This window comes from Streptomyces sp. NPDC050422 (assembly GCF_044458665.1).
GTDB lineage: Bacteria > Actinomycetota > Actinomycetes > Streptomycetales > Streptomycetaceae > Streptomyces.
The window spans coordinates 1-51,262 of the sequence record NZ_JBITIE010000036.1 but is presented as its reverse complement, the minus strand read 5'-3'; the positions used below and the strand labels follow the sequence as shown (position 1 = coordinate 51,262).

The window sequence follows — 51,262 nt, the reverse complement described above, 5'->3', positions numbered from 1 at the left end:
GGGGGCGGGGGGTTGGGGGGGGGGGCCCCCTTCGTCGCCCGGTGGGGGGGGGGGGGGGGGGCCCCCCCCGCCCCCCCCCCCCCCCCCCGCCAAGGAACGGTCAGGCGCTGCTGATGAGGTCGAGGGTGGATTCGATGGAGTTAAGCTGGGCGACGATGTGCCGTACCCATTTGTCGTTCGGGTGGGCGGCGGCGTGCGGGCCGACGGTGCCGGTGATGAACCGGCGGAACTGGGTGAGCTTCTCGCCCACCACCTGCCGTTCGTAGGCTTCCAGCGCGGCCCGCTCCGCGCCGAGCTGGTAGCCGTCGGCGCGCGTCCAGATCAGCGGCGGCCAGCCCTTGGACGCGGCCTCGTCCTTGAGCGCGGCCAGGCCGGAGCGAACCTGGCTCTGGGAGAGCGCGCTGGCGCGGACCAGTTGGTGCAGGACCAGCCCGGCCGGACGTGCTTCGAACAGCACGAAGCGGACGGTGTCGGCTTGCCGTCTGGCGGCATCGCCCTTGCGCCGTGAGGCGCGGGCCACGGCTACTCGCCCCGCAGCATGCGGGCGAGCTCTTCGTCCATGTCGACCTTGCCGGTGTCGACCGCCGTCTCGATCCAGTCCAAAGTGGCTTTCACCTTGGCGACGTTCTGATGGACGATGGTGCGTTCGTCCTCCGACAGCTGTCGGTCGCGCAGGCCGGGGACGGTGCGGCCGGCCGCGGCGACGAACGAGTGGCAGGCGGTGACCAGGTCCAGGAACTCCACCGTGCGGTCGATGCTGCGGACCGCCGGCGCGACCGGGTTCGTCCGGTCGAAGTGGTCGTGGGCTTGCCGACTGCGCTCGGCCTGGGCAGAGTTGACCTGGAAGCGGGCGGTCTCGTCGCTCATCGCTTTGAACGCGACGTCCGGCCTGCGGAGCAGGCTGGTCGCGGCGGTCGTCGCGACGTGCTCGTCGCGGGTGAACTCCTCCACCACCCGGACCTTGTCCTCCGCCGACACTTTGGCCGCGACCTGCGGACGCTTCAGGAAGTCGGTGGTGACCGCGGCCGCGACCTCTGTATCCCGGGCCAGCGAGTGGATCGCGGTGACCTTCTCCTGCGGCGTGATGGGCGTCTCGACCTGCTGGCCGACCTGCCGGTTGGCGTCGTCGGTGGTCCAGCGGGCCTTGCCGTCCGGCGGGACCAGGATCGTCGCGAACCGCCTCTCCTCGTCCTTGATGTTCGCCAGCGCCCGGTGGACCGTGTAGGACGCGAGCCCGGGGCGACGTCGTTCCTTCGGCCACCGCGACGCCACCCACCTGGTCGTTTTCACCGTGGAGACCGTCAGACCGATGTCCTCGGCCAGACGCTTCAGCGACTGCTCGACCGTGTACTCGCTCTCCCCGACGACGCCGCCCCGCTGGCGCATCGGTTCGACCTCCAGGGCGCGGTCCCCGATCGTGAACTGGCCGCGCGTCTGCTGTTCGACGACTTCCCGCAGCTCGGCCACGATCTGTTCGTAGCGGGACTGGCTGACGGCGCCGATGGTCTCGTCTTCCTCGGACATGGCTTTCACCATCCAAGTGCGGCCCAGGGCAGGGCACTTGGGGCCATGACATGACAGGGACCGCATCTGTTTCCGAGAGTCGGACCGTAAATAAGAAGATCACAAGGAATGACCGCAATTGACCGTTCCGTGAACGAATCTGGTCCAAGGGTGCGTTCGGTCAGTGGTCACTGTGAACGATCCGAGAACGGATCCTTTCGGCGCCGCCAGGCCCTCACGACGCACCTCCGCGAGCAGAACCGGGCGTCCGAACGGCGATCGACACCTGCCACCCAGCGAGCCCCGCACTCTGGGCACTCGACCACGCCGGCCTCGTCCCGGACAGCCGCCAAACGCTTCCGCAGTCGCTGTTCCTTGCGCCACTGCCTGGAACGACACACCGACGAGCAGAACACCGCCCCCGGCCGGGCATCCGGCCTCAGCCGTTCACCACAAGCCCGACAGTCCCTCTCCCCGGCCCTCTCGGCACCCTCAGACACCGGTCCAGGCTAGGGCGCAAACCTACCCAGAACCTGGGATCGGAAACAGCTACTAAGGAAACTGGTGCAGCACGTGCCCGGCCGGGGTGGCGAGCACCATGTTCAGGCACGGCGCCGGGCCAACGATCGGCAGATCGCAGGCGGTGGCGACGTCGTGCGTTTCCCACGCGAGGACGACCTCGTCCGCGCCGGCCGCCGCGGCGATGTTCGCGAGCTCCGCGATCCCGGCGAGCGCCTCCTGGCCGACCTTGAGCGGACGGACCCAGACCAGCCCGACCAGCTCGCCGCGCACCAGCGGGATCATCAACGGGCTCGGCACGCTCCCCTCGCCCAGCGACGCTGTGTACGTCTCCTTCGCGACGCTAACCAGACCGTTCCACCTTCGTGCATCCACGAGAGCCCCCTCCACCTGCCGTAACCGATCAACGCCGACCCTGCCACGCAGGGCGATGCCTGTCAGCGAGATGATCAGCCAGCCTCCCGGCCGGATGCGGTGCGGGATGACCCGCGATCTGGACACCCGAAGGCACATTGTCCGGTAGCTTCTGATGGACGGTCAGGATGTGCTGTTCGGGGGTTCAGGTGACAGGGATCGAGATTGCGGCCGGGTACGTCTTCGCGTGGGCGCTGGGCAAGGCCAAGCGGGTGGGCCGGCGCGCGGACGCGGAGGTCGACCAGGCTCTGGACGTGGCGTTGGACCGGCTCGATGGCCTGGTGCGCGGCAAGCTGGGCGCGGATCCGGCGCTGGACAGGCTGACCGAGGAGGCCCGCTCGGGGTTGGAGGAGCCCAGCGCGCGCACGCGGCAGCGGGTAGTACTCGCTCTGGAGGATGTCGCAGATGCGGAACCTGGATTTGCCGAGGAGTTGGAACACGCGATCCGGCACGTGCAGGCCCTGTACCGGACCGCTGGCGGAGTATCCGCAGGTGGCGAGGGGACGGCCGTCGGCGGGAACGTGGACATCCGGGCCGACCACGGGTCCGTGGCCGCCTGGAGCATCAGGGACGTGACCCTGGGGACCGGGAGTGACGAAACCCCTCCGCCGCCGGGACCTCCCCAGGGCTGAGCGACCCCGGCGCCTCACCTACCGCGAGCCCCGACGAGTCCCGGTCGATCCAGGCCCTGAACGGCGGCATCGCCGCCGGCACGATCCATCAGCTCAACCAGCACGTGCACCAGCCGCGGCCCGTCCCGGTCGACCGGCCGCGGCCGGTCGAGGAGTGGACCGCGCAGCAACTCGGCGTCCACCCCGCCATCCACGGCACCACCACGCCGGAACCCGACAACGGAGCCTTCGTGCTACCGGCTTACCTCGAACGCGACCACGACCATAAACTGCGCGACCGCCTGAACACGGCCTCCTCCGACTGGCGGGCGGCGTTGGTGATGGTGCGCGGTCTGTCGTGCACGGGCAAGACCCGCACCGCCTACGAGGCCGTCCGCTCCTGCCTGGCCGACTGGCAGCTGGTCTTCCCCAAGAACGCCAGCCGGCTCCTCGCCCTGCTCGACGCCGGCGCCCTCCCCGAGCGCACCGTGCTGTGGCTCAACGAGACTCAGGACTTCCTGAGCGGCCCCACCGGGGAGGAGGCAGCCGCCGCGCTGCGCAGCCGTCTGGACGAGCCCGGGCCGCTGGTGGTCTTGGGCACGCTGTGGCCCGAATACCACCGCATCCTGACTATGGCGCCGCAGCCCGGCCAGGACGACGCCCACCACGGAGCCCGCGCCCTGCTCGACCGGGCCCAAACCGTCGACGTCCCCGCATCCTTCCCCGACCAGGCATTGAAGGGCCCTCGGGCCCAACACGACCGCTCGTTGGCCGCAGCCCTACGCACCGACAGCGGGGGAAAGATCACCCAGATCCTCGCGGCCGGCCCCCAACTGGCCGATCACTACAACCAGGCGACCCCGCCCCACGGCCCCTATGGCCACGCCGTCATCACCGCCGCCGTGGACGCCCGCCGCCTCGGTCACACCTCCCCTCTGCCCGCCGCACTCCTCAAAGCTGCAGCCCCCGACTACCTGACCCCGCAACAGCGCGCCGAGGCCCCCGTCGACTGGTTCACCCACGCCCTCGACTACGCGCGAGAGAAGATCAAGGGGGTGGCCGCGGCCCTGGAACCCGTTGCCAACCCCGAAGGCATGGGCGCTCTCCCCGGCCTGTACCGCCTCAACGACTACCTTGACCAGCACGCCCGCACCACCCGCCACTACACCGTCCCCCCGGACACCTTCTGGACCGCGATCCACGACCACACGGCAAGCACCGCGGAACTCACCCAGCTGGCAGGCCAGGCCGAAGACCGCCTCCGATACCGCATCGCCGTGCGCTTGTACCGGCGGGCCGCCGACGCTGGCAACCCGGACGCCATGAGGAAGCTGTCGTGGCAGCGGGAGCGGGCTGGGGATGCCGCGAGCGCGGAACGCCTGTACCAGCAGGCCGCCGACGCCGGCGACGGGGCCGCCCTGGCGTGGTTCGCAGAGGTGCGGGAACAGGCCGGGGACGCGGCGGGCGCGGAACAACTCGCCCAACGGGCCGCCGACACCGGCAATCCGGACGCCCTGGACCGGCTCGCAGAGATGCGGGAACAGGCCGGGGACGCCGCGGGCGCAGAACGACTCGCCCGATGGGCCGCCGACACCGGCAACCCGTTCGTCCTGGACCGGCTCGCAGAGATGCGAGAGCGGGCAGGGGACGCCGCGAGCGCGGAACGACTCGCCCAACAGGCTACCGACGCCGGACACCCGCTGACCCTGCAGCAGCTCGCAAAGATGCGGGAGTGGGCCGGGGATGCCGCGGGCGCGGAACGACTCGCCCAACGGGCCGCCGACGCCGGCCGCCCGAGCGCCCTGGACTGGCTCGCAGGGGTGCGGGAGCGGGCTGGGGATGCTGCGGGCGCGGAACAACTCGCCCAACGGGCCGCCGACAGCGGACACCCGTTCGTCCTGTACTGGCTCGCAATGACGCGGGAGCGGGCTGGGGATGCTGCGGGCGCTGAGCGCCTGTACAAGCAGGCCGCCGACGCCGGACACATGGACGCCCTGCAGCGGCTCGCAGAGATGCGGGAGCGGGCTGGGGATGCTGCGGGCGCTGAGCGCGTGTACAAGCAGGCCGCCGACGCCGGACACCCGGGGACCCTGGCTCTTCTGGCGTGGCGGCGGGAGCGGGCTGGGGATGCCGCGGGCGCGGAACAACTCGCCCAACGGGCCGCCGACACCGGATACCCGCACACCCCCTACCTGCTCGCAAAGACGCGGGAGGAGGCTGGGGATGCTGCGGGCGCTGAGCGCGTGTACAAGCAGGCCGCCGACGCCGGACACATGGACGCCCTGGGTCGGCTCGCAGAGGTGCGGTGGGAGGCTGGGGATGCTGCGGGCGCGGAACGACTCGCCCTACGGGCCGCCGACGCCGGCGACCGGGACACCCTGGCGTGGCTCGCAGAGGTGCGGGAGCGGGCTGGGGATGCTGCGGGCGCGGAACAACTCGCCCAACGGGCCGCCGACGCTGGACACATGGACGCCCTGCAGCGGCTCGCAGGGGTGCGGGAGTGGGCTGGGGATGCTGCGGGCGCGGAACGACTCGCTCAACGGGCCACCGGCGCCGGACACCCGGGCATCCTGAACCTGCTCGCAAAGATGCGGGAGCGGGCCGGGGAGCACGAGGACGCTGAGCGCCTGTACCAGCGGGCCGCCGACGCCGGCTACTCGTACGCCCTGGATCGGCTCGCAAAGACGCGGGAGGAGGCCGGGGATGCCGCGGGCGCGGAACGTCTGCGGCGATTCGGGCTGGAGACGGACGGTTCACCGGCTCAGCCTTGGACTGAGAACGTACACGATGTCTCATGAGACACACCAAAGTCTGGTGAACGACGGGCACCGGACAGTCCTGCACCGCACCGAGGAGACCGTGATCCTTTACGCCCGGTCCGGTCGTGTCGTCACCCAGCATTGGATGGACCTGGCCGTCGCCGCCATGGCACTGCGCCCCGGGACCGTGCTCGACGGAGAAGCGGTGATCTGGAAGGAAGGCCGCCTCGACTTCGGGGCGGCCCAGTCCCGTGCAGCATCCGGACCAGCTCGGGCCCGCGCCCTCGCCGTTCGGCACCCTGCCTCCTACGCGGTGGGGTTTACGGCACGCGCAGCGTCACGAGGGAAGGGCCGGGCGACGCGACCGCTTCGTGGCCCGACGTCCTTACGCGGCCTGGTCAGCGACGGCCGGCCGGGCTCGGCACATTCCCCTCGCCCAGCGACGCGGTGTGCATCTTCTTCGCGACGCCGACCAGTCCGTTCCACATCCGTGCTTCCACGGGAGCCCCCTGCCGTCTGCTGATCCGATCACCGCACCCTGCCACGGGGATTGAGCCCGTGGCAGCGGGATGATCAGCCAGCGTGCGGCGGGGGAGGAGGCGGATTCAGGCGGTGGCCCGCTGCCGGGTGCCGGGGTGGCTGTGCTGCTCCTCCCCTCCTGGATCACTGTGCGCAGCATGGCGGCGATCTCGGGGTTGGTCCCCCTGCGGGTGGCGAGGGAGCGCAGGTACGGCTCCGCTCCCTGGAACGGGCCGGAGCGGGGGTGGAGCGTCACCAGGGCGCGGTGGGTGCCGCGGTTCCGGTGATGGCACCAGGCGTCGATGTCAATTTGCCCCTCGGGTGCGGCGACGTGCCCGTCGACGAAGCCTCCCTCGGTCCGTGTGCAGCAGTTCCAGCCGCAGTCGCTGATGCACCGCTCGCAGGCGAGGGTGCCGTTCATGTCCGGGTAGCGGCGCTGCCCTCGCCTATCCGGCGAGGTTGAGGTTGTGCAGGCGTGCGATTCCGAGCATGGCGTGGTGGACGCCGTGGCCTTTGAGGCGGCAGTCGCGGAGGATCTTCCAGGTCTTCATGCGGGCGAAGACGTGCTCGACGCGGGCGCGGACCTGTTTGTGGGACGTGTTGTGGGCCTGTTTCCAGTCGGGCAGCTCTTCGCCTTTGCGGCGGCGGTGGGGCATCACGAGCCCGGTGCCCGGATAGCCGCCGTCGGCGATCGTCATGGCCTTGCCGACGGCGGCCTTCGCGCCGGACTCCTCCCATGCCTTGCAGTCGTTGCGGTTGCCCGGCAGGGGCCGGCCGACCACCACGACGAGCCGGGTATCGGCATCGATGACGGCCTGGTGATTCGTGGAGTACTGGTAGTTCTTGGACTGCTTGGCGATGGTGTGGTCGCGGGTGGGCACCAGAGTGCCGTCCACGGTGAGCACGGTGTCCTTGCGGAACCGCCTGCGGGGCTGCAGGGCAAGGGCGGGACCGAGGTGGTCGATGATCCGGTCGGCCGCGGACTTCGAGATACCGAAGAGCGGGGCGAGTTGGCGCAACGTCAGGTTCGTGCGCCAGTAAGCCGCCACGAGCAGCACCCGGTCTTCCAGCGGAAGGGACCACGGGCGGCCCTTGCGGACCGGATCTGCACCTTCGCGGCGCAGCACGGTCACCAACTTGGCGAAGGGACGCGGGCTCAGGCCACTGAACGGGGCTATCCAGACACCTCACGGCGCTAAGCCGTCAAGTCGGGACAGCGGGTACGAGCTCACTGTTCGATTTGGAGGGCCCTGCCGGTGGTCATCAGAGAGCGTCCTTGATGTGGCCTCGGGCGAAGTCCCATGGAGCGGGTGCGTTGGTGGCCGCGTATTCGTCTGCGATGCCGAAGACGCTTCCGCATCCTGGGCATTCCGCCTGGCCGAACAGGTGCGGTAGCCCCCAGGCGAGCCGTTGCTGGCCATCCCGTACGGCCGTCTCGTGTAACATCCTCCCGGTGCCGGTCAGCTCGTCCGGGATGGCCGGCCGGAGCGGGACCTGGTGGACATCCCCCAGATTCCAGTCGCGGATCGAGGAGTAGCAGCCGTAGTCGCCGATTGCGATCGTCACCGGTGCGTCGCAGTGCGGACAAGCGACAGTGACGAAGGAATCGGTGAAGTCGTCCAGGGCCTCGAACCACAAGGGCTGGCCGTCGAACGCGAGCATGGTCCGCAACCGGCTCAGGTAGATCTTCCCGGTCAGGCCAGGCCGCAGCCGTGCGGCGGCCAGGGCGCGAAGCTCGGCCAAGGTCGCCGCACGGCGTGCCACTTCTTCGTCGGCGCCGTGTGGTTGAAGGAGGCCACCTGCTATGGCTCCGGCCAGATCGAGCGCCCAGTCCCCGGCGCCCTCGGTCTTCGCGATGTCCGCCAGCTGAGGCAGTGTGGCGATGCTCGCCAGGGTGATCGTCCCCTGGTGGCACAAGCGCCCCCAAAGACCGTCGATGGCCTCCTGGTCACGACCGACAGCTCGGTCCAGCAACCCGGGTATCGCGTGTGCCGGGCCGTAGGCGTCGTGGAGTGTGGACCAGTCGATCATCCGGTGATTCAAGCATGCTGCGGAGCGACCTCCTGGGGCGGTGAGTCGTGAGCGGGATCACCTACGCCACCGCCAGTGCTGGGGCCTGCGGCGTCGGGAACGCGGTGCGTTCATCGAACAGATGACGGTTCTTGAGGCAGTGGTGGAGCTGGCCCAGCATCCGGTTGAACAGATTGCGCTGGCCAGCGGCGTGCCAGTCTCCGTGGTCGTCACGTCGCCGCCGGTAGTGGGCTTTGGCACCTGGCGAGGCAGTGATCGCTGAGAACGCCCAGAGGTAGCCGGCGTGGTTGAGCCGGTCGTTCTTCACCCATCGTCTGGTGATGCTGGACTTCTTGCCGGAGGCCCGGGTGACGGGTGAGGCGCCGGCGTAAGCCTTCAGGCCGCGGGCGTCCGCGAAGCGGGTGCGATCGTCTCCGATTTCGGCCAGCACCCGGGCAGCAAGCTGGATACCGAGGCCGGGGAAGCTGAGGATAATTTCGGAGTCCGGGTGCTGCGGGAACGCCTCCTCGACGGCCTGGGCGAGGTCGTCGGCAGCGATGCAGGCGGCCGTGAGCTGTCCGAGGAGGGCGAGCGTCTGCTTGCCGAGCGCGTCCTCGACAAGCTCGGGCTGACGGGCCCAGTCGGTGCGGAACGCCTCGCGCAGCCGCTCGACGTCCGACTCGATGCCGCGCTTGCGGCCCGCACGCTTGAGAGCCGCCGTAATCTGGGTGCGAGTCAGGCTCGCGGCCTTGGCCGGTGTCGGCGCGAGCTTCATCAGCTCTCGGGCCTCCGGCCGGCACAAGCCGTTGTCCCACTTGGCGAAGGCATCCAGAGCAGCGGGGTAGTACTCGCGCAGCAGCGAGCGGAGCTGGTTGGCGGCCTGCTGCCGGTTCCAGACCGCGTCCTGCTGAGCGCGGGCCAGTACGGCGATGGCACGGGCCAGGTCGCTGTCGTTCGGCAGCGGCCGGTGGGCATGCATATCCGTGCGCAGGATGTTCGCCAGGACCAGGGCGTCGCCAGGGTCGGACTTCTTGCGGGACACCGCGTGCCGGTCGCGGTAGCGGGCGGCAGCCATCGGGTTGATCGCGAACACCTTCCGCTTGCCTGCCCGCAGCACCGCGACCAGCAGACCGCGGGAGGTCTCTATCGCGACCGGAATCGGGGTCTCCTCCGTGTCGCCGTACTCGGCCAGCAGGTCCATCAGGCTCCTGTAGCCGGCCGCGTCGTCGGTGATGTGTCGCTTTGCAAGTAGCTGACCGGTGTCGTCGACCAAGGCAACGTCGTGTGTCCTCTCCGCCCAGTCGATGCCGCAGTAAATCAACCTTTCCTCCCCAGGGATGCAATGTTTGCGCTGGTTGCGAGCGCATGCGGGCCACGCAGCGACCTAATTCCAGGACTCGACCATCCGGTCGGTCCGCCACCGCACTAGCCGTTCGTGGCACCAGCGCACCCCACGGGCCCCGGTCTCCTTGGGAGCTCTGACGGCTCTGGACTATCAGGAGGTCGCCGTGCGGCGGGCTCGCACCACCAACACCAACGAGTGATCAAGCGGACAGTGTTGACGGTGATGGCGACCTCGAAGACACCGAACGCCGCCGCTCTGGATAAAGGGATCGAGTGCCCAGACGGCTCCAGGCGTACGGTCGGTGCCCGCGAGGCTGCCACCACCTGCACTGTGGAAGACCGGGACGACGGAAGAGCATCGGTCCCCGGCGCTCGAACGGACTGGTGGCAACCCCCGGCTCCCACTGCCCGTTACCAAGGAATTAGGACGGCTCCGACGCCGTGATCACACCAGGCACCACAAGATCGTTTCATGGTGCCCAGCACAACGTCGAGAATGCTCCTATGACTGAAGAACTGGTGAGGTTCATCGAAGCGCGGCTGGATGAGGAGGCCGACTTGGCCCGGCGCTGTGACGGTGACGGATGTGGGAAGTGGTCCGCCCGCGGACACACGGTCGACTTCTGTCAGGTTGATCTCTCCGGATTCCACCCCGCGATTGCTCTGCATGTGGCTCTGCACGACCCGGCCCGCATCTTGCGCGAGATCAAGGCAAAGCGGCGCCTTCTGGCCCGGCATGCCCGCGACCCCTGGCCGTGCCACGACCTGCGTGATCTTGCTTCGCCCTACACCGACCATCCTGACTTCCCCGCACGGGCCTAAAGCGGCGCACCGCACGAGCAGAGTGCCCAGCGAGGCCGCGTGCCGGACCGAGCCGCACCCACTGAAGATCATTAAGGGACAAGTCTTAGGGCTTGCAGATCATTAACACGTCGTCTTGATCTTGTTGCCGGGCTCGTCGGTCAGGGCGAGGATCCTGGCCTGGAGGGTTGTGAGGGCTGCGGGTGGGGTCGTTGCGGGCGGGATGGTGACTCCGTGGGCCTCGAACAGTCTTCTGTTCTTCAGGAGAGTGCGGTGCATGGCCGTACGGCTGCTGCCGAAGAGCACGGCGAGAGGTTCCGCGGCCAGGGCGACTCTCAGGTGGAGCACGGTGGCCAGGACTTGATCGGGGAAGGTGAGCCGGGGTGGGCGACCTCGTTGGGTATCACCGTGGGGGGCGAGTGTTGCGGTGAGGTCGTCCAGTTGGCGGTGGGGCATCCCGGTCAGGGTGGGATCGGCCAGCAGGGCCCGGTCCCACCGATCGGCGGCAGCCTGCGGGGCCCGCGCCGCCGGGAAGGCAGGGCATGGCTGGGGGTGCAGGGCATAGTTCCAGTCGCCGTGGAACGTGTGCCGGGTAAGCGGCAGGGCGGCCATCTCCGCGTCCCCGATCTTCACTCCTGTGGGATAGCTGTTGGTATCGAGGGCGGCCCTCACGCGCAGTCCGGTGCGGGTGGTGGTCGCCGCGATGCTGTTCACGATGACTTCGTGGCTGGTCAGCGGGCGGCCACGCCAGTTCATGGTGATGTGCGAGAACAGCCGGTGCTCGATCTTGTTCCACTTCGATGTGCCGGGCGGCAGGTGGCACACGGTGATCGTGAGCCCGGTTTCGGCGGCGAGGCGGGCGAGTTCGAGTTTCCAGGCCCGGGTGCGGTAGCCGTTGGAGCCGCCTGCGTCGGCGGTGATCAGCAGTCGTGTTGCCCGCGGGTAGGCGGTTCGGCCCTGGCCATGCCACCAGCGGCGGATCGATTCCACGGCGAACGCGGCGGTGTCGTGATCGGTCCCGACGTTGACCCAGCCGGTGTTCGCCGCCAGGTCATAGACCCCGTAGGGCACTGCCTTCCCCAGCTGTGGATCGGGGAAGTCGTTGACGCCCACCAGCACCGGCTCGCCGGTCGGCCGCCACTGGCGGCCGCTGTTCTTGAACTCGCCGACGAGCTCCTTCTTCTTGGTGTCCACGCTGATCACCGGCTCGCCGGCGTCCCGGTGTTCTCGGGCCTGCTCGTTGAGATAGCGGAACTGGACGTCACGGTCGGCGTGCTGGCCGCCCTCCAGTGTCTTGGCGTTGGCCTGCAGGCTGAAGCCTTCCTCCCGCAGCAGGTCGGCGACGGTATCGGCACTGACCTTGTGCCCGGCCCGGGACAGCTCGCCCGCGAGGGCGCGGGTCGACTTCACCGTCCACCGCAGCGGCGACATCGGATCCCCGCGCTCATCCGGTTCGACCAGCGCCAGCAAGGCCGGCCGCAATCCCGGGTTGAGATCCGTGACCCGTTTGCGCCCTCCGCCCGGCCTCCGAACCCGCCCCAGAGGCTCCCCGCCGGCTTCAAGCTCGAACACGCCCTTACGGACCGTCGTCTCACTCACCACGGCGGCCCGCGCGACAGCCCGGATGCCGCCATGCCCCAGGATCCGGGCCTCCCCGGCCATCAACAGCCGCCGCTGCCGTTCGTCCAGGTGCGGGAACAACACCGCGAACCGCACGGCAAGTTGGTCACAAGTCATGTCCGAGATGCGCATACCACACCAACGAGCCCCTGAACGGGAAGCAACACCTTAATTCCCCGCAAGCCCTTAGGCACATGGCGGCGCTGGTGCGATCCGTCAGCAGGGCACCCAAGGAGGCTAGGTCGGGCTCTTCCGCAAAGGGGCTGGTCACCCCGGCCACAGTCGGCCGGCGACGCTTCGACGCCGGCCGAAGGGTCTTGACCGCAGTGTCCTGGCCCATGACGGACGAAACCCACCGTGCGATCCGGCCGAGCATCCTGTATTTCGGCATGCCCGTGGTCCTGCTGACCACCGAGCACGACGACGGAACCGCCAACCTCGCCCCGATCTCCTCCGCTTGGGTCCTGGGCCAGAACCTGGTCCTTGGCCTCGGCGATGCGAGCCAGACGGCACGCAACGTCGCCGTACGCACCGAGCCGGCGCTCAACGTCGCCGTGCTGGACCTCTGAGAACAGGTGGAGCGCCGCGCCCCGCTCACCGGGGCCGACCCGGTGCCGGAAAATAGGCGCGCGGTATACCGGCACGAACCCGACAAGTTCGTGCCGCTGGCTTCACCCCGCCGACGCCGATCTCGTGACCCCGCCACGCGTCGCAGAGTGCGTCCTTCAGCCGGAGGCGCGCGCCTGCGCGCTCACGCCGGGTGGGGAGGGCGGATTCTTCGGAGACCGCCGCTCGGACCGCGTGAGGTCCCCGGGCCGCCGACCAGCGGCTGCGGTTTCGACACGGCCGCACCACCCGCGTAGCGACCGGGGCGCGTATCACGACCGCGGGGACGTGCGCGCGGGCAGTTCCACCGTGATGCGCAGGCCGCCGGTGTCGCGCGGGGTGAGGGTGAGGGTGCCGTCGTGTGCGCGAGTGATGGTTGTGACGATTGCCAAGCCGAGGCCGACGCCCGACTGGTCGGTGTGGATGCGCTCGGTGCCCCTCTGGAATGGTTCGGTGAGCGTCGAGACCAGGCGTGGAGTCAGTTTCTCGCCGGTGTTTTCGACCGTGAGCATCACGGTGCCGGGGTGGGCGCTGGTAGTAACCCACACCATGCCCTGTTCGGAAAGATTGTGGACGATCGCGTTGTGCACGAGGTTCATGGTCAGTTGCAGCAGGAGCGCTGGCGATCCGCTCGTGCGGGTGATGTCGCCGCGGGTCTCGATGGTGACGCCGTTTTTTTCTGCGAGGGGGAGCAGCGTTTCGGTGGCTTCTTCCGCCATGAGGGACAGGTCGACCTGTTCTCGGGTGAAGGACCGCTGGCCGACTCGGCTGAGCAAGAGCAATGCTTCAGTGAGGTCGATCGCTCGGGTATTGACGGCTTGGAGGCGGTCGAAGACTTCGCCGGTGTCGTGTGATGGATCGGTGCGGGCCACCTCGAGAAGTGATTTCGAGATTGCCAGAGGGGTGCGTAGTTCGTGCGAGGCGTTGGCCGCGAATCTCTGCTGCTCGGCGACGTGTGCTTCAAGCCGTTTGAGCATCGCGTCGAAGGCATCGGCGAGCTCGCGGAATTCGTCCTGGCGGCCCGGCATCTGGATACGGTGCGAGAGCGATCCCATAGCGGCCGTGCGGGTGGCGTTGGTGATGCGAGCCAGGGGGGCGAGCATACGGCCGGCGAGGATCCATCCTCCCAGGAGGCCGAACACGAGGAGGAACACCATTACTGCGGCTGCCGTTGGCGCGAAACCCTGCACGAAGTCGGTGACCGGGTTTCTTTTCCATGCCCCCTCTTCGTTGGTTTGCAACCACCCCTGTCGCAGGAGGAACACTCCTGCGGCGGCGAGCGCCAAGGCACCGGCGAGCATGAGGAATCCGGCGTAGCTGAGGGTGAGCTTGAGGCGGACACTCAATCCAGGCGCTCTATCCACGGTTCTCGCTCCCCTCTCCGGCCTGCGGCTGTACATCGATTCGGTAGCCGACGCCGGAGACCGTGGCGATGATCCACGGCTCACCGAGACGCTTGCGCAGTGCCGAGACGGTGATGCGCACAGCATTGGTGAACGGATCGGCGTTCTCATCCCAGGCGCGCTCCAGAAGTCCCTCGGCGCTGACGACACCGCCCTCGGCGGCGATGAGGACCTCGAGTACGGCGAACTGCTTGCGCGTCAGCGCGACGTAGCGGCCGTCTCGGTAGACCTCGCGTCGGAACGGATCCAGCCGCAGCCCCGCGATCTCACGGACCGGAGGCCGGCTGTGGGCACGCCTGCGGTCGAGCGCCCGGAGCCTGAGGACGAGTTCCTGCAGTTCGAACGGTTTCGTGAGGTAGTCGTCGGCGCCGAGTTCAAAGCCGGATGCCTTGTCGTCGAGGCGGTCGGCTGCGGTCAGCATGAGGATCGGCATGCCGCTGCCCGAGGCGACGATGCGTTTGGCGATCTCGTCACCGGAAGGGCCGGGGATGTCGCGGTCAAGGACGGCGATGTCGTAGCTGTTGATGCTCAGCATTTCCAGGGCGATGTTGCCGTCGCCCGCGATGTCGGCCGCGATTGCTTCCAGGCGCAGGACATCGCGGATGGCTTCCGCCATATAGGGTTCGTCCTCAACGATCAACACACGCATACTCTCGATGTTACGAGCGGGCACATATCGTCCGCGTATCAAAAACGGGCCTTGACCCCGAATCCTGAACACGGGTTATACGGCTTGTGCCAGCGTAGTTGGTGTGAGTTGGAGGGCGTCCTCGAAGGCGATTGGTGATCGTTGTCCGAGGCGGGAGTGTCGGCGGCGGGTGTTGTAGCGGTTCAGCCATCGAAAGGCGTCGAGTCGGGCCTCGCGCTCGCCTGGCCAGTTCTTTCGTCCTTGCAGGGTCTCGCGTTTGAAGGTCGCGTTGAAGGACTCGGCAAGCGCGTTGTCCGCGCTGGAGCCGACCGCGCTCATGCTTCGCCGCACCCCTGCTGACCTGCATGCTTCGGCGAATGCCCTGCTCGTGTACTGGGCTCCGTGGTCGGTATGCATGATCGATCCGGCGAGGCTGCCACGGGTGCGGATCGCCGCCGCCAGCGCGTCGGTCACCAGGTCCGCGCGCATGTGGTCGGCGATCGCCCAGCCGGCCAGGCGCCGTGAGGCGAGGTCGATGACGGTCGCCAGGTAGCAGAACTTCCCGCCGTCGATGGGCAGGTAGGTGATGTCACCGACGTACTTCGTGTTCGGGGTCGTGGCGGTGAAATCGCGGCCGATCAGGTCCAGCGCCTTGGCGGCGGCCGGGTCTGGGACGGTGGTGCGGTGCCGGCGGCGCAACCGGATCCCTTCGATCCCGGACGCCCGCATGATTCGGGCGACGCGCTTGTGGTTGACCGCCTCGCCGTTCCCCTCGCGAAGCTCGGCTGTGATCCTCGGGGCCCCGTAGGTGCCATCCGACTCCCGGTGCACGACCTGTATCCGGGCGGCCAGGCGGGCATCGGCCGCATGCCGGGCCGCCCGGGCCGCAGCCGTGCGACGCCAGTAGTAGAAGCTCGAGCGGTTGACGCCGAGGATGCTGCAGAGCCGCTTCACGCCGTGACGGCGCTGGAGGTCGGCGACACACTGGAAGCGGTTCACCAGCGTGTCTCCCCGGCGAAATACTTCGCCGCTTTGCGCAGGATCTCGCGCTCCTCCTCCAGCTCGCGAACCTTCTTGCGCAGGGCCGCGTTCTCCGCTTCCAGCGGGGCCGGCGGCTGGGCCGGTTCCTGCGTCCGGCGTCCCCGAGGACGACTCACGCCGGCCGCCCGGACCCAGTTCCGAAGCGTCTCCGGGTTGATCCCCAGATCGGCTGCAACCGACCTGATCGTCGCGTCCGGCCGCGACTCGCACAGCGCGACCGCGTCCGCCTTGAACTCCGGCGGGTAGTTCTTCATCACCACGAGATGTCCGTTCTCAGATCCTCAGGATCCAGTGTCTCGTGTGTCCAACATCAGGGGTCAAGGCCCCTCGTCGATTGCGGTCACAGTGGATTCCCTTCTGGGTTGCTTTCAGTGCCGAGGACGGCTTCCACCACATGCCTGGCGTGCCGTTCATCGGATCGGACGGAGGCAATCGGAACGCCCAGGACATCGGCGACGGTGTGGGGCGGCATGCCGCGCAGGTGCCGCAGGACCATCACGTCGAGCTGCTGGTCGGGCAGCCGGCTCAGCACCTTGAACAGCGCACTGGACTCCTCGTACTGAGCGAACCGCTCCTCGTCGGACGCCGCCCCCGCCATCACCACGGTGTCGAACGCGGCAGCCCCGAAGTCCGGGCGGCCATCGACATGCGGGGCCCTGGCCATCACGCTGCTGCGCAGCACGGACCAGGCGAACCTCACCACGTCGGAACTGGCCAGCGCCTCGTCCCAGCGCAGTTCCAATATGTCGAAGGCGTCATTGACGGCCTTGTACGCCAGGTTGACGTTGCACAGGAAGGCGTCCGCGTACCGCTCGTAGAAGTCCCACTGGAGTTCCTTGAACGCCTGATGGTCGATCGGCGGCACATCCGGGCTAGTGGAAACCGCCGAGGGCCGCTCGATACACCGGTCGATCCAGTCCTGCTTCTTCTGCGCCTCCAGCGCCGCCGACGCCCACAACCTGCGCATCGGCCACGTCGGGATGTGCAGCTCCTGTACCAGGCTCTGTGTGATCTCCCACCGGGGATACAGTCCCGCACCCCGCAGCAGCTCGGAGATCTTGGACTTCGCCCATCCCGTGCGGGAGCGGAGATCGCTGATGGTCATCCCGCTGGAGAGGAACTTCACGCGAAGCGGCTCCAGCCACGCCGGAGGCAGCCCGGATTGCCGCGGTCTACGCGGCCCGGCTGAAGGAGCTCAACGAGTCGTAGGCCGGTGCCCGGTAGGGAACGGGCAGGGACCAGAGGGCCGGGTGCGGCCGGTCGAGCCGGGCCGGCTGCACCCGCAGCGGCATCAACGGGCGGGCGAGCGCCGCCATCTCATCGAGCTCGTCGCGGTGCCGGGGCAGTGCCCGGCGCAGTGCGTGGTGGAGCCGGAGGAACGCGGCCGCCTCCTGCTCGGTGTAGGGGCGCTCCCGTTCCGCGGTCAAGGCCCACGATGTCTGCCCCGCTCCGCTGCCGGCTTCGTGACGGATCAGGGCCTGCCCGTCGCGCCGGATCACGGTGATGGAGGCGATCTGCGGATGGTGTTCGGCGACGTCGATGACGTCGGGCAGTGCCCGGAAGCACGTGCCGTGCCCGCTGCGTGTGGTGAATCGGCCGGTGCCGCCGATCTGGAGGGATCGGGCGTAGCAAAGTGCTGTTGCCTGCAGGCTGTCTGCCTCGCGGACGGCCAGGACCACGAGGTCGACCAGGTAGCCGTCGGCGGCGAACGGGAGCGCGCTGTCGAGGAACTCCGTCACGCTGCCGGGAGCGGCCTCGATGAGGACGTCGCCGCGGCGGGCCCGTACGTAGGCTTCGGCTTCGGCGAACCATGCCCGGTAGTCGGCCCGGATCGCGGCGCCGGCGTTCCTGGGGTCGTCGCGCAGCAGCTGGTAGTAGTCGGGGTGCGAGATTTTGAAGTCGTCACCCATCAGGTGCGTCGTTCCCTGGCGCATCGCCCGCCGGACCATCCTCGTGGCCAGCAGCTTTCCCGCGCCGGGCTGCCCCAGTACGTACACCGCCCGAGGATCCTCCCGGGCGACGATGCCGCCCAGGTACGACGGCGCGATCAGCTCGTCGAAAACCCACCGGTGTTCGGCGTTGGAGAGCCGGTGGTAGTCGAGCCCGGGCGACTGCCGGCGGGGCTGGGCAATGCGTCGGACCGGTTCGGCGAGCGCCGCGGCCCGGCCGACGTCCCGGTGAACCGCCAGCCGCTCATCCTCGGGCAGGTCGCGGTGCACGCGGACCTCGGCTCGGGCGAGGTCAGGGGTTGAACGTCGCCGTCTCCCGGGCACTCCAGGGACGGCGCCACTCGTACCCCACGGCTCGGTCAGCTGCGGCCCGTCGCTGCCATGTGCCGGCCACGATCTCGTTGTCGTACAGGACCGTGCCGTCGCGCCGGACCACAGTGATCCGGTCGGCCAGCTGCTCCGCCTCGATGGCCGACAGGGTCTCCGGCAGCCTCGCCGTACAGGTGTCGAGGTTGTCCCACGCTACGTACCGGCCGCCCTCGCCACTGGCTACCCCGGTCAACAGCCGATCCAGGGTGCCCAGCTGACTCCACGCCTCCGCGGTCGCGACCACGATGACCTCGATCCGGTGACCCGACCGCCGGTACGCCTTGGATGAGGTGCGGAACTCCATAGCGTCGGCGAGGGCGGATTCCACGACGGCGTCGAACTGGTTCAGCCGGACGTGTTCCTCCACCGGGGACTGCCAGTGGCTCGTGTCCGGCCGGACGTTCACGCCTGCGGTACGGACATCGGCAGCTAAGGCGGCGAAGTAGTGGGGGTGAGCGGGCTTGTAGAGGTCGCGGCAGATACGTACTGCACCGCCCCGGCGGGCGAGGGCAGCCTGGACCAGGTCCGCGACCTCCGTTTTCCCGGCCCCTGGTGGGCCGCCGACGATCACCGCGACTGGATGGTTTTGCCGCACGGCGCCCTTTGTAGACGCCGGCAGGATCAGCCGCTGGAGCACGTCAAGGCTCTCTCGTGCTGACAGCTTCTTGGCTGACACGCCGGCTTCCTCCATCGTTCGTCGATCTCCCGGGTGGGCATTGCCGAGCGGTGCTGGCATGTGGGTCGTGAGCTTCCCGGAGGCGGTGCCCCAAGGTCAACAGTGCCAGCGTACGCCACTCGTACGCACTTCGTACGGCAAAAGGATGTGAAGCGTACGCACCATGGGGTAGTGTGCGACTTAGGAGGTAAGTCATGTCCGAGTTGTTCGACGCGGTCGACGCCCTGCTCGCGTCCCGCGCCACGCTCCCGCCACCGGCGGAGCGCAAGCGGCTGCGCTCCGCGCACGGCCTGACGATCGATGAGGTGGCGACCGCACTGCAGGTGCGCCGGGCCACGGTCAGCGGGTGGGAGTCCGGGAAGACCGAGCCCCGCCCGCCGGAGCGCGACGCCTACGCCCGGCTGCTGGACAAGCTCGCGGAGCTCTACCCCGCCGTCGCTGCGGCCGACGCGGCCGTGTTCGTCCAGGACGATGCGGTGCCGGCCACGTTCACCGCCGTGCCCGCCCCGGCGGAAGCGCGGCCGCTGTCCACAGGTCCGGCGTCCGAGGCTGCGGACATGACTGCAGCCGAGAACACCCAGACCAGTTCCGCTCCCGCCGCTGCTCCGGTGGCCGCGCCGCGTCCGGCGCGCACCACCAGGCCGACGTCGTCGACCTCGCGTCGTCCGGGCGCGAAGAAGGCGGCCCCGGTCGGAACCCCGGAGGGCGGCACCGACCCGCGGTTCGAGAACGGGCCGTTGGCGGTCGTCGATTTCGAGGACGGGAAGGTGCTGGCGTACTGCGTCGGCGGCCTGGTCCTGGACGTGCCCGCCAAGTCCCTGCCGTCCCTGGTCGACTGGACCCTGAAGGAGGCGAAGCTCGGTCAGCCGAAGCTGTCGGGCCCGGGACGGCCCGCCGATCCGCTGCTCGTGCTCACCGAGGCCGCGTGCGAGCGCTACGGCCTGCCCGTCTCGTTCACGGCGGAGGAGAAGGGCGCCGGGCGGATCCCGGAGAGCCACAAGGTCATCAAGCAGCTGGTGCGTGCCGACTGGAAGCTGACTAAGCGTGGGTTCGGGCCGTGGGCGCGGATCTACCGTCCGGCCAAGGGGGCGGACCGCCAGTGCGTGCAGCTGTGCATCCCGTCGTGGAACGCGCTGGACGCCCGGTTCTGGGGCGGCGCCGCGCAGCTTCCGCCGGCGGAGCTCGCCCGCGTCCTGGGCGTGTACGCGTCGCGGGTGATGACGCCGCGCGGCTCAACTGCCGTCACCGGCCTGGAGCTGATGACCGCGCTGCACCCGCCGACCCACGCCGTGCGGGACGAGGAGACCGGCGTCCTGCGGCAGGCCGAGACCAAGACGCCCGGGTCGCTGGGCAAGGACCCGGTGGACTGCGCGCCGTGCGAGGCACCGGACGGGCACCCGCTCCTGGCGGACCTGCCGCGTTTCACCGTCCGGGGACCGGACCAGAAGCTGTTCGAGGAGGCGTACGACTGGGCGCGGCCGATGACCGATGACGAGTGCACCTTGCGCTACCTGGTCGGCCTGGACGTGAACATGGCCTTCGCCGCCGGCGCGAACGGGCTGAACGTCGGCCTCGGTGAGCCGACGCACGTCAAGAACCCGGTGTTCGACCCGAAGCTGCCCGGCTCGTGGCTGGTCGACCTGTCCCACGTCGACCTGTCGAAGGTGAAGGTCGGCAAGGAGCAGGTGAGGCTGGACGGCAGCCTGCTGCCCTCCCCGTTCACTCCGAAGGGCGACCGCCCGACGGGCCCGGCCTGGTATGCGACGCCCACCGTCGCTTACGCCCAGGAGCTCGGCTACGACGTGACGCCGATCGAGGCGTGGGTGCGGTACGAGAACGGCCGCTACCTGGACGGCTGGTACGGCCGGCTGCGCGACGCCTACCTCGCCACGATGGCCGACCTCGGCGTCGATGCCGACCTGGCGCCGCAGGACTTCCTCACTGCGATGGACGGCTACAAGGAGCGCGACCCGGAGCTGACGATTGTCGTCTCGGCGATCAAGGCGACGGTGAAGGGCGGCCTGGGCAAGCTGCGCGAACGCCCGCGTGGCGAGGGCTGGCGGCCGGGCGAGCGGTGGCGCGCCCTGGAGCGCCCGACCTGGCGGCCGGACATCCGGGCGGCGGTCATCTCCCGCACCCGGATCAACCTGCACCGCAAGATCGTCAAGCACGCGGCGTTCACCGGGCAGTACCCGATCGCGATCCTGTCCGACTGCGTCGTCTACGCGTCCAGTGGGCCCTCGCCGCTGGACTTCCTGCCCTACCGGGAGGGCAAGCCGCTGCCCGGCGGCTTCAAGCTCGGGGTCAACCCCGGCCTGGTCAAGCACGAGGGCACCCAGTCCGTTCTGTGGGGCGAGGAAGTCCGCGAGCGGTTCAACGCCCCGGAGCTCAACCTCGCCCGGTCCATCAAGGACGGCACCGTCACCGACGTCGACAGCGGAGAGTAGGAGAAGGCCACGATGAGCCTGATCGGGGACGGCCTGGACGCCGCGGTGCAGAAGGCGTTCACCCGCCCGGCACCGAAGAATGCGGGCCCGCAGATGCGCTACCTGGTCAAGCAGCTGGGCGGCACCAAGGCGGTCGCCCAACTGCTGCGAGTCTCCCAACGCACTGTCGAGCGGTACGTGAAGGACCAGATCAAGAAGCCGCGCCCCGGCCTCGCCGCGCGCATAGAGCGCGAAGTGAAGAACCGGTGGCAGCCGCAGATCCGGGCCAAGGCAAAGGCGAAGGCCGCGTCCACGGGCGGCATCGTCATCGATACTCGGGCTCGCTTGGGCTACACCGCACCGATCGGATCGACGGACCAGGACCGCATCCGGCACCTGACCATCGCCCTGCCCCCGATCTACGCCGCCCGCCTCTTCGATGCCCAGGAGCAGGGTGCCAGCGACGCCCGTCTCCAGGAGATCGCGGCCGAAGCACTCAAGGAGGTCTACTTCCAGGATGGCGGCCGCCGCGCCGGCTCCCTGGACGAGGTCCGGTTCACCGACATCGAGCACCTCGAGTTCGACCTGTAGCCCCGCCATACCCCGAACAACCCGCGAGCCCCGTGTGACTGAGCGCTTCAGTTGGCGAGTGAGTGGTTGAGTTGGCGGCACCGAGTGCTGGCTGTCGAGGATGCGGTGGATCACGGTGAGGTTCTGGGCGGGCTGATCGTCACCGATACACCGCCTGACCCGGTGTGCGAGGTGGTGGGGCTGGTGTTGTGGCCAGGACGTGCGACAGGTCCGGCCCGCATGTATCGCGGACCGGACCTGGTGGGTGTGAGTGCCTGGCGGTGGGGTGCGGGTGTTACGGCATGGTGGCGAGCGGGATGTCGATGTAGGACTCGTTGTCCTTGGGTGAGGTGATCTCGAGGGCGGCGGGGATGGTGTTGTCGTCCGCGAAGAACGGGTCGTAGCTGTCGATGATCAGCTGCAGCTGGTGTCCCTTGGCGAGGACGTAGTGGGCGGGCTGCAGGCGGAAGGTCACCGTGGCGGCCTGCAGGTCGGTCAGGGTGTAGGGAGCGTGGGTGATGATTGCGGCCCGGCCGGTGGACGGGTCGCAGTCCAGCAGGTAGGTGGTGAAGGTTGCGTTTTTCGTCTGCGTCCTCACGGTGAGCCGGGCCTCCAGGTCGCCCTGGACGCGCATCGGCTGCTCCAGCGGTGGCGTGGTCCAGACGGCGGCGACGTCGCGCTTGATCTCGGCGGTCTTGTAGACGTGCGGGAGTCCCACGCGCTCGGACAGGCCGGTCTTGATGAGATTGGGCGCGACGACGATGCCGGTGTCCGGGCCGGCGGCCTGCACGGAGTGGGTCCAGCCCGGCTGCGGCTGGCCCTGGGCCATCGGCGCGTCCTGCTGCCCGGCGGGCACGGCGCCGAGGTGGAAGCGCTGCCTGGGGAGGGCGTAGCTTGCCCAGTCGTCGTGGGGGAGGTCGGACAGCAGGTTGTGCATGTACTCCGAGCGGATGCCGAACTGCGGCGCGGTGCCGTCGCCGGCGCTGCCGCCGAGGTGGTGGTCCATCCAGCGGTAGGTCATCTCGGTGGGCTTGGAGATGCCGCCGAACAGGCCGGGCAGCTCGCCGTTGCCGTGGTCGCCGATCTGCACCAGGAGAGACTTGGGGCCGGTCAGATTGGTGAAGAGGTCGACGACGGCGGGCACGGAGAAGATCGTCTCGTGCCAGTAGGTAGTCATCAGGATCGGCAGCTGGCGGTCGTTGTAGGCGTTCAGCTGCTGCATCGGCGAGCGGAGGCTTGCAAACTCCACGACCTTGTCGTCAACGACACCGTCGCGGATCTTCTGGATGATCTCTTTGAACTCCGCCGAGCAGCGCTCCTCGTGGAACAGGGCCACGAGCGCCTCGAACGCCTTGATGTGCCGGGTGCCGTTTTCGAAGAGCGAGGCGAGCAGGTCGCCCCAGGCGCTGGCGCCGGCCACGGCCTTGACCCGCGGGTCCCGCGCCGCCAGCAGCAGGCTGCACCCGGCGCCGTAGGAGGCGCCGAAGCACCCGATCCGCTCCGCGTCGACGCCTTCCACGCCGCTGAGGAAGTCGAGGATCTCAATGCCGTCGGCGACGTCCTGGGGGCCGGCGACCTGGATCTCACCTTCGGACTTGGCCAGACCCCGCTGGCTGTAGGTCAGGACGACATAGCCGCCCTGTGTCCAGCGTGGGATCGTGCCGAGGTAGGCCAGGTGACCGAGGTCGTTCAACGGGGCGGGCATGACGATGGCGGGGCATGCCTGCCCAGGCACGAGGTTGCGCGGCACGCTCAGCCCGGCGTCGATCCGAGTCCCGTCCGCCATGGTGATCTGGGCCTCGCGGTACTCGGCGAGTTCCGCCTGCACCTCGTAGGTGTCCGCAAGGCCCCACTGGTCGAGCCTACCGATCCTGCGCGGCGACGGATCGAGCAGCGCCTCGCGGATCGCCTCCAGCTTGGCAACGTCGTCAGGGCTCGCAGCGAACGGGTTCTCCGGAGATCCGTTGACCGGCATGGATGTGGCCGCCTTCCGTGGCAGGGATGCTGACGAGATGTCATGGAAATGCTCGCCCTTCCGTGATCACCTCTGGGGCCCACCTCGCGCCGATCACTCAAACGAGTAGATGGTGGATTGCAAACCTCCCAGCGCGGACGAGGCGGACCCGCCCCGCATGACTCTGCCGGTCCCTCAGCCGGCCGACGCTCAGCGCGCCAACTAAAACGCTCAGTCACACCCCGGACGATGCGGTCCGGGGCTCGCGGGTTGTTCGGGGTATGGCTCAAAAGTCGTCGAACGACGGCTCGTCGGGCACATCAAACTGGGCATACAAGCGCGCCCGCATCGTCACGTCCCGCAGGCTGACCAGGGCGGCCTCCGGTATAGCCAGGATCGAATGATCAATTCCAAAGGGATGCCTGCGGAGGGGGTGGGGTGGGCGGCGGCCAAGCCACCGCGACGGTCAGGCCGCGGGCTGCCGGCCCTGCTTGTCGAGGTGGCAGCGGGCAGTCAGGCATCAGGGGCGACTTCGGGGTGCGTGAACTGTACGGGTTTGCCCAGCGATCGGGCGTAGGCGATTTCGGCTCGGGTGCTGTCTCCGATGTAGTCGCCGACTACGAGCACCTCATCAGCGAGCCGGATCTTCGCTCGGTGCAGATCGTCGAGTCGAATCTTCAGCGCTTCGGCCTCGACAGGATCGGACCAGAGTTCGCGCGGCGACTTCATATCACAGCCCGGTTTGACGACAATCTTTCCGGCTGTGGTCTCCCGCAGATCGGCCTCGTTCATCTCGGTCATGAAGCGGGTGGAGCCGCAGATCACGACGATACGCGGGAGGCACAACAGCTTCTTCGCGTCGGCGAGCTTCTCCTCGGAGGATGTCGTCATGCCGTCCACCGTACGGACGAACACTGACACCCGCCGTAGCCACCTGCGCGGAGGCCGGCCACTGTCCACAGGTCCGCTGGCCTCATAGGTGGCATGAGTGATCACGAGCAGCAGCAGCCGGCCCCGCGCCGCGGCAGGGTCCTGGAGGCCCTCGCACGGGCGGAACGGAAGGTCTTCACCCGCCCCGCGCCGAAATCCGCCAATGCACAGGTGAAATTCCTTCTCACGCGGGCGAAGGGGTCGACCAAGGCCCTGGCGGAGCGCCTGGGCGTCTCACGTCGCACGGTGGAGCGCTACCGGGCAGGGAAACTGATGCGACGTAGGAGGATCTGCATCCGATCGTCGCGTGCGATCTCTCGGTTTTGTGGTAGTGGGGTGAGAGACAGCGTGGCTTGGGGGTGTTGGTGCTGGTCGTGGGTTGTTTCGGGGCTACGGGGTCACTGTTCTGGAGGTGAGAGATCCACGGGGCATCGCTGTGGTGGAGCGTTATCGCGTGAGGGGTGATGCTGTCTCATTTTCGTGAGTTCTGATCCGCTGGCCGATGGGCATTGGTGTGCTCAGAGGTGTGGATCAGACAGAACAGGACCCGGCCCCGGAACGAGTGGGTGGTGGTTCGGGTGGGGTTTTCCCGGCTGTGTCAGTTCGGGCGTTGCGGGGATTGGCGGTGCGCCGTCTGCTGGCCCTGCGGCGGGAGGGGAAGCCCCCCCACTGGGCTGGTGAGGTCGGCGGCGGACGTGCTGGGGGTGCGGGAGCGTGCGGTGTGGCGGTGGCTGGCGGCCGCGGAGCGGGACGAGGCTGAGGCTCGGGCACCTGGGGAGCGGGCCGCGTATCCCGGGCGGTTCACGGTTACTGATGAGGTCCGGGCTCTGCTGGCCTTATGGAAGGGCAACGTCGCGGCGGTTCATCGTGAGCTGGCCGCTCGCGCGGCCAGGGGCGAGGGGGAGCCGCTTCCGTCGATTCCGACGCTGCACCGGGCGGTCCGCCGTGATCTGACGCCGGGGGAGCGGGCCGGGCTCGCGGGAGGGGAGCGGGCGGCGCGGAAACACGATGTGTTCCTGGCCCGGCCACGGGGCTGGCGCAACCACGTGTGGGAGACCGACCACATGCAGGCCCCAGTCCTGGTCGACGTCGACGGCAGGGCCCGCAGGCCGTGGATCACCTGGTTCACCGACTGCGCCACCAACGCGATCACCGGCGTCGCCGTCACCCCGGTACATCCCTCCCGGGAGTCGGTGCTGGCCGCGCTGCGCTCCGCGGTCCTGCGCGAAGACCCCTACGGACCCTTCGGCGGCCTGCCCGAGAAGGTACGCGTCGACCGAGGCAAGGATTTCCTGTCCCGGACGGTGACTGCAGCGTTCGATCTCCTCGACGTCACTGTGGAGGACCTGCCCGCCTACACCCCGCACCTCAAGGGCACGGTGGAGGGCCTGAATCGGGCGGTGGAGAGCATGTTCCTGGCCGCGCTGCCCGGCTACGCCCGCCAGCCCCGCCCCGGTAAGCGTGCTTCCCGTCCGAAGGACGAAGTGCTGCTGGGCTTCGAGGACTTCACCGCCCGCCTGCTGGACTGGACACGGTGGTGGAACACCGAACACCAACCCGCGCCGTTGCGGGGCAGGACCCCGCTTGAGGCGTGGCAGGACGATCCCACCCCGCTACGGGACGTGGCCGCGGCGGATCTGTGGACGTTCACCCTGGAAGACGCCGGCACCCGCACACTGACGACCCGCGGTATCCGCTTCAGGAAACGTGACTATGTGGGGCCGTGGATGACCGGTCAGTCCGGGATCCAGGTCCGGATCCGCTTCATGCCCCATCACGACCACCGGATCGAGGTCTACCACGCGGCCACCGGCCACTACCTCGGTCCCGCGGACCTGGCCGACCAGGCCACCGAGGAACAGGTCAGCGCCGTACGGCGGGCACGGGCCGCCCGCGCCCGCCGTCTGAAGAAGGACCTGGAAGCCTCTCAGCGTGAGCGCTACGCCGCCGCTACCCAGGCCGAGCCCCCTCGGCGGCTCGGCGCCCTGACCGGTGCACAGGCCGGGGCCGAACTCGCCCAGGCCACCGACACCGACCTGTCGGACCTGGCGCTGCCGGACCTCATCCCGCCGGCCGCGCCTCCGGCCGGGTAGCGCACTCCTGCTTCCCTGGCCGCGCTGACCACACCAGGCCCGCCCGTCCGGCACCCCTACGGCCGTGACGGCGCTTCCGCCCCGGACAGCCGCGACAGGCGGGCCGGACCTCCCACCACCCATGAAGACGGAGACGCCTCGTGACAGCGGCCACCTACCAGTACGTCGACCTGCCCGACGCCTCCGTGGTCACCACCCGCGCGCTGCTCGCGGCACGGGAGAACATCACCGACACTGTCGCCGCCCGCGCCATGATGTGCATCCACGGCGGCGCCGGCTTCGGCAAGACCCTCGCCGTCAACACCTGCCTGCGTGAACTCGAACCCGGCGAGGACGTCCGCCGGGTCACCTTCCGTGCCCGTCCCACCGCCCGCGCGGTGCGCTACGAGCTGTTCACCGCACTCGACCTGGCCGGCGAGCCACCGCGCCACCCCAGCGAATTCGACCGCCTGCTGAAAACAGCACTGGCCGAACGCCCCCGCACTTTCCTCGTGGACGAGGCCCAGTGGCTCAACGGGGAGGCGTTCGAATACTTCCGCTACCTGTGGGACGAACCCTCAACCCAGCTCGCGATTATCTTCGTCGGCGGTGAGGGCTGCCACACCGTGCTGCGCCGCGAACCGATGCTCTCCTCCCGCATCTTCATCTGGCAGCACTTCACCCGCCTCACCCCCAGCGAGGTCCTCGACGTCATCCCGCTGTTCCACCCGATCTGGGCCGATGCCGACCCCGACGACATCACGTTCGCCGACCAGCATGCCGCGCACGGCAACTTCCGCGCCTGGGCCCAGCTGACCGCGCACACCCGCACCGCCCTGGCACGCACCGGCCGCCCCCGCGTGGATCAGGAACTGCTGCGCTGGGCCTTCAGCCGCCTTGGCTGACCACCACACCGCCATGCCTCCCGCCACGCGGCCGCCGTCCGTCACCGTGGTCATCGACCGCGATGACAACGTCATCCACACCCACACCGCCCTGGCCGCCCACCATCCGCCGTCCGGCCGGATCACGCTGCACCCCGGACCGGGCACCACCAGCGAGACCGGCCTTGCCCACGACCTTCTCGCTGCCCTGGGCAAACCGCCCCTGCTCACTGGCCGCTTCCCAGGCGGCCGTCAGCCCGCCTGGGAAGCCGCCACGGCCTGGATGACCGCCCTGCCCGTCACCCGGCTGACCGTCCTGCGCGCCCACCGCCTCACCACCCACCGGACAATGCGACTCCTGGAGCTGCGTGCCCTCACGGGTATCCACTTGACCCTGGTCTGCCACCGTCCCCGCCTTCCCGCCGCCCTGTACCGGGCCCTCCAGACGGCCGACTACTCCGTCACCACCGACCTCGACGCAGCCCGCCGCCACTACTACGGCATGCCTATCGCCGAACCCCCGCTCGCAGATGAGTCCGCCGGGACGGCCGGCCGGTGGCTCACCCTGCCGGCACTGGAACGCCTCATCTCCTACGACAGCCCCCGCCCCTGCATCGATCCGTGCTCCCCGCCCCCGATCATCTGGCGGCACCGCCCACCGCCCGTGCCTCTCACCGCGCACACCACCCAGAAAGTCGCCCACCGACTGCACGCGGCGACCGCACATCCTCGCCTGGCCGCGGCCGTTGCCGCCGCGCTGTTCACCGGCGCCTCCCTCCAGCAACTCTCCACCGCACGCCCCCGCGACTACGACACCGCCGCGGCCACGCTCGCCCTCCATGACCGCGCCCGCTACACCGACGGCTGCGCCGCCCACCCCGTACCACCCTGGGCAGGCACCTTCCTTCGGGCCGCAGTCTGCTTCACCCGGCTCGCATCCGGCGAAGACCAAGAACTGCTCGCCGCGCCAGGGGACCGTGCGCACTTGCTGCGCGTGGCGGAGACGGCCAGGGTGCGTCCACCCCAGCCACCCGCAGCCCGCCGCAAAGGCCCGGTCAGCCATGTGGAGTGGGACTGGCGAGAGCGGCAGGAAGCCGAAAGGTACGAAGCGGTACCGGCCAGGCGCGCAAGGCCATCGCGACGCTGACCCCTGACGCGGGCGCTCGATGAGGCAGGCTCAACCGATCGAGAATTCGGCGAACTCGACGTCGCTGAAAGCAATGTGCAGCCCGTGGGCCCGGCGGCCCCACTCGCGAAAGTAGGAGTGCCCCAGCGCCCGGGCCAGGATCACCGTCTGCTGCTGCTCACCCGCGCCGGCATCCCGCGCAGCGAACAGCTCCCGAGCCACCTCTCCCGGCAGGTCCTGGGTGATCCACCGCACCCGCGGATCGTCCGAAGATCCCGCAAGAGCCACGAATCCGAATCGCGCACGGGTATGGAAGACGAACCCCTCCGCCTCTGCCTGGGCACGCCGACGAGCCCGTACTCGGGGCTGCCACCGAGCCAGGACCGCTTCCTCGATCGCCCGGACATGCGACGGACCCGGGGGACGACGCGCTCCTGGCTTCTTCGTCACCCACCGCTGCACGGTGCGCTGCGACACCCCCAGCACGGCGGCTACCCTCCGAGTGGAACCACGGTGCACTGCCAACAAAAACCGCAGGCGGGCCTCGCTACTTGAAGGAACGGGCCGGGTGCGCAACGCGCGCTCCAAACCCTGCTCGATCTGTCCCACGTCCGCCTCTCGAAGCGGCCAGCCGGCAAGGCCGGCACCTGCAGTCCGTCGTGTCAGTTCTCCCAGGTCGGCTGCCCCTGCCTGCCAGTTTCTGCATTCCTGGGACAGCGCTGGCTGACGCAAGCTACGAGCCCTCGGGCGAGCACGGCGACAAGCTGGCGGCTCAGGTCACGACGGACGTCGCCAGCATTCCGGTGTTGTCCTTCTGGTGCCGAGCCCAAGAGGGCGAGGCGGGAGTTCCACCGGATGGAGAACTGGAGTGATCCTTCGTCTGCGCCTCGTCCGCTACGTCGTTCGGCAGGATGTGCGGATGGCGAAGAGCGAGATAGAGCTGCTGGCCCTGCTGCGCGAACTTGATGACCCGGAGCGGCTGGAACGGCCGCTGCACTACGACCGCGCCGCGACCGGCCGCAAGTTTGGCGGGCTGGTGCGTCGGCTCGAAGTGGACTTCGGTGCCTCGTGCGAGTCCGAGCGGGACACCCAGGACTCCAGCGAGTACGGGCGCGTGCACGTGCCCACGGACGCGACGGTCTGCGGGACGCGGATCGTGGTGTGCGTGAGCAAGTTCGGCTCCCTCGCAGAGGTCTGCGCCGACAATCCGGGGGCCTTCCTCGGCACAGGCGAGGCCCACGAGGAGGGGGCCCTCGACCTCGGCGACCTCGCCACCGTGGAGCGGGCGCTGGCCGATCTCGGCTACGTGAGTGTCCCCGAGGAACTGTTGGAGAGCGATTACAAGGGCCCCAGCGCGCTGGAGCACTTCGCGGCACGGCCCACCTGGTGGACACGGTTCTTCGGCCTCTGGTGACCCACCCGCCCGGCCTCCACTGTCACACTCCTCGTGGTGCTCCCGAACCGTTTGCTTCTGCGGAGCCACCGACGGTGCGGGCGGGCTCCGGGGCGGCCACGACGGCTGGCGCCGGGCCTGCCCATTCCATGCCCAATGCGGCGAGGGCGGCGATGTCCAGGAGCGGTCTTTCTGATCAGTGGTTGGTGCTCTGGCCTGCGTTGATCAGTTCGGGGTGTGTCGATGGGCGGGGGAGCGCAGTGTGCCAGTAGCTGCAGTGATGGTGGGCGTTGTGCGGGAGCAGGGGTCTGGCCTGCGGCTTTGTCAGTTAGCTGGTTGCGTGATCAGGTCGTGTCATCTGCGTTGCACAAGGTTCAGGTTCAGTGGTCGTTCGTATGCGGCGGCGCTTGGACGAGTCATCGGCTTGAACTGGACAGGTGCTCGAGCTGCTTGAGGCTGCCGGGCTAGTCCGGGACGGCGGTTGTGCGGGTACACAAGGCCGGAGTTGACGATGGTCTGGGGGCGGGTCGCGAGGGGCCGGCGGTCCGGTGCGGGGCGGTGTGACTGTTGGGAGCATGGCCGGGGGCCGTACGAAGGGGTGCGGCTGGCGTCGCGCGCTGCCGTGCCGCGTGTACCGCGGCGTATTTCCCCTCGTCCATCTACATGTCTGGCCACACGCAACAGCGTTTGGAGCGGCGGGGGAAGATGCCAGGGGGCGGCGGAGCTCTGGCCGCTTCACGTCACCTGGGGTCGGGTCAGTCGGAGCGGTGCTCAGCGAGGGCCTCGTGTCCGCTGTCGACGATCACACGTGATTCCAGGGTTCCGGGGCGCGTGTCGTGAGCTCACCTGGTATCACACGCTGTCGGCCCATGAGGGGACGGCGTAGGTGCGAACGTCGCCGAGTGCGAGGCGGAGGGGGCCGAGGAGGCGGTGGGCGAGGCTGGGGGAGAGGTCTTCGATGGCGAGGGCCGCGGCGGCGAAGCAGACGGTTTTCTGTTCGTCCGAGAAGTCCCGTACGCGTTTGCCGTGAGTGTGGGCTGCTCGGGCCAGTGTTGCTTCGGTGTGCTTGATCAGTACGTTCTTCAGCTGTGCCCGGTTGGCGGTCGTGGCGAGGTCCTGCGCCTTGTACCAAGCGGGGTCTTCACGTTCGGTCGGCCATGCCTTGTTGTAGGAGCGGCGCAGGGTGAGGACTTCGTCCCAGGTCAGCGTCTCCAGTCGGGCGAGCAGTGCTGCCGCTGTTCGCCCTTGAGGTCCCAGCGCCCACCAGGCCGGTACCCGGGACCATATTCGTTGGCCCCACGTTCGTCCGGAGCGCTCCTCATCGTCGTTCGGGACGAGACTGATGATCCACAGTCCGAACGGGATTTCGGTCGTGAAGGGCAAGTAGTTGGCACCTGATGCATGTGGTGCTGCACGGTGCCACGGCTGCTTGCGGCGCCGTAGCGGTAAGCCGGGTGCTTCCTCGATGAGGATGCGGCGGCGGTCGCGCAGGGCGGCGGCGTAGTCGACCGGGTCGTCGTTGAAGCCGCGGCCTGAAGGGCGTGTGACCTTCCAGCCCCAGTCGGCCGGCAGACAATTCGGGTCCAATTGCGCGGCTGTCGGGGCACAGGAGTCCGTCGACGTCCTCGGCCGCGAGCGCGGCCAGTGCATCGTGCAGCACGGGGGCTGCCTCGGTTACCGATCGCGGACAATCCTGCAGGCGACCGGCGACAAAGCCGGGTGTTCCGCGACGGACGGCGGATGCCGGGGGCATGTACACCGGCCTGTCCGGCACCCAGATGACCTGTCCGGCAGTCACCTCGCGAAAGACAGTGCCCAGGCCGGGACATCACCGGTATCTTCTGAACACCCAAGATCGACTCACGGTCGTCCGGTGACGCCGAAGCCACCCACACCGCTCCGGCGCACCGGCCATGGGACCCACACGCTCCAGCACCGGATGAGGACCTCCATGCATCGAAGACTGTGGCGGCGAGCAGCCGCCATGAGCGCAGCCACCGGACTGATCACGGCCGCAGCCCTCATCAACTCGGGCCCGGCCATGGCTGAGGACGGCACGCGCATCACCCTCCGGGACGAGGTTTTGCCGCCCGACGCCGTCTCCTTCACCGATGTGACCATCACCGGCGAGGTACCGGACAAAGGGCACCTGGTGCTGGCCTTCGGGACCGGCCCGCTCGACGGCACGGGAGAGCACGCCGGGTGGCCGTCATCCCTCACCATGAGTTTCACCGAATGCCAGGCGATCGCCGACCACAAGGCCGTCTACACGTGTGACATGGGGCGCAACTACCAACGGCCGCCGCAGTTCGTGGTGTCGAAGGAAGCCACCGACACCGCCCTCTACCGGGGATACGCGTACCTCCCCCCGGGCGGAGACCTCGGCGCGGCCATCGACGCCGCCCGCAGCGCCGGCGTCCGGCCCGCCACCGCGACCTCCGGAATGTCGACGGCCGTGGTCAAGTCACGGAAGCACGCCCTGCTCAACACCGTCGACTTCGACGTGCCGAACGTATCCGCGGGACAGGCGGTACGGCAGGGCCTGCGGGTGCACGCCAACGACTCCGGGGTGCTTAACCTCCACTTCGACACCGCACCCGGTCAGGTCGACTGGCGCTCCGAGCACATCCGGTTCGGGAACGTCACCACCGACACCGGCGCCTCCTGTGCCACGAGGTCCCCCGAACTCATGGCCGATCTCAATTTCATCAACCTCTTCTGCCACCTGGAACCCGGCGACCACACCATCAACTACGACCTCACCCCGGCCCCGGGCACCCACGCATGGCGCCTGCAAGCCGAGACGTCGTACGACATCTACACCCGCAGTGGCATGGGCGACCCGAACGTCTACGAGGCCGGGGCCTTTTCGGTCGAAGGCGCCCCGGTGTTCCCCCGGCACGACCTTCTCGCGCGCAACGCCGCCGGGCAGCTGTTCCTGTACTCCGGAAGGGGCACCTCCGCCGCCCCCTTCCTCTCCCGCAAGCCGATCGGCAGCGGCTGGCAGGCGTACGACAAGCTCACCAGCCTCTCACCGCTGACCGAGAACCTGGACTATCCGCGGGGCGCCACCCCGGCCGGCGCCACACGCGGCCACGGCGAGCTCGTCGCGCGCGACCGCTCCGGCCATCTCTGGTATTACGACCGGCAGTTCGATCCGTACGGCGAGCCGTACGCTGCCCGCGTCAAGGTCGGCAGCGGCTGGAACATCTACGACCAGCTCACCGGCGCGGGCGATGTGAACCACGACGGCCGGCCGGACCTCGTGGCCCGTGACGCCTCCGGGACCCTGTGGCTGTACAAGGGCACCGGCAGCACCGGCGCCGCGCGGTTCGCTCCCCGCGTCAGGATCGGCGGCGGCTGGGGGACCTACCGCCAGTTCGCCTCGGGCGCCGATCTCAGCGGCGACGGCCGGCCCGATCTCGTCGCGCGCGACGCCTCGGGAGTGCTCTGGCTGTACAAGGGCACGGGCAAGGCCACCGTCCCGTACGCGAAGCGCGTCAAAATCGGGCCGGGCTGGCAGGTGTACAACCAGCTGTCCCTCACCGGGGATCTGACCGCTGACGGCAAGGCCGACGCCACCGCCCGTGACGCCTCCGGAGTGCTCTGGCTGTACAAGGGCACGGGCAGCCCCACCGCGCCCTTCGCCTCCCGCAGCAGGATCGGCGGCGGCTGGAACGCGTACAACGCCGTCCTCTGACCGGCTCCCACCACCGCCCCCACAACCGAAGGGCTCACCGGCCGCGTGCCGGTGAGCCCTTCGCCCTCGAGACCGCTTCCCGGTCCTCCCCCGTACGGCATCTCCCGGGAGCGCGCCGGGCTGCCTGGTAACTGCTCCGGCCGGCGGTGAAGGGCCTCACCGGCCCGACGTCCCCTCTGCCGAACTCCCTTGGGGCTCGTCCGGGGCCAGGGCCTGCGGGCACGCAGCATCGTCGGCGCTCACCCGGGGAAGGCATTCGTGCCGGTCGGCCATGCGGTCGAGGCGGTCCAGCGTCCACCCCTGCCCGTCGAACCTGGCCTGCGTCGTGATGCCGCCGCACTGCTTGCAGCGGATCTCTTCGGCTACTACGGGAGAGAGGCCGCCGGGGGAGGAGATGACGACCTCGAAGTCGTCACGAGACAATGCGCGTGGGGGAGCGGCCGCGGCGGTTTCAGCGCCGCCGGTGAGGAACTCCATGATCTCCCACGGCAACGCGATGTCGTGTCCCCGCTGGTGCACGCTGCGAACGGCGGCCCCCACCGCGTGGGTGGCGCCTCGGCGTAGCTCGCCGACCTCGGCGGTCAGACGCTCCACCTCGGCCTCCGCCTCGAGCAGCCGGCGCAGCACGGGCCCCATGCGCTCTCCGCAGCCCGACAGTAACTCTCAACAACCGGAGTTACACCGCTCGTTTGACAGACCCTCTGGTCGCGGAGCGAGCCAGTCGTTGGCGGAGAAGCCGGGCAAGCCGTCGTCGTTGAGCTGGGGCATGTTGGCCGAGGCGCGCCACAGGAACACCGAGGCGCCGGAGAGCAGGCCCACGGCCGCCCAGGTGCCTTCGGGAAGGCGCCAGAATGCTGTGGCCAGGGCGAGGACGGTGCCGGGGCGGCGCAGCAGGGCTTCGAGCAGGGCGTACTCCTTGGCGGTCAGGGGGATCTCCGCCTCGCCACGGCGTACGGTGCGGGTGGCCGGATCGAGGGTCAGGTCGCCCGCGGCAAGGACTGCCGTCCGCTCGAAGGGTCCACGGCGGATCAGCACGCGCAACCGGGCCGCCCGTAGCGCTCATCGACCTCGACGGGGACACCGTGCCGCTCCGAGATGGTCCGCAGCCTCTGGCCGAGAGCGGACGCCCAGCCCGCATCGACCCGCTCCATCGGGCGCGTCAGAGGTGGTCACCGAGCAGGGCGCGACGGACGTGGTGGAGGTGTTCGCGCATGGCGTCATGGGCGCCTTGCGGGTCCCGCTCGCGGACAGCGGCGACGATCTGCTCGTGTTCGGTGCAGTAGCAGCGGTGGCGTTCGGGGTTGAAGCTGCGGCGCTTGAGTCCGCCCCAGATGGGCTGGCGGCGGGCGTTGATGAGCAGGGAACTGACGCTGATCAGGACCGCGTTGTGGGTGGCCACGGCGAAGCTGTGGTGCAGGGCGGTGTCCCAGCGTTCGAACTCTTCGGAGCTGGAGGCCTGCTCCCCTCCGTGCAGGCAGCGTTCCATTTCCGCTATGTCGGCCCCGGTGGCGGAGGCGACGGCGAGCGGCATCAGCTCCGGTTCAAGGACAAGGCGTGAGGCCATGATCTCCGCAGGGCTGGGCTGGTGGGCGGCGCCGTCGGCGAGGGTGGTCTCGTCGGGAGCCAGGAACGTGCCGCGGCCGACGTGGCGGAGCACGATTCCGCGGGACTCCAGGTCCTGCAGGGCGGCGCGGACCGCGGCGCGGCCGACCCCGGTGGCTGCCGCCAGGTTCCGTTCGGTGGGCAGGCGGTCGCCGGGCTTAAGGCCGCCGGTGGTGATGATCTCTTCCACATGTTTGAGCACGGCCGCGGCGGGGCCCACAGCGTCCATCTCCACTCCCTCCATAAACCAATGCGGACCAATGTTAGCACCGCGGTCGATCGATACGCGAGAAATCGAGTATTGACCTCCTGGGGGCTCGAATCTAGGCTCACCGATACGAACCGATCCTAAAGATTGGTTCACATTGGCTCAGGAGGTACGGTGCGCTTCGCGAGGATTCAGAGCAAGGACGGCGTGCGGGTGTGCGCGGTTGACGAACACGGAACGGGCCGCGAGGTGCGCTTCGCCGACACCGGCGCTCCCGTCAGCGACCTGCGGCAGATCATCGACGCGGGCCCCGAGGCCGCGAGCCGCCTGGGGATCGGCAGCCGGGTCGTCGACGGGCGTCTGCTGGCGCCTCTGGTCCCGGCACGCAACATCTTCTGCGTGGGGCGCAACTACTCTGAGCACGCGGCGGAGTTCGCGAAGAGCGGTTTCGACGCGACCGGCTCCCCGGACGGCGAGCACGTGCCGGAGTACCCGGTCGTCTTCACCAAGCCGGCGGCGTCCGTGATTGCCTCGGGTGACGTGGTCGACCCGCACACCGACATCACCTCCGCACTCGACTACGAGGGCGAGATCGGCGTCATCATCGGGCGGCGCGCCTCGAAGGTGAGCCGGGAGGAGGCGATGGACTACGTGTGGGGCTACACCCTCATCAACGACGTCACCGCCCGCGACCTGCAGCGTGACCACAAGCAGTGGTTCATCGGCAAGTCTCTGGACACCTTCTGCCCGATGGGGCCGTGGGCTGTGACTGCCGACGAGATCGACATCGACGATCTGCAGCTGCAGACCCGCGTCAATGGCGAACTGCGCCAGGACGCCAACACCTCCCAGCTGATCTTCGACGTGGCGACCGTCATCGAGACCCTCTCGGCCGGCATCACGCTGGAGCCCGGGGACGTCATCGCCACCGGCACCCCGGTCGGTGTCGGCATCGGCTTCGACCCGGCCAAGTACCTCACCACCGGAGACCGGGTCGTCGTCTCCGCCCCGGGACTGGGCGAGTTGACCAACACCATCGGTCCCGCGGCCGGCCGTGACCGCCTGCAGTCCGCGGCAGGCGCCGAGCTGTTCGTCGAGAGGACCGGGCAGGGCTCGCCCGTGGTCCTCATCCACGGCCTCGGCGGGGCCACCACCGTCTACGAGCGGCAGGTCGCCGCTCTGGCCGAGCAGCACACGGTGCTGCGCTACGACCTGTCCGGCCACGGCCGCTCGCCCAGGAACGGTACTCCCAGCGTCACCGGCTGGGTCGAGGAACTGGCCGCCCTGCTGGATGCGGAGGGCATCGAGGAGACCGCCATCGTCGCTCACTCCATGGGCACCCTGGTCGCGTCCACCTTCGCCGCCGCTCATCCCGGCCGGGTCACCAAGCTCGCGCTGCTGGGTCCGGTCCGTGCCCAGAGCCCGCAGGCCAAGCAGGCCACGCTCGCGCGCGCACGCACGGTGCGCGAGGGCGGCATGTCCGCGGTGGCCGACACCATCGTGTCGGTGGCCACCTCCGAGCAGACCCGCACCGAGCGTCCCCTGGCCGCCGCTCTGGTCCGTGAACTGCTGCTCGGCCAGGACCCGGACAGTTACGCCGCCGCCTGCGAGGCCCTGGCCTCGGCCGAGGAGCCGGACTTCGCCAGCATCAAGGCCCCGGTGCTGCTGCTCACCGGCAGCGACGACAAGACCAGCCCGATGGCCGTCAACGACGAGATCTTCGCCTTGCTGCCCAAGGCCAGGCTGCACGTCATCGAGGGCATCGGCCACTGGCACACCCTCGAAGCACCCGAAGAGGTCACCCGCCATCTCCAGGAATTCCTCGCTCACCCCTGACCAACGCCGTCCGAAAGGATGGTGACGGCGATGTCACCGAGCACGTCGATCCTGTTCACCAGCGTCCGCTTCTTCGACTCCAGCAGCGGCGAGCCGTTCCACGGCGAGGTCCTGGTGACCGGAGAGCGCATCGGCTGAGGTCCGCAGCGGCAGCGGCGACCTGCCCCGCGACAACGCGCGCGTCATCGACAAGCGCGGATAGCTCCTCATGGCAAGGCAACCTCGACGGCGCCTGCGAGTGACATCCCCGAGCTGATCGCGGTGATCTCTGCGGGCATCACCCTGCTGCCCAACAACATCGTCGCACCGGCACCCCTGCGGTGCCGGGATCGGCTTCGACTCGCCACTACGGCGACGCCAGACCACAACAGAACACAGCTGCAACACCGACCGCAACAACCTCAAGGAGCGTTTCTGTGAACATCAACGGCAAGGACCTGGCGATCGACATCGACGGGCCGGAGGACGCCCCCGCTGTTCTGATGGTGCACGGCCTGGGTGGAACGACGAACTTCTACCAGGTCCAGGCGCAGGCCCTGGCCGAGCGGCACCGCGTGATCCGCGTCGACTCGGCTGGTGCCGGTCGTTCCGCGACCACCGACGGGATCAGCATCGAGAGCCATGCCGAGGACCTCGCCGGCGTGCTCGACGCGCTCGGAATCGGCTCGGCCGCTGTGGTGGGCCACTCGATGGGCACCCTGGTGGTGCGTGAGTTCGCCAACCGCCACCCGGAGAAGGTCACCGCGCTCGCCCTGCTCGGCGCGGTGCGTGAGCCCGCTGAGGCCGGCCGCCAGGCCCAGCGTGACCGAGCGGCGGTGCTGCGAGAGAAGGGCACTGCGGCCGTCGCTCCCGGCGTCGTGGCCAACGCCCTGTCCGAATCCACCCGGCAGAACAAGCCCGAGGTCACCGCGTTCGTCCGCGAGCTGGTCATGCGTCAGGACGCCGAAGGCTACGCCCGCAACTGCGAGGCCCTCGCGGGAGCCGGAGACCCCGGCCCGATCCACTCGAAGCTGCCGCTGCTGCTGGTCACCGGCGGCGACGACAAGGTCGGCCCGCCCGAGGCCAGCCAGGAGATCGCCGAGGCCCACGGCTCGGCCACCGTGCAGATCCTGCCCGCCGTGGGGCACTGGACCGCGGTCGAGGCCGCCGGCCCGGTCACGGATTTGCTGCTCAAGTTCCTCTAACCACCGCAGGCTCGACCAACTACCGCAGGTCTCGACGAGGAGTCCGCCATGCCCGTTCCAACTAAGAAGGTTCATTTCCGCAACGTCAGCATCATCGACTCCACCGGCGCCGACCCGTACTCGGGTGACGTCCTGGTGGAGAACGACCGCATCGTCGCCGTCGGTACGGTCGACCCCGGCCACGCCGAGGGCGCCCGTGTCGTCGAAGGCCGCGGCCGGACGCTGATGTCGGGGCTGTGCGACGCGCACACGCACTTCTCCTGGAACAACTCCGCCGACCTGGAGAGCCTGGGCCACACCCCGGTCGAGGAGCACCTGCTGTTCTGCCTGGAGTCGGCGAAGACCTTCCTCGACTCCGGCTACACCATGTGCGTCGGTGCCGCCTCGGCGAAGGAACGTCTCGACGTGGTCTGTCGCGACGCGATCAACGCCGGCCGGTTCCCGGGCCCGCGCTACCTGGCCAACGGCCCGGAGATCGCGGTCACCGGCGGGGCCATCATCCGGTCGATCACCAAGTTCGCCGACGGCCCCGAGGGCATGCGCAAGGCGGTCCGCGAGCTCGTCGCTGTCGGAGTCGACCAGATCAAGCTGTCGATGACCGGCGAAGAGATCGCGGACATGCACGCCGACGACACTTACTTCTCCGAGGAGGAGGTCGCGGCCGCCACCCGCGAGGCCCACCGCTTCGGCAAGCGGGTGTGCTCGCACGCGCGTAGTGCGGAGAGCGTGAAGATGTGTCTGCGCAACGACGTCGACATCATCTACCACGCCAGCTACATCGACGCCGAGGGCATGGACATGCTCGAGGCGAAGAAAGACACGGTCTTCGTCGCGCCGGCGATCAACTGGCTGGTCGCGACCCTGTACGAGGCCGAGGCCTTCGGGTTCCCGCAGGAGGCTGCGGAGGCGATCGGCTACAAGCGAGAGCTCGACTGCGCGATCGCCGGGCTCCGCGAGATGCACCGTCGCGGGATCAAGGTCCTGCCCGGTGGGGACTATGGGTTCGCCTGGACCCCGCACGGCACCTACGCCCGCGACCTGCAGCACTTCGTGGAACTGCTCGGCTTCACTCCGATGGAGGCGATCCTCTCCGCCACCGCTCAGGGCGGCGAGATCATGCTGCGCCCGGACGAGCTCGGCAAGGTCCAGCCCGGCTACCTCGCCGATCTGATCCTGGTCGACGGGGACCCGATCGCCGACATCACCGTCCTTCAGGACCACGACAAGCTGCACTACATCATGCAGGACGGCAAGTTCCACAAGGAGCACGCCGCCGACCGCGGACTGCCCGCCGCTCCGGCCGCCTGACACGGCCCGCTTCCGCACGGTCCGACCCGCCCTTCGGCCTGTCCGGTCAGGTCCGCGTCGCCCGCCGGGATACCAGCTGGGTGGCATGGGCCTGGCCGGTAGGCCCGGACCCCGCAGTACCCGGACAGGCCGCCCGGCAACCCCCACTGGGGTGAGCTGTCCTTCTTCCCTCTCACCGTAGGTCGACCTTCCCCCGGACCAGACCCGGTCTCCGGCCTTCTGGAGGAGCTACCGATGACGCTGCTCGTCTGCCGTACCTGCCCGCGCTATGACGTGCTCGCCAACGGGGCGTTCCGCCGCGCGGTCGCCCGAGAGATCGCGGCCAATCCGGCCGCCGACACCTCGATGATCCGCCACGTGCACTGCCTGGGCGGCTGCCCCGAAGACGGCGTCGCCGCGGTGGATGCCCCTTGCAAGGCCCGCGTCCGATTCACCGGCCTCGACGCCAGCCACGCCGAGGCCCTGATCAAAGCCGCCCACGCGCACGAGGAATCCGCCACCGGCGTCCCGGGCGAGGACTGGGAGATTACCCCCGAACTGCAAGACCGCATCAGCTCGGTCACCGTCAAACGCCAACCTCGCACAGACAACATCGCCTGAGACCGGTGGCGAATCCAACAAGGTGGCTTTATTCACGAGTAGTGGCTCTGGCTCAACTTCTGTGGTCCGTGACTGTAGGTCACCGATTAGATCTCGAACAGGGCTTCCTCTTGTGGCGGGATTGGAGGGTCAAGGACGTTGCGGAGGCGGGTGATGTCCTGGCGCCACTTCGACCAGTTCGCAGCTTCGGCCCACAGCTCGGCGAGTTCAGACCGGTTGGAGACCACTTGGTCCAGGGCATCGACGGCGAGCATCCGAAGGTCTGCAGGCAACTCCGGTAGCGGCTCTGATGGGCCATAGTTCGAACACGCCGGCTCGCCGTCAGGATGCTGGGCGACGACCAGGGCCGCCGCGCCCACGGCTCGCTCGCCGTCGTAGATTCCCAGGAAGTCCGCCGGCCCAGCGGCGCGCTTGAGCACGCCGCGGATCATGGCTTCGCGTTCTTCCAGTGCTGCCTCGTCCAGGTCACCGGCGAAGTCGGCGGCGGTGTCGTTGTCGAAGGGGCCGATGTCCCAGGTGCCCATGTCTCTCCTCGCGCGGTCGTCTGGGGATCGTCGCACTGGTCACTGACAGTGCGCTCAGGAGGCAAGCAGTACCCGCTTGCGCAGGAGGTTGAAGCCAGCGCGTCCGTACATCTGCCGCTTGATCATTTTGATGCGGTTGACATGGCCTTCGACTGCGCCCGAACTCCAGGGCAGGGTGAGACCGGCGATGACGGCATCGCGGTCGCGGTCGATGCCGGCGGCAAGGGTATGGAGACTGGGCAGATCGTCCTGCCGGACGGCGGCGAGCCAGTCCGGGAGACGCTCGCCCTGGCGCTCAGTCAGCATGACCGCGAAGGCGCGGACGTGCCGGGTGAGCGCGTCGATCTCGGGGCATTGGGTGCGCACGGTTTTGAGCAGCAGTTGTTCGGCCTCGGGAAGAGTTTCGGGTCGCCGGAGAATCCATCCGGCGACCGTTCGGGGCGAGGGCGGCCGGGCGACTACCGGCCGCGGTGAGGTGCGCTTCTTGTGCAGGTAGGCGCGGACGCGCTGGTAGCTGCCCTTGTAGCCGAGCGGCACGATCTCTTCCCACAGCTTCCAGGCGTTGGTGCAGCCCTCGTTCCACCGGTCGTCCAGGTAGGGCTTGTAGTCATCGAGGACCGACGGTCGGTTCTGCCACTGCCCGGTGAAAAGCTCCTCCGGCCTCGCTGCGTCGGCGAGCTGCTTGACGGTCCGCCAGGTCATACCGAGCTGCCGCTGGACCGAGCGACGGCTGTGTCCGGCCTCCAGCAGTGCGTGGACGTCGGCGTGCCTGGCGCGGGTGCGGTCGGCGAAACGATGGCCCGTCGGCCATGGTGAGCCAGAAGAATCTTCCTCCGGCGCAGGCTCCGGATCGGGTTCGGGGGCGGCCGTGACCAGGGCGCGGAGGCAGCGGCGGTGCTGAGCGACGGCCCGTTCGGCAGCCTCGCTCACGTTGTGCCAGAGGTGCCACCGGTCCGCGACCTGGACCGCTTGTGGAGCGCCGGCGGTGGCGCCTTCGGCGAAGAACGGCGCCCGGTCTCGGCAGATGACTTCAACACCCGGCCGTGCGGCGAGCCAGGCCGCCAGGCTGGACGCCTCCCGGTCGGGCAACAGGTCGACGGGGCGGCGGGTTTCGATGTCGATGAGGACGGTGCCGTAGTGGCGGCCCTTCCGGGTCGCGTACTCGTCGACACCGACCACCCGCGGTGCGACCATTTCGGGCTCGGGAAGCGCGTCCACCAGCCGAAGCACCGTGCTACGGCTGACGGAAACGCCGAGAACGCCGGCGATGCGTGCCCCGGCCCGGCCCGCGAGGGCCAGGCCGACCGACGCCAGGGTCGAGCGCAACCGTTCGGTCCTCTGACTGTGCCGGCGCGCCAGGCCCCGTATCTGCTCGACGAAGGTACGGCGTGCGCAGCCCGGGTTTTCGCAGGTGAATCGCCGGACCCTCAATTGAAGGACGACCCGTCGGCCTCCGCTGGGAACATCAGCGGGAAACCGCAGGTAGGAACCGTGAAGCCGGTTCGACCAGGTGCCACAGAACGGGCACACGGCGCCGTCGGCCGTGCATTGCGCATCAACGCGCACTATCGCGATGTTCACGTCTACCGACAGCACCGTGACGTCCGTGATCGACGGGAACAACAACTCCTTGAGCCGGAGCAGGACCTCTTCCACGGCCCTGAACATTCAGCCCGACTGCGTTACCCAGGGATCATTTTCAGGCAACTTCACCCCCAGCTCACAGGGGCCCAGTAGTCACTGAGAGTGGCCGCTTCACAGAAGTTGAGCCAGAGCCCGAGTTTCGACAGCACCTGGGTCTGCTTGAGGCATTCCCGTTGACGAGGACTCGGGGCCGGTAAGAGCCCGCAGCCGGGCAGGGCCGTGCAGTACTGGGCCTACGAGTACACCCGCCACCAGCGGTCCGCCTCAGCACGAACCACTTCGGTGTCGTATTGACCCGCGTCGAAGTGGAGCTCCGGCGGGGGGTACGGCGTGGGGGTGTGCGCCGCCCATGGGACCTCCCAGTCCGACCACTGCACGATCTCCCCGCACCGCTGCACGATCACGGTCAGGAAGCCGCAGCACCCGCCGGTGCACTCGGGTTCCCCCAGCTCCAGGCGGCGGGCCTCTCCGATGGCCCGGAGAGGGCTGGGCCGCCCCGCCGGCAGCACATCGGCGGCGTACGGTCCGCGGCCGCCCCCGTCGACTGCCTCTTCGACGATGTCCTCGCCGTTGACCCAGAACCGCACCTGAGCCGCGAACCGGGGTCCCGGCGGCAACACCCTGATCTCCAAGCGATCGAACATCAGACCACCCTACGGGGCGCGCCGACGCCGGCGCGCAGCCCAGTCGACGCCTACCTCTACCCGGCCTACGGAAGGGTCCACGAGGTGCCTCCCGTTCTCGGTTCTGGCACAAATCTTGGGGAGCCATCGCAGAGGGTGAGGGCGCTGTTCGATTGAGAAGGTTCCAAGCCCCGGTGGCTCGACATAGGGGCTCACCTCGTACCCTCCGCACATGACTGATGATCCGTTCCAGTGCCGCTGTGTCCTCTGCCATGACTACGGCGACCGGGACGAAGCGGACCGCATGGATCTGACGGTCATCGAGCATGTGCAACAGCACGGATGGCACGTCGTGATGGTCCCCGAAGACGAGATCGGTCCTGGATTCGCTTACACGATCGGCCTCGCGCACACCCACGGCGGACCTGAACTCGCCATGTTCGGGCTCGATGTCCACGCCATGCACCGCATGCTCAACACCCTCGGAGAGAAGTCCGCCGCAGGCGAAACACTGGCAGACGGCCAGAGCCATCCTGATGTTGTCGCCGGCCATCGAGTCGCGCTCAGGCAGGTTGATCGCGGCTGGTACCGGACCTTCTTCGGGCAGGCCATAGGCTTCTACCGGCGGCCGCCTCTCCCTGTAGTGCAAGTCGCGTGGCCTGATGCCGAGGGCCGTTTCCACTGGGACGAGAGCGCGGACAAGAGGCATCGCGCGTCACAGCCGCAGTTGTGGCTGCCTCCGAGTGACCATCCGGTCGGAATCTGGACGGCCGAACTCTGATCTGCGACGCGGTGGGTAGAGAGCCGGCACCCAGGCGATGCACTACTGAAGCAAGATCATCTTGCGTAGGAGTTCAAAGCCCGGGGGCGGTTGAGGACCAGGGCGTGTGCGGCCTTCTTCCCGTTCGGCCCGCCGGCCGATGGGCGCCGAATCGTCCTGCGGCCGGCCGGAAGCACGTCCGGTGGCTTCCGGCTGCATGCCGCTGGGCATCGGTTTGCGCAGGCAGTCGCGGTGGGCGGCGGCGCAGGTTTCCACGGCCCGGCCGAGGCCCTGCCACAGATGGAACCGGTCGGCGACCTGCAGAGCGTCGGGGGCTCCGCGTCGGGCGCCCTCGGCGTAGGCGCCCGCCCGGTCCCGGCAGATGACCTCCACGCCGGGGTGGCGGTTCAGCCAGGCGGCCAGCGGCCCGGCTTCCCGGGTCGGGAGCACATCGACCACCCGGTGGTCTTCGACGCTGGTCAAGACGGTGGAGTAGCTCTGGGCCGCGGCGGATCGCAAAGTCGTCCACGCCCAGCACTCGCCGCGTACTGAACCGCGGATCGGGCAGTGCCATGACCCTGCGCAGTAAGGTCATCCGTCCCGCACCGAAGCCCAGCTGGGCCGCCAGTTGAGCGCCGGCCCGCCCCGCCAGGGCGAGCCCCACCTGCCCAAGTGCGTGGTTGAGCCGCGTGGTGAACCGCGCGTGCGGAACAGTCAGCCGGGAGAACGGCTCGGCGAAGGCCCGGCGCGGGCAGTCCGCAAACCCGCACATGAAGCGTCGAACCGTCAGCCGGATCACAAATGTTTGGTCAGCAAGTGGAAGGTCCCTCAGTCTGCGCTGGTAACGGTTGTGGACTCGGCCCGAGAAGCGGCCGCAGTCCGGACATGCGGCGCTGCCCGCACGGCCTCTCGCCACCACCTCGACCGTGCCGAACGCGGCCGTAACCGCCTCGACCGGATGTAGACAGCCTCTGGCGGACCGCTTCGGCCGCAGTTGGCGCCGTAAGGTCCCCGTCGAGTCCTAGATGCCGCTCCGCCTCGAACCACCGCTCGCGCGTGGCCGGTGACTGTTCTTGGGCATCGGCCACAGCCATGTCGGGCCCCGAATGCCAGGGCGGTTGATCGCCGCTTGACCGGTGGCCGGTCTCCGCCATGACCGATGCCAGCAATTCGGTCACCACTGGTCACCCTCTCATCGCACTTTCTGAATGGTCGATCAGAGCCAGCGTGCCCCGCCCTTCGGCCGCCACTTCGCAGTCTCTACCTGGGTAGCCAGGACTGGCACTCCCTGCTCGACGGAGCCCTCGCTGACTCCACAACGACCTATCGGATCATGACCGACCGGCGTCCGTGACCGGTGACCGACCCGACCTGCATCGGTCACCGGTCATAACCGGTCCTGTGTCTCGGGCATGGCCAATGGCCGGCCGCTCTGATCTTGTGCCAACGGGTCCATCAAGACAGGAGCGCGGCGGCACTCACCAAGCCGTGGTGAGTTCTAGTGGTGAGTGGCCGATCCGCCTTTCGGTAGGTCGACGGCGGCCACATTATGGGCAGCTGAGGCGAGCCTGGATGTCGCGGCAAAGACGCTGTACCTCCGCGTCGTTGTCGACGCTCCGGAATCGTCCCCCTCGTTGGGGCAGTGCGAGCTCGGTCTGGATGCGGGGGAGGGCTGGTGCCGCGGCCAGGCCCATCCGGTCGAGGCAGGCCAGGACGTGGTTGCCTGTTGCGTCGTTCTTCTCCCAGGCGGCGAGCAGCGTTTGAACGACGATGTTGGCTTCGGCCTCGCCTCCGATGTCCCAGAGCGCGGCTGCGGCGTGGACGCGGGTCCACTCGTACCCGGCGTCCAGCAGTTCGCGTAGCCGCGGCAGCGCGGTCTGCGCGGGTGGGCCGATCCGGCCGAGCGTATCGGCGGCTTCGTGGTTGCAGTGGCTGTCGAGCAGGGCCTCCAGCCTTGGCACGGACTCGGCGGCGTCGCGCCCGAGTTCCCACACGGCGGTCGCGGCAGCTGCGCGGAGATTCACGTCTTCGGCGTCGGTCAGCGGGCGGATGACCATCAGGGCCGGTGCGGCTCCGGGGCCGAAGGATGCGAGGGCGTTCACGGCGGAGGTGGCGGTGGACCAGTGTTCATTCCGGGCCGCGGCGCTGACGGCATGGGTGAGTGCGGGTAGGCCCGCAGGGTGACGCAGCTCAGCGAGGGCAGATATGAGGGCGCCGGTGTCCGTATGGGGCCACTGCTTTGAGAGGTCGGCCTCGGCAAGGAGCCGGGCCAGTCTCGGCACGAGTTCCTCGGCGGCCGAGCTCAGGTGCCCTGCGACCTGGATGGCACACCAGGCGTCGCACCCTGTGTCCAGCGCGGTCAGCAGGCAGGGCAGGGCGCGTACGTCACCGAGGCGCGCCAGTGCCATGACGGCTTCCTGATGCGCCCGACGCCGCAGCGGATGGGGAGACGCCCACACGTCGGATCCGTGCGCAGCGCGGTGGGCGTCGATGTAGGCGGCGAGGGCCTCGCGGGCCGGCTCGGAGACAAGGGGCAGGGATCCGAGGGTTTCGGCGGCCGCGGCGGCGGTGTACGGGTCCTCAGGCAACAGGCATTTCGTGAGGAGCATGACGAGGCCGGTGTGCTCGCCCCTCCAGGAGGTGATCAGGTCCTTGGCCATACGGATCGCGTCGTACCGGGTGGCGGGGTCCGGGCTGTGGAGCTGTTCGGTGAGCAGCGCGGTGCGCTCGGGCCGGCGTGCGTTGAGCACCTCGTGGAAGGTGCGCAGGAGATCGGTGGTGGGTGCGTGGACACGGTTGTGCCGCTCCAGGTCGGCGAACGCGGCAGTTATCTGGGGCGGCACATCCTGCCCGGTTGTGGTTGCCGGCTCGGCAGCGCAGGCGCAGGCGTCGGGATCGGTCTCGCACTTCTTGCCTCGTGGTTCGGGCTGGGGCGCGGGCGTGAGCTGTCGGAGCAGGCTGATCGCCGTGGGGACGGTGTCGGCGTCGATGCTTGCGGGGGAGCAGCGTGCCTTGTGGACGAGGGCGGCCAGGCGGGTGTCGGGATCTGCGGTGGCTTCGCCGGCCAGGGTGTCGAGCCATGCCGTGGCGGAGGAGCAGGCTGCTGGCAGTCGCAGCGCCAGGTCTGCCATCGTCCGGACGACCAGCAGCCGCTCGACGATCCCGCGTTCTGCGGACAGCCGGTCGCGCAGGAGCGCGACGGCTTGGTCGGCGTCCTCGAGGAAGTGGCCGAGGCCCTCGATCGCCGGCTGGCGTACGGAGGGGTCGGGGTCGTTGGAGCGGGAGATGAAGGTGTCGGCGCGCTCGCGTATGAGGGCCAGGCTGTCTGCGCCTGCTGTGGACTCGATGCCGTCCGGTGAGTAGTAGAGGCCGTCGCTCCGGTCGGCGGATTCGCGGCCGATGCTGAGCAGCAGCTGCACGATGGAGGCACGGTCGGGGGTCGCTGCGTCGTCGGCCATGGCGAAGAGGAACGGCAGGCTGGCCGCTGTACAGGGATACACGTCACCCTGATGGTGGGCCGCGTTGTAGAAGTCGTTGAACGCCTTGTCCCGAACTTCTGGGTCAGGGGAGGCCATCGCCCGCAGCCACACGGGGACTTCGACGGCCGGGCCATAGGCGTGGCTCATCGACGACCAGTCGATGCTGTCCAGTTCGTTGATCATGGGCGGCACTCTGCCGGAGGGCACTGACAATGACTCCCAGCACCCGACTGAAGGGGGCTGTTGCCGTGATTCTGCAGGGCGTCCGGTGGGGGGTGCCCCTATGTCTTCGGTCAAGGTGGTCGGGTGGCAGTGTGGCTGTCATGAGTGATGAAGTGCCTGTTCGAGAGTCGGTAGTCGAGGGCATGCGGCCGTGCGACTTCTGCGGTCATCCGGTCGTGTTGGACTCGGTCGACGAGTGGGACTGTCCCGGGTGCGGCGAGGCCGCTGAGGATCAGCCGGCTGAGGCTGGCCGGGGTTCGTAGAAGGTTCCGTCGCGGAGCATGGCGAAGAGGACATCGGTCCGGCGTCTGGCGAGGCAGAGCAGGGCCTGGGTGTGCTGCTTGCCCTGGGCGATCTTCTTGTCGTAGTAGGTCCGCGATGCGGGGTCGGCCAGGGCCGCGAACGCGGAGAGGGAGAAAGCGCGTTTGAGCTGCTTGTTCCCCCTTCTTGAGGGCTGTTCACCGCGGATCGAAGAGCCCGAACTGCGGGTGGCAGGGGCGAGACCGGCGTAGGCGGCGAGGTGACCGGCGGTCGGGAAGGTGCTGCCGTGCCGACCTCGATCAGGATGCGGGCTCCGGTCCTGACGCCGACTCCCGGCAACGACGTCAGGACCTTCGAAAGAGGGTGGGAGTCCAGGAGTTCCTCGATCCGCCCGGCCAGGAGTTTGCGCTGGTCAAGGACGGCGGTCAGCGATCCGGCCAGGCTCGGGACGATCAGCGCGGCCGCCTCGGTCCCCGGAACGGTGACGGTCTGCTCGTCCAGCGCGGCGAAGATCTCTTCGGCCAGCCGTTCGGCCATCCTCGGCGCCTTCGGCCGCAGCAGGGTGACAAGCCGCCGCCGTCCGGCCTTGCGCATCTGGGCCGGTGACCCGAACCGTTCCAGCAGCGTGAGGACGGCTGGGTGCTGCAACCGCGGCCCCAGGACCCGTTCCAGCGAGGGGTGGATCTGGGTCAGCAGGCCATGGAGCCGGTTCGCGACCCTGGTCGCCTTGCCGGCCAGGTCGTCGTCGAACCCGACGATCATCTCCAGCTCGGCGATCGTCTCGTCCTCGCCGTCGATCGCCCGCAGCGTGTGCGGCATGGCGCGGGCCGCGTCCGCGATGATGAACGCATCCCTGGCGTCCGTCTTCGCCTCGTCCGGGTAGAGGTCGGCGATCCGACGTATCGTCAGGCCGGGCGGGTAGGCGACTGGGCAGCCCATGTCGCGGGCGAACCGCCAGCGGCAGGGCGCCGATCGAGGCCGGCTGGTCGACCACGACCAGCACCGTTCCGTGCTTGGCCTGCAACTTCGGGAAGAGCTCGCGTAGCTTGGGCTCGGTGTTGGGCAGGCGCTTGTCGAAGGCCTTCTTGCCGGCTGGCGTGACGGCGGTGGCGTGGTGTTCGCTCATGCCGACGTCCAGGCAGAGGAAGACGTCGATGTCGATCACGCGCAGGCCCCTTCATCACGCGTTCGTCCGGCCTTGCCTCGGCCCCGAGCTGCCACACCCACGTTACGGAGAGCTCTTCCGGCCAGGGTGAAGCCGGTGCTCAAGCCCCTCACCAGCGGTCTGTCGACGCCTCCGGGCCCGGTGACACCACCCCCCCGGATCATCAACCGCAACAAGGGGGGAAGTCATGCCGGACCCGAAGGCCGGTAGCCCCATTGCGGAGCCACGAAAAAGGTAACGGGGGCTGACAGGTTCGAATCCCGTAGATCGCGGTAAGAAGGGCTCAAGAATCCACTTGCTCACCGAGCGGACCGGTCTGCGTCGATCGATCGGTATATCCGCCGCAAACACCCACGACAGCCTCGGCCTTGAACCCTCGTGCGCGGGATCCCGCCATTCCGCTCCCGTCGCGGACCCAGACGACGTAGCCCCGCCAAACTCCATGCGGATAAGGGCTATGACTATGACCACCTGCGCCGATGGCTCCGCAGCCGTAACGTCGTGCCGCGTATCGCCCGCAGGGGCATCGAGCTATCCGCCCGCCTGGGGCGGCACCGCTGGACCGTTGAGCGCACGGTGAGCGGGCTCCCGCCGCCTCCATCGCCGCTATGAACGTAAGCCCGAGCACCCTCTCGCCTTCGCCGGTATCGCAGTCACCCTCATCTGCTACCGCCGACTCACGCCGCAACGCACTTACTGATCGTTTCAGAATGAGATTCCAAGCCGCCTCAAGCAGATGATGCTGCAGGCGAGTTGGAGGAGTCCGAGGTGAAGGTCGGCTCGAATCTCGTAGCGGATGCGGAGTCGTTTGAACTGGTGGAGCCAGGCGAATGCCCGCTCGACGACCCACCGTGTTTTACCCAGTCCCGAGCCGTGCGGGGTCCCTCGGCGGGCGAACTTGGGGGTGATCCCACGGGCGCGGACGAGACGCCGGTACTTGTCGTAGTCGTACCCGCGGTCGGCGAACAGCCGACGGGGCCGGTGGCGTGGCCGGCCGCGCAGGCCGCGGATGCGGGGCATGGCGTCCAGCAGAGGCGTGAGCTGGGTGACGTCGTGACGGTTTCCGCTGGTCAGGGAGACGACGAGCGGTGTTCCGTGTCGGTCGACGATCAGGTGGTGCTTGCTGCCCGGGCGGGCCCGGTCGACCGGCGAAGGTCCGGTGTGAGCCCCCCTTTGAGGGCCCTGACGTGCGAGCCGTCGATCGCGGCGTCGTCCATCTCCAACAGGCCCTCTTTACGCAGTTCAGCCAGGAGAACCTCATACAGGCGGGGCCACACTCCGGCCTCGGTCCAGTCCCGCAGACGCCGCCAGGCAGTCACCCCGCTGCAGCCCACCAGCTCTGCGGGAACGTCCCGCCAGCTCACACCCTTGCGCAACACGTACACGATGCCCCGCAGTGCAGCGCGGTCATCCACCGGCAACCGACCGGGATGCCGATGCCTTCGAGGCGGGCGCTCCGGAAGCAGCGGGGCTATGCGTTCCCACAGTTCATCAGGCACAAGGTCAGCAGACACCCACCAGATCCTGCCGACCCGACACTCAACTGCCAAGCCACCACACCGATCTCATTCTGAAACGATCAGTTACCAATCGCCCAGATCAGCGCCACTGCGGCGGGATGTTCTGCATCTGCTTCAGCAGGTCCCAACCCCGGAGCTTGTGCTTGCGCTCCTCCGACGGGCTACCCCACGGGGCGCCGTGCCCCACCCAGTATCCGCGGTAGTTGCGCAGGCCCATGACGCTGGCGTCCCCGACATCGGGCTCGTTGTCGCAGCAGGGGCAGATGGCAGCCTCATTCGGCCAGCCCCCCTCCCAGAACACCTCACCCTCAAAGCCACAGACCCGGCAGACAGTCTCCATTTGGTCCTCTGCGCTCGCCACGTCCGCAGTCTAACGATCACCGCCAAATGCAACGAGGCCTTAACTGAACCGTTCCGGGTTCGGTAGAGACCTCAGATTGTGGTTGTGACCTGGTGTTTCGTGGTCACGAGGTAGTAGTTGGTCTCGTATTCGACGGGC

General features: G+C 68.8%; 43 protein-coding genes and 4 pseudogenes. 18 read left to right on the top strand and 29 right to left on the bottom strand.

The annotated features are described in order from the left end of the window. Nucleotides 1–100: 100 nt before the first annotated feature. From ACIBJG_RS36795 to ACIBJG_RS36785, 3 genes are all read right to left on the bottom strand, one after another. Nucleotides 101–520, bottom strand: a complete 420-nt coding sequence (locus ACIBJG_RS36795; RefSeq protein WP_399314440.1) for a RacP protein — start codon at nucleotides 518–520, stop codon at nucleotides 101–103. Nucleotides 521–522: 2 nt separating this feature from the next. After that, entirely contained in the window at nucleotides 523–1,524 is a 1,002-nt protein-coding gene (locus ACIBJG_RS36790; RefSeq protein WP_399314438.1) for a DUF6192 family protein, read from the bottom strand. Between the two features lie 531 nt (nucleotides 1,525–2,055). Then, nucleotides 2,056–2,523, bottom strand: a complete 468-nt coding sequence (locus ACIBJG_RS36785; RefSeq protein WP_399314437.1) for a hypothetical protein — start codon at nucleotides 2,521–2,523, stop codon at nucleotides 2,056–2,058. A gap of 62 nt (nucleotides 2,524–2,585) precedes the next feature. On the opposite strand from ACIBJG_RS36785, the gene ACIBJG_RS36780 reads away from it, so the two are divergent. The 3 genes and pseudogenes from ACIBJG_RS36780 to ACIBJG_RS36770 form a co-directional block, all read left to right on the top strand. Then, complete coding sequence (locus ACIBJG_RS36780; protein WP_399314435.1) at nucleotides 2,586–3,068, top strand: hypothetical protein; 483 nt, start codon at nucleotides 2,586–2,588, stop codon at nucleotides 3,066–3,068. A gap of 104 nt (nucleotides 3,069–3,172) precedes the next feature. After that, complete coding sequence (locus ACIBJG_RS36775; protein ID WP_399314434.1) at nucleotides 3,173–5,845, top strand: hypothetical protein; 2,673 nt, start codon at nucleotides 3,173–3,175, stop codon at nucleotides 5,843–5,845. Continuing rightward, nucleotides 5,751–6,050, top strand: a pseudogene (locus tag ACIBJG_RS36770) (hypothetical protein); the annotation flags it as partial. The gene ACIBJG_RS36775 and the pseudogene ACIBJG_RS36770, both read left to right, overlap by 95 nt. A gap of 721 nt (nucleotides 6,051–6,771) precedes the next feature. Here ACIBJG_RS36770 and ACIBJG_RS36765 read toward each other — a convergent pair. The 3 genes from ACIBJG_RS36765 to ACIBJG_RS36755 all read right to left on the bottom strand — a co-directional run bounded on the left by ACIBJG_RS36765 (nucleotide 6,772) and on the right by ACIBJG_RS36755 (nucleotide 9,656). Next, a complete protein-coding gene (locus ACIBJG_RS36765; RefSeq protein WP_399314447.1) occupies nucleotides 6,772–7,503 on the bottom strand; it encodes a transposase in 732 nt (243 codons plus the stop codon). A gap of 85 nt (nucleotides 7,504–7,588) precedes the next feature. Then, complete coding sequence (locus tag ACIBJG_RS36760; RefSeq protein ID WP_399314432.1) at nucleotides 7,589–8,356, bottom strand: hypothetical protein; 768 nt, start codon at nucleotides 8,354–8,356, stop codon at nucleotides 7,589–7,591. A 61-nt stretch (nucleotides 8,357–8,417) separates the two neighbouring features. Beyond that, the gene (locus tag ACIBJG_RS36755) at nucleotides 8,418–9,656 is read right to left on the bottom strand and encodes an IS110 family transposase (protein ID WP_399314431.1); all 1,239 of its coding nucleotides are present in this window, start codon (nucleotides 9,654–9,656) and stop codon (nucleotides 8,418–8,420) included. A gap of 527 nt (nucleotides 9,657–10,183) precedes the next feature. Here ACIBJG_RS36755 and ACIBJG_RS36750 point away from each other — a divergent pair. Further along, complete coding sequence (locus ACIBJG_RS36750; protein WP_399314428.1) at nucleotides 10,184–10,501, top strand: DUF6221 family protein; 318 nt, start codon at nucleotides 10,184–10,186, stop codon at nucleotides 10,499–10,501. Nucleotides 10,502–10,603: 102 nt separating this feature from the next. Here ACIBJG_RS36750 and ACIBJG_RS36745 read toward each other — a convergent pair whose 3' ends face one another. Next, nucleotides 10,604–12,232, bottom strand: coding sequence for an ISAzo13 family transposase (locus ACIBJG_RS36745; RefSeq protein ID WP_399314426.1), 1,629 nt, complete (start codon nucleotides 12,230–12,232; stop codon nucleotides 10,604–10,606). A gap of 206 nt (nucleotides 12,233–12,438) precedes the next feature. On the opposite strand from ACIBJG_RS36745, the gene ACIBJG_RS36740 reads away from it, so the two are divergent. Further along, on the top strand, nucleotides 12,439–12,669 hold the full coding sequence (locus ACIBJG_RS36740) for a hypothetical protein (RefSeq protein WP_399314424.1): 231 nt from the start codon (nucleotides 12,439–12,441) through the stop codon (nucleotides 12,667–12,669). Nucleotides 12,670–12,978: 309 nt separating this feature from the next. Here ACIBJG_RS36740 and ACIBJG_RS36735 read toward each other — a convergent pair whose 3' ends face one another. The 6 genes from ACIBJG_RS36735 to ACIBJG_RS36710 form a co-directional block, all read right to left on the bottom strand. Further along, the gene (locus tag ACIBJG_RS36735) at nucleotides 12,979–14,070 is read right to left on the bottom strand and encodes a sensor histidine kinase (RefSeq protein ID WP_399314422.1); all 1,092 of its coding nucleotides are present in this window, start codon (nucleotides 14,068–14,070) and stop codon (nucleotides 12,979–12,981) included. Next, a complete protein-coding gene (locus tag ACIBJG_RS36730) occupies nucleotides 14,063–14,758 on the bottom strand; it encodes a response regulator transcription factor (RefSeq protein ID WP_399314445.1) in 696 nt (231 codons plus the stop codon). Before ACIBJG_RS36730 ends, ACIBJG_RS36735 begins: the two co-directional genes overlap by 8 nt. Nucleotides 14,759–14,833: 75 nt before the next feature. Next, nucleotides 14,834–16,038, bottom strand: a protein-coding gene (locus tag ACIBJG_RS36725) for an IS3 family transposase (RefSeq protein WP_399314420.1) whose coding sequence is annotated in 2 segments (ribosomal slippage) — nucleotides 14,834–15,747 and nucleotides 15,747–16,038 — 1,206 coding nt in all. Because the reading frame shifts where the segments join, the coding sequence is not laid out codon by codon here. Between the two features lie 80 nt (nucleotides 16,039–16,118). Further along, nucleotides 16,119–16,904, bottom strand: a complete 786-nt coding sequence (locus ACIBJG_RS36720) for a sigma-70 family RNA polymerase sigma factor (RefSeq protein WP_399314418.1) — start codon at nucleotides 16,902–16,904, stop codon at nucleotides 16,119–16,121. A gap of 46 nt (nucleotides 16,905–16,950) precedes the next feature. Next, nucleotides 16,951–17,997, bottom strand: a complete 1,047-nt coding sequence (locus ACIBJG_RS36715; protein WP_399314415.1) for a zeta toxin family protein — start codon at nucleotides 17,995–17,997, stop codon at nucleotides 16,951–16,953. A 22-nt stretch (nucleotides 17,998–18,019) separates the two neighbouring features. Next, nucleotides 18,020–18,772 (bottom strand): zeta toxin family protein, encoded by a 753-nt coding sequence (locus tag ACIBJG_RS36710; protein ID WP_399314413.1) that lies wholly within the window; start codon nucleotides 18,770–18,772, stop codon nucleotides 18,020–18,022. Nucleotides 18,773–18,966: 194 nt separating this feature from the next. On the opposite strand from ACIBJG_RS36710, the gene tap reads away from it, so the two are divergent. Continuing rightward, nucleotides 18,967–21,219: a telomere-associated protein Tap gene (gene tap, locus ACIBJG_RS36705; RefSeq protein ID WP_399314411.1), complete on the top strand. Its 2,253-nt coding sequence runs from the start codon at nucleotides 18,967–18,969 to the stop codon at nucleotides 21,217–21,219. A gap of 12 nt (nucleotides 21,220–21,231) precedes the next feature. Beyond that, on the top strand, nucleotides 21,232–21,789 hold the full coding sequence (gene tpg / locus ACIBJG_RS36700; protein WP_399314409.1) for a telomere-protecting terminal protein Tpg: 558 nt from the start codon (nucleotides 21,232–21,234) through the stop codon (nucleotides 21,787–21,789). A gap of 274 nt (nucleotides 21,790–22,063) precedes the next feature. On the opposite strand, the gene ACIBJG_RS36695 is transcribed toward tpg (ACIBJG_RS36700), so the two are convergent. Continuing rightward, nucleotides 22,064–23,743 carry a CocE/NonD family hydrolase gene (locus ACIBJG_RS36695; protein ID WP_399314407.1) on the bottom strand — a complete coding sequence of 560 codons (1,680 nt, stop codon included), beginning with the start codon at nucleotides 23,741–23,743 and terminating at the stop codon, nucleotides 22,064–22,066. Nucleotides 23,744–24,235: 492 nt separating this feature from the next. Continuing rightward, on the bottom strand, nucleotides 24,236–24,613 hold the full coding sequence (locus tag ACIBJG_RS36690) for a hypothetical protein (RefSeq protein WP_399314405.1): 378 nt from the start codon (nucleotides 24,611–24,613) through the stop codon (nucleotides 24,236–24,238). 716 nt (nucleotides 24,614–25,329) lie between these two features. On the opposite strand from ACIBJG_RS36690, the gene ACIBJG_RS36685 reads away from it, so the two are divergent. From ACIBJG_RS36685 to ACIBJG_RS36675, 3 genes are all read left to right on the top strand, one after another. Beyond that, nucleotides 25,330–26,745, top strand: a complete 1,416-nt coding sequence (locus ACIBJG_RS36685; RefSeq protein WP_399314403.1) for a Mu transposase C-terminal domain-containing protein — start codon at nucleotides 25,330–25,332, stop codon at nucleotides 26,743–26,745. Between the two features lie 140 nt (nucleotides 26,746–26,885). Continuing rightward, nucleotides 26,886–27,629: an AAA family ATPase gene (locus tag ACIBJG_RS36680; RefSeq protein ID WP_399314402.1), complete on the top strand. Its 744-nt coding sequence runs from the start codon at nucleotides 26,886–26,888 to the stop codon at nucleotides 27,627–27,629. Between the two features lie 13 nt (nucleotides 27,630–27,642). Further along, the gene (locus tag ACIBJG_RS36675) at nucleotides 27,643–28,755 is read left to right on the top strand and encodes a hypothetical protein (protein ID WP_399314399.1); all 1,113 of its coding nucleotides are present in this window, start codon (nucleotides 27,643–27,645) and stop codon (nucleotides 28,753–28,755) included. Nucleotides 28,756–28,785: 30 nt separating this feature from the next. On the opposite strand, the gene tpg (ACIBJG_RS36670) is transcribed toward ACIBJG_RS36675, so the two are convergent. Beyond that, on the bottom strand, nucleotides 28,786–29,343 hold the full coding sequence (tpg, locus tag ACIBJG_RS36670) for a telomere-protecting terminal protein Tpg (protein WP_399314397.1): 558 nt from the start codon (nucleotides 29,341–29,343) through the stop codon (nucleotides 28,786–28,788). A 259-nt stretch (nucleotides 29,344–29,602) separates the two neighbouring features. On the opposite strand from tpg (ACIBJG_RS36670), the gene ACIBJG_RS36665 reads away from it, so the two are divergent. Further along, complete coding sequence (locus ACIBJG_RS36665) at nucleotides 29,603–30,148, top strand: hypothetical protein (RefSeq protein WP_399314395.1); 546 nt, start codon at nucleotides 29,603–29,605, stop codon at nucleotides 30,146–30,148. Nucleotides 30,149–30,979: 831 nt separating this feature from the next. Here ACIBJG_RS36665 and ACIBJG_RS36660 read toward each other — a convergent pair. Next, nucleotides 30,980–31,714, bottom strand: coding sequence for a hypothetical protein (locus ACIBJG_RS36660; protein WP_399314393.1), 735 nt, complete (start codon nucleotides 31,712–31,714; stop codon nucleotides 30,980–30,982). 397 nt (nucleotides 31,715–32,111) lie between these two features. Here ACIBJG_RS36660 and ACIBJG_RS36655 point away from each other — a divergent pair, with 397 nt between their 5' ends. Further along, the gene (locus ACIBJG_RS36655; protein ID WP_399314392.1) at nucleotides 32,112–33,827 is read left to right on the top strand and encodes an FG-GAP repeat domain-containing protein; all 1,716 of its coding nucleotides are present in this window, start codon (nucleotides 32,112–32,114) and stop codon (nucleotides 33,825–33,827) included. A gap of 156 nt (nucleotides 33,828–33,983) precedes the next feature. On the opposite strand, the gene ACIBJG_RS36650 is transcribed toward ACIBJG_RS36655, so the two are convergent. The 3 genes from ACIBJG_RS36650 to ACIBJG_RS36640 all read right to left on the bottom strand — a co-directional run bounded on the left by ACIBJG_RS36650 (nucleotide 33,984) and on the right by ACIBJG_RS36640 (nucleotide 35,658). Continuing rightward, the gene (locus ACIBJG_RS36650; RefSeq protein WP_399314390.1) at nucleotides 33,984–34,463 is read right to left on the bottom strand and encodes a hypothetical protein; all 480 of its coding nucleotides are present in this window, start codon (nucleotides 34,461–34,463) and stop codon (nucleotides 33,984–33,986) included. Between the two features lie 27 nt (nucleotides 34,464–34,490). After that, complete coding sequence (locus tag ACIBJG_RS36645) at nucleotides 34,491–34,862, bottom strand: winged helix-turn-helix domain-containing protein (protein ID WP_399314387.1); 372 nt, start codon at nucleotides 34,860–34,862, stop codon at nucleotides 34,491–34,493. 124 nt (nucleotides 34,863–34,986) lie between these two features. Further along, nucleotides 34,987–35,658: a FadR/GntR family transcriptional regulator gene (locus ACIBJG_RS36640; protein WP_399314386.1), complete on the bottom strand. Its 672-nt coding sequence runs from the start codon at nucleotides 35,656–35,658 to the stop codon at nucleotides 34,987–34,989. Nucleotides 35,659–35,811: 153 nt separating this feature from the next. On the opposite strand from ACIBJG_RS36640, the gene ACIBJG_RS36635 reads away from it, so the two are divergent. The 4 genes from ACIBJG_RS36635 to ACIBJG_RS36620 all read left to right on the top strand — a co-directional run bounded on the left by ACIBJG_RS36635 (nucleotide 35,812) and on the right by ACIBJG_RS36620 (nucleotide 40,565). Continuing rightward, the gene (locus ACIBJG_RS36635) at nucleotides 35,812–37,473 is read left to right on the top strand and encodes an alpha/beta fold hydrolase (RefSeq protein ID WP_399314384.1); all 1,662 of its coding nucleotides are present in this window, start codon (nucleotides 35,812–35,814) and stop codon (nucleotides 37,471–37,473) included. A gap of 416 nt (nucleotides 37,474–37,889) precedes the next feature. Further along, the gene (locus ACIBJG_RS36630) at nucleotides 37,890–38,657 is read left to right on the top strand and encodes an alpha/beta fold hydrolase (protein WP_399314382.1); all 768 of its coding nucleotides are present in this window, start codon (nucleotides 37,890–37,892) and stop codon (nucleotides 38,655–38,657) included. A gap of 48 nt (nucleotides 38,658–38,705) precedes the next feature. Beyond that, entirely contained in the window at nucleotides 38,706–39,965 is a 1,260-nt protein-coding gene (locus ACIBJG_RS36625; protein WP_399314381.1) for an amidohydrolase family protein, read from the top strand. 234 nt (nucleotides 39,966–40,199) lie between these two features. Then, the gene (locus tag ACIBJG_RS36620) at nucleotides 40,200–40,565 is read left to right on the top strand and encodes a hypothetical protein (protein ID WP_399314379.1); all 366 of its coding nucleotides are present in this window, start codon (nucleotides 40,200–40,202) and stop codon (nucleotides 40,563–40,565) included. An 86-nt stretch (nucleotides 40,566–40,651) separates the two neighbouring features. Here the strand turns inward: ACIBJG_RS36620 and ACIBJG_RS36615 are convergent, their stop codons facing one another. The 3 genes from ACIBJG_RS36615 to ACIBJG_RS36605 all read right to left on the bottom strand — a co-directional run bounded on the left by ACIBJG_RS36615 (nucleotide 40,652) and on the right by ACIBJG_RS36605 (nucleotide 43,377). Next, a complete protein-coding gene (locus tag ACIBJG_RS36615; RefSeq protein ID WP_399314377.1) occupies nucleotides 40,652–41,089 on the bottom strand; it encodes a DUF4259 domain-containing protein in 438 nt (145 codons plus the stop codon). A 54-nt stretch (nucleotides 41,090–41,143) separates the two neighbouring features. Further along, nucleotides 41,144–42,745: an ISL3 family transposase gene (locus ACIBJG_RS36610; RefSeq protein ID WP_399314376.1), complete on the bottom strand. Its 1,602-nt coding sequence runs from the start codon at nucleotides 42,743–42,745 to the stop codon at nucleotides 41,144–41,146. 221 nt (nucleotides 42,746–42,966) lie between these two features. Then, nucleotides 42,967–43,377, bottom strand: a complete 411-nt coding sequence (locus ACIBJG_RS36605; RefSeq protein WP_399314374.1) for a hypothetical protein — start codon at nucleotides 43,375–43,377, stop codon at nucleotides 42,967–42,969. 211 nt (nucleotides 43,378–43,588) lie between these two features. Between ACIBJG_RS36605 and ACIBJG_RS36600 the strand changes: the two genes are divergently transcribed. Next, the gene (locus ACIBJG_RS36600; protein WP_399314373.1) at nucleotides 43,589–44,137 is read left to right on the top strand and encodes a DUF4262 domain-containing protein; all 549 of its coding nucleotides are present in this window, start codon (nucleotides 43,589–43,591) and stop codon (nucleotides 44,135–44,137) included. A gap of 42 nt (nucleotides 44,138–44,179) precedes the next feature. On the opposite strand, the gene ACIBJG_RS36595 is transcribed toward ACIBJG_RS36600, so the two are convergent. From ACIBJG_RS36595 to ACIBJG_RS36580, 4 genes and pseudogenes are all read right to left on the bottom strand, one after another. Further along, complete coding sequence (locus ACIBJG_RS36595) at nucleotides 44,180–44,599, bottom strand: transposase (RefSeq protein ID WP_399314371.1); 420 nt, start codon at nucleotides 44,597–44,599, stop codon at nucleotides 44,180–44,182. 343 nt (nucleotides 44,600–44,942) lie between these two features. Then, nucleotides 44,943–45,032, bottom strand: a pseudogene (locus ACIBJG_RS36590) (hypothetical protein); the annotation flags it as partial. A gap of 631 nt (nucleotides 45,033–45,663) precedes the next feature. Then, nucleotides 45,664–47,778, bottom strand: coding sequence for a HEAT repeat domain-containing protein (locus ACIBJG_RS36585; protein ID WP_399314369.1), 2,115 nt, complete (start codon nucleotides 47,776–47,778; stop codon nucleotides 45,664–45,666). Between the two features lie 271 nt (nucleotides 47,779–48,049). Continuing rightward, a pseudogene (locus ACIBJG_RS36580) lies at nucleotides 48,050–49,204 on the bottom strand (IS110 family transposase). A gap of 283 nt (nucleotides 49,205–49,487) precedes the next feature. On the opposite strand from ACIBJG_RS36580, the pseudogene ACIBJG_RS36575 reads away from it, so the two are divergent. Further along, nucleotides 49,488–49,943: pseudogene (locus ACIBJG_RS36575) on the top strand (transposase); the annotation flags it as partial. 5 nt (nucleotides 49,944–49,948) lie between these two features. Here the strand turns inward: ACIBJG_RS36575 and ACIBJG_RS36570 are convergent. Further along, a protein-coding gene (locus tag ACIBJG_RS36570) for an IS5 family transposase (RefSeq protein WP_399314367.1) occupies nucleotides 49,949–50,757 on the bottom strand; the annotation gives its coding sequence in 2 pieces (ribosomal slippage) (nucleotides 49,949–50,418 and nucleotides 50,418–50,757; 810 coding nt in all). A gap of 85 nt (nucleotides 50,758–50,842) precedes the next feature. Next, nucleotides 50,843–51,124, bottom strand: a complete 282-nt coding sequence (locus ACIBJG_RS36565) for a hypothetical protein (RefSeq protein WP_399314365.1) — start codon at nucleotides 51,122–51,124, stop codon at nucleotides 50,843–50,845. Between the last annotated feature and the right edge of the window lie 138 nt (nucleotides 51,125–51,262).

Excerpts from the sequence above, each read along its gene's own strand:
- ACIBJG_RS36585 (WP_399314369.1), bottom strand. The coding sequence starts at position 47,778 with ATGATCAACGAACTGGACAGCATCGACTGGTCGTCGATGAGCCACGCC.
- ACIBJG_RS36615 (WP_399314377.1), bottom strand. The coding sequence starts at position 41,089 with ATGGGCACCTGGGACATCGGCCCCTTCGACAACGACACCGCCGCCGAC.
- ACIBJG_RS36640 (WP_399314386.1), bottom strand. The coding sequence starts at position 35,658 with ATGGACGCTGTGGGCCCCGCCGCGGCCGTGCTCAAACATGTGGAAGAG.
- ACIBJG_RS36740 (WP_399314424.1), top strand. The coding sequence starts at position 12,439 with ATGACGGACGAAACCCACCGTGCGATCCGGCCGAGCATCCTGTATTTC.
- ACIBJG_RS36730 (WP_399314445.1), bottom strand. The coding sequence starts at position 14,758 with ATGCGTGTGTTGATCGTTGAGGACGAACCCTATATGGCGGAAGCCATC.
- tpg (WP_399314409.1), top strand. The coding sequence starts at position 21,232 with ATGAGCCTGATCGGGGACGGCCTGGACGCCGCGGTGCAGAAGGCGTTC.
- ACIBJG_RS36620 (WP_399314379.1), top strand. The coding sequence starts at position 40,200 with ATGACGCTGCTCGTCTGCCGTACCTGCCCGCGCTATGACGTGCTCGCC.
- ACIBJG_RS36750 (WP_399314428.1), top strand. The coding sequence starts at position 10,184 with ATGACTGAAGAACTGGTGAGGTTCATCGAAGCGCGGCTGGATGAGGAG.
- ACIBJG_RS36695 (WP_399314407.1), bottom strand. The coding sequence starts at position 23,743 with ATGCCGGTCAACGGATCTCCGGAGAACCCGTTCGCTGCGAGCCCTGAC.
- ACIBJG_RS36690 (WP_399314405.1), bottom strand. The coding sequence starts at position 24,613 with ATGACGACATCCTCCGAGGAGAAGCTCGCCGACGCGAAGAAGCTGTTG.
- ACIBJG_RS36605 (WP_399314374.1), bottom strand. The coding sequence starts at position 43,377 with ATGTTCGATCGCTTGGAGATCAGGGTGTTGCCGCCGGGACCCCGGTTC.
- ACIBJG_RS36655 (WP_399314392.1), top strand. The coding sequence starts at position 32,112 with ATGAGCGCAGCCACCGGACTGATCACGGCCGCAGCCCTCATCAACTCG.
- ACIBJG_RS36625 (WP_399314381.1), top strand. The coding sequence starts at position 38,706 with ATGCCCGTTCCAACTAAGAAGGTTCATTTCCGCAACGTCAGCATCATC.
- ACIBJG_RS36745 (WP_399314426.1), bottom strand. The coding sequence starts at position 12,232 with ATGCGCATCTCGGACATGACTTGTGACCAACTTGCCGTGCGGTTCGCG.
- ACIBJG_RS36760 (WP_399314432.1), bottom strand. The coding sequence starts at position 8,356 with ATGATCGACTGGTCCACACTCCACGACGCCTACGGCCCGGCACACGCG.
- ACIBJG_RS36675 (WP_399314399.1), top strand. The coding sequence starts at position 27,643 with ATGCCTCCCGCCACGCGGCCGCCGTCCGTCACCGTGGTCATCGACCGC.
- ACIBJG_RS36600 (WP_399314373.1), top strand. The coding sequence starts at position 43,589 with ATGACTGATGATCCGTTCCAGTGCCGCTGTGTCCTCTGCCATGACTAC.
- ACIBJG_RS36790 (WP_399314438.1), bottom strand. The coding sequence starts at position 1,524 with ATGTCCGAGGAAGACGAGACCATCGGCGCCGTCAGCCAGTCCCGCTAC.
- tap (WP_399314411.1), top strand. The coding sequence starts at position 18,967 with ATGTCCGAGTTGTTCGACGCGGTCGACGCCCTGCTCGCGTCCCGCGCC.
- ACIBJG_RS36650 (WP_399314390.1), bottom strand. The coding sequence starts at position 34,463 with ATGGGGCCCGTGCTGCGCCGGCTGCTCGAGGCGGAGGCCGAGGTGGAG.